Source organism: Pseudoalteromonas sp. Of7M-16, from assembly GCF_022347805.1.
In the GTDB taxonomy this organism is placed as follows: Bacteria; Pseudomonadota; Gammaproteobacteria; order Enterobacterales; family Alteromonadaceae; genus Pseudoalteromonas; species Pseudoalteromonas luteoviolacea_F.
The window spans coordinates 1-57,671 of record NZ_JAKRFY010000024.1 but is presented as its reverse complement, the minus strand read 5'-3'; the positions used below and the strand labels follow the sequence as shown (position 1 = coordinate 57,671).

Annotated in this window: 48 protein-coding genes (1 of these 48 running past the window's edge); 36 read left to right on the top strand and 12 right to left on the bottom strand. The window is 41.9% G+C overall.

Annotation, left to right across the window (positions count from 1 at the left end; translation table 11 throughout):
- On the bottom strand, nt 1-39 hold the beginning of the coding sequence (locus MHN81_RS21050) for a TetR/AcrR family transcriptional regulator (protein ID WP_023401923.1). Its footprint begins 513 nt before the window's first position; 39 of the gene's 552 nt are visible here — the first part of the coding sequence; the start codon lies at nt 37-39; the stop codon falls past the left edge of the window.
- Between the two features lie 174 nt (nt 40-213).
- Between MHN81_RS21050 and MHN81_RS21045 the strand changes: the two genes are divergently transcribed.
- Entirely contained in the window at nt 214-837 is a 624-nt protein-coding gene (locus MHN81_RS21045; RefSeq protein ID WP_239426624.1) for a hypothetical protein, read from the top strand.
- Between the two features lie 103 nt (nt 838-940).
- Here MHN81_RS21045 and MHN81_RS21040 read toward each other — a convergent pair whose 3' ends face one another.
- On the bottom strand, nt 941-2,059 hold the full coding sequence (locus tag MHN81_RS21040) for a LysR family transcriptional regulator (protein ID WP_023401925.1): 1,119 nt from the start codon (nt 2,057-2,059) through the stop codon (nt 941-943).
- Nucleotides 2,060-2,138: 79 nt separating this feature from the next.
- Here MHN81_RS21040 and MHN81_RS21035 point away from each other — a divergent pair, with 79 nt between their 5' ends.
- The 7 genes from MHN81_RS21035 (at nt 2,139) to MHN81_RS21005 (ending at nt 10,180) form a co-directional block, all read left to right on the top strand.
- Entirely contained in the window at nt 2,139-2,858 is a 720-nt protein-coding gene (locus tag MHN81_RS21035; RefSeq protein ID WP_023401926.1) for an SDR family oxidoreductase, read from the top strand.
- Nucleotides 2,859-3,372: 514 nt separating this feature from the next.
- Nucleotides 3,373-4,077, top strand: coding sequence for a cupin domain-containing protein (locus MHN81_RS21030; RefSeq protein ID WP_023401927.1), 705 nt, complete (start codon nt 3,373-3,375; stop codon nt 4,075-4,077).
- 767 nt (nt 4,078-4,844) lie between these two features.
- Nucleotides 4,845-5,747, top strand: a complete 903-nt coding sequence (locus MHN81_RS21025) for a hypothetical protein (RefSeq protein WP_023401928.1) — start codon at nt 4,845-4,847, stop codon at nt 5,745-5,747.
- Nucleotides 5,748-6,259: 512 nt separating this feature from the next.
- Nucleotides 6,260-7,474, top strand: coding sequence for a hypothetical protein (locus tag MHN81_RS21020; protein WP_239426623.1), 1,215 nt, complete (start codon nt 6,260-6,262; stop codon nt 7,472-7,474).
- A gap of 351 nt (nt 7,475-7,825) precedes the next feature.
- Entirely contained in the window at nt 7,826-8,605 is a 780-nt protein-coding gene (locus tag MHN81_RS21015) for a hypothetical protein (protein ID WP_239426622.1), read from the top strand.
- Between the two features lie 280 nt (nt 8,606-8,885).
- Entirely contained in the window at nt 8,886-9,953 is a 1,068-nt protein-coding gene (locus MHN81_RS21010; RefSeq protein ID WP_023401931.1) for a hypothetical protein, read from the top strand.
- Between the two features lie 2 nt (nt 9,954-9,955).
- Complete coding sequence (locus MHN81_RS21005; protein ID WP_023401932.1) at nt 9,956-10,180, top strand: hypothetical protein; 225 nt, start codon at nt 9,956-9,958, stop codon at nt 10,178-10,180.
- 128 nt (nt 10,181-10,308) lie between these two features.
- Here the strand turns inward: MHN81_RS21005 and MHN81_RS21000 are convergent, their stop codons facing one another.
- Nucleotides 10,309-10,917, bottom strand: a complete 609-nt coding sequence (locus MHN81_RS21000) for a redoxin domain-containing protein (RefSeq protein ID WP_239426621.1) — start codon at nt 10,915-10,917, stop codon at nt 10,309-10,311.
- Nucleotides 10,901-12,913 (bottom strand): protein-disulfide reductase DsbD domain-containing protein, encoded by a 2,013-nt coding sequence (locus tag MHN81_RS20995; protein WP_239426620.1) that lies wholly within the window; start codon nt 12,911-12,913, stop codon nt 10,901-10,903. The genes MHN81_RS21000 and MHN81_RS20995 overlap by 17 nt, the downstream gene beginning before the upstream one ends.
- Nucleotides 12,914-13,291: 378 nt before the next feature.
- On the opposite strand from MHN81_RS20995, the gene MHN81_RS20990 reads away from it, so the two are divergent.
- From MHN81_RS20990 to MHN81_RS20960, 8 genes are all read left to right on the top strand, one after another.
- On the top strand, nt 13,292-13,684 hold the full coding sequence (locus MHN81_RS20990) for a hypothetical protein (protein ID WP_023401935.1): 393 nt from the start codon (nt 13,292-13,294) through the stop codon (nt 13,682-13,684).
- Nucleotides 13,685-13,938: 254 nt separating this feature from the next.
- Nucleotides 13,939-14,394 carry an NUDIX hydrolase gene (locus MHN81_RS20985; RefSeq protein ID WP_023401936.1) on the top strand — a complete coding sequence of 152 codons (456 nt, stop codon included), beginning with the start codon at nt 13,939-13,941 and terminating at the stop codon, nt 14,392-14,394.
- A 405-nt stretch (nt 14,395-14,799) separates the two neighbouring features.
- Nucleotides 14,800-15,135 carry a hypothetical protein gene (locus MHN81_RS20980; RefSeq protein ID WP_023401937.1) on the top strand — a complete coding sequence of 112 codons (336 nt, stop codon included), beginning with the start codon at nt 14,800-14,802 and terminating at the stop codon, nt 15,133-15,135.
- Nucleotides 15,136-15,365: 230 nt separating this feature from the next.
- Complete coding sequence (locus MHN81_RS20975) at nt 15,366-15,731, top strand: VOC family protein (RefSeq protein ID WP_239426619.1); 366 nt, start codon at nt 15,366-15,368, stop codon at nt 15,729-15,731.
- Nucleotides 15,732-15,758: 27 nt separating this feature from the next.
- Nucleotides 15,759-16,019, top strand: a complete 261-nt coding sequence (locus MHN81_RS20970) for a hypothetical protein (RefSeq protein ID WP_023401939.1) — start codon at nt 15,759-15,761, stop codon at nt 16,017-16,019.
- A gap of 145 nt (nt 16,020-16,164) precedes the next feature.
- Nucleotides 16,165-16,800: a L,D-transpeptidase family protein gene (locus MHN81_RS20965; protein WP_231105425.1), complete on the top strand. Its 636-nt coding sequence runs from the start codon at nt 16,165-16,167 to the stop codon at nt 16,798-16,800.
- On the top strand, nt 16,790-16,912 hold the full coding sequence (locus MHN81_RS28160; RefSeq protein ID WP_023401941.1) for a hypothetical protein: 123 nt from the start codon (nt 16,790-16,792) through the stop codon (nt 16,910-16,912). Before MHN81_RS20965 ends, MHN81_RS28160 begins: the two co-directional genes overlap by 11 nt.
- Nucleotides 16,913-17,417: 505 nt before the next feature.
- Nucleotides 17,418-19,178, top strand: a complete 1,761-nt coding sequence (locus MHN81_RS20960) for an ATP-binding protein (protein WP_239426618.1) — start codon at nt 17,418-17,420, stop codon at nt 19,176-19,178.
- 104 nt (nt 19,179-19,282) lie between these two features.
- On the opposite strand, the gene MHN81_RS20955 is transcribed toward MHN81_RS20960, so the two are convergent.
- On the bottom strand, nt 19,283-19,996 hold the full coding sequence (locus tag MHN81_RS20955) for a LytTR family DNA-binding domain-containing protein (RefSeq protein WP_239426617.1): 714 nt from the start codon (nt 19,994-19,996) through the stop codon (nt 19,283-19,285).
- An 11-nt stretch (nt 19,997-20,007) separates the two neighbouring features.
- Nucleotides 20,008-21,735 (bottom strand): sensor histidine kinase, encoded by a 1,728-nt coding sequence (locus MHN81_RS28275; RefSeq protein WP_239426616.1) that lies wholly within the window; start codon nt 21,733-21,735, stop codon nt 20,008-20,010.
- A 155-nt stretch (nt 21,736-21,890) separates the two neighbouring features.
- Between MHN81_RS28275 and MHN81_RS20945 the strand changes: the two genes are divergently transcribed.
- From MHN81_RS20945 to MHN81_RS20880, 14 genes are all read left to right on the top strand, one after another.
- On the top strand, nt 21,891-23,165 hold the full coding sequence (locus MHN81_RS20945; RefSeq protein ID WP_239426615.1) for a serine hydrolase domain-containing protein: 1,275 nt from the start codon (nt 21,891-21,893) through the stop codon (nt 23,163-23,165).
- Nucleotides 23,166-23,427: 262 nt separating this feature from the next.
- Nucleotides 23,428-28,200: an REJ domain-containing protein gene (locus tag MHN81_RS20940; protein WP_239426614.1), complete on the top strand. Its 4,773-nt coding sequence runs from the start codon at nt 23,428-23,430 to the stop codon at nt 28,198-28,200.
- 243 nt (nt 28,201-28,443) lie between these two features.
- A complete protein-coding gene (locus tag MHN81_RS20935; protein ID WP_155250826.1) occupies nt 28,444-28,584 on the top strand; it encodes a hypothetical protein in 141 nt (46 codons plus the stop codon).
- Between the two features lie 274 nt (nt 28,585-28,858).
- Entirely contained in the window at nt 28,859-30,052 is a 1,194-nt protein-coding gene (locus MHN81_RS20930; protein ID WP_239426613.1) for an HD domain-containing phosphohydrolase, read from the top strand.
- A gap of 14 nt (nt 30,053-30,066) precedes the next feature.
- A complete protein-coding gene (locus MHN81_RS20925) occupies nt 30,067-31,329 on the top strand; it encodes an EAL domain-containing protein (protein WP_239426612.1) in 1,263 nt (420 codons plus the stop codon).
- Between the two features lie 32 nt (nt 31,330-31,361).
- Complete coding sequence (locus tag MHN81_RS20920; protein WP_023401949.1) at nt 31,362-31,727, top strand: cytochrome c; 366 nt, start codon at nt 31,362-31,364, stop codon at nt 31,725-31,727.
- A complete protein-coding gene (locus MHN81_RS20915) occupies nt 31,708-32,223 on the top strand; it encodes a hypothetical protein (RefSeq protein ID WP_239426611.1) in 516 nt (171 codons plus the stop codon). Before MHN81_RS20920 ends, MHN81_RS20915 begins: the two co-directional genes overlap by 20 nt.
- Before the next feature lie 41 nt (nt 32,224-32,264).
- Nucleotides 32,265-32,738: a GNAT family N-acetyltransferase gene (locus MHN81_RS20910; protein WP_023401951.1), complete on the top strand. Its 474-nt coding sequence runs from the start codon at nt 32,265-32,267 to the stop codon at nt 32,736-32,738.
- A 320-nt stretch (nt 32,739-33,058) separates the two neighbouring features.
- A complete protein-coding gene (locus tag MHN81_RS20905) occupies nt 33,059-33,805 on the top strand; it encodes a hypothetical protein (protein WP_023401952.1) in 747 nt (248 codons plus the stop codon).
- Between the two features lie 43 nt (nt 33,806-33,848).
- Nucleotides 33,849-34,205, top strand: a complete 357-nt coding sequence (locus MHN81_RS20900; protein ID WP_239426610.1) for a nuclear transport factor 2 family protein — start codon at nt 33,849-33,851, stop codon at nt 34,203-34,205.
- 87 nt (nt 34,206-34,292) lie between these two features.
- Nucleotides 34,293-34,658, top strand: a complete 366-nt coding sequence (locus MHN81_RS20895) for a hypothetical protein (RefSeq protein ID WP_023401954.1) — start codon at nt 34,293-34,295, stop codon at nt 34,656-34,658.
- Between the two features lie 50 nt (nt 34,659-34,708).
- Nucleotides 34,709-34,945 carry a hypothetical protein gene (locus tag MHN81_RS20890; protein WP_023401955.1) on the top strand — a complete coding sequence of 79 codons (237 nt, stop codon included), beginning with the start codon at nt 34,709-34,711 and terminating at the stop codon, nt 34,943-34,945.
- Nucleotides 34,946-35,087: 142 nt separating this feature from the next.
- Nucleotides 35,088-35,546, top strand: coding sequence for an RDD family protein (locus tag MHN81_RS20885; protein ID WP_239426609.1), 459 nt, complete (start codon nt 35,088-35,090; stop codon nt 35,544-35,546).
- 147 nt (nt 35,547-35,693) lie between these two features.
- A complete protein-coding gene (locus MHN81_RS20880) occupies nt 35,694-35,972 on the top strand; it encodes a hypothetical protein (RefSeq protein WP_023401957.1) in 279 nt (92 codons plus the stop codon).
- Between the two features lie 692 nt (nt 35,973-36,664).
- Here the strand turns inward: MHN81_RS20880 and MHN81_RS20875 are convergent.
- The gene (locus tag MHN81_RS20875) at nt 36,665-38,836 is read right to left on the bottom strand and encodes a M3 family metallopeptidase (protein ID WP_239426608.1); all 2,172 of its coding nucleotides are present in this window, start codon (nt 38,834-38,836) and stop codon (nt 36,665-36,667) included.
- Between the two features lie 371 nt (nt 38,837-39,207).
- Between MHN81_RS20875 and MHN81_RS20870 the strand changes: the two genes are divergently transcribed.
- Together MHN81_RS20870 and MHN81_RS20865 are read left to right on the top strand one after the other, a co-directional pair.
- Nucleotides 39,208-39,696: a hypothetical protein gene (locus MHN81_RS20870; RefSeq protein WP_023401960.1), complete on the top strand. Its 489-nt coding sequence runs from the start codon at nt 39,208-39,210 to the stop codon at nt 39,694-39,696.
- A gap of 333 nt (nt 39,697-40,029) precedes the next feature.
- Nucleotides 40,030-40,893 (top strand): formylglycine-generating enzyme family protein, encoded by an 864-nt coding sequence (locus MHN81_RS20865; protein WP_036977329.1) that lies wholly within the window; start codon nt 40,030-40,032, stop codon nt 40,891-40,893.
- Between the two features lie 74 nt (nt 40,894-40,967).
- On the opposite strand, the gene MHN81_RS20860 is transcribed toward MHN81_RS20865, so the two are convergent.
- Together MHN81_RS20860 and MHN81_RS20855 are read right to left on the bottom strand one after the other, a co-directional pair.
- The gene (locus MHN81_RS20860; protein ID WP_239426607.1) at nt 40,968-42,962 is read right to left on the bottom strand and encodes a TonB-dependent receptor; all 1,995 of its coding nucleotides are present in this window, start codon (nt 42,960-42,962) and stop codon (nt 40,968-40,970) included.
- Nucleotides 42,963-43,052: 90 nt separating this feature from the next.
- Nucleotides 43,053-43,427: a hypothetical protein gene (locus MHN81_RS20855; RefSeq protein WP_239426606.1), complete on the bottom strand. Its 375-nt coding sequence runs from the start codon at nt 43,425-43,427 to the stop codon at nt 43,053-43,055.
- 916 nt (nt 43,428-44,343) lie between these two features.
- On the opposite strand from MHN81_RS20855, the gene MHN81_RS20850 reads away from it, so the two are divergent.
- Entirely contained in the window at nt 44,344-44,850 is a 507-nt protein-coding gene (locus tag MHN81_RS20850; protein WP_023401965.1) for a hypothetical protein, read from the top strand.
- Nucleotides 44,851-45,243: 393 nt separating this feature from the next.
- Complete coding sequence (locus MHN81_RS20845; RefSeq protein WP_239426605.1) at nt 45,244-51,375, top strand: REJ domain-containing protein; 6,132 nt, start codon at nt 45,244-45,246, stop codon at nt 51,373-51,375.
- A gap of 287 nt (nt 51,376-51,662) precedes the next feature.
- Here the strand turns inward: MHN81_RS20845 and MHN81_RS20840 are convergent, their stop codons facing one another.
- The 3 genes from MHN81_RS20840 to MHN81_RS20830 are packed head-to-tail and all read right to left on the bottom strand — an operon-like array spanning nt 51,663 to nt 54,285.
- Nucleotides 51,663-52,925: an SUMF1/EgtB/PvdO family nonheme iron enzyme gene (locus MHN81_RS20840; protein ID WP_239426604.1), complete on the bottom strand. Its 1,263-nt coding sequence runs from the start codon at nt 52,923-52,925 to the stop codon at nt 51,663-51,665.
- Complete coding sequence (locus MHN81_RS20835) at nt 52,926-53,483, bottom strand: phage tail protein (protein ID WP_239426603.1); 558 nt, start codon at nt 53,481-53,483, stop codon at nt 52,926-52,928.
- Nucleotides 53,458-54,285, bottom strand: coding sequence for a phage tail protein I (locus tag MHN81_RS20830; RefSeq protein WP_239426602.1), 828 nt, complete (start codon nt 54,283-54,285; stop codon nt 53,458-53,460). The genes MHN81_RS20835 and MHN81_RS20830 overlap by 26 nt, the downstream gene beginning before the upstream one ends.
- A 50-nt stretch (nt 54,286-54,335) precedes the next feature.
- On the opposite strand from MHN81_RS20830, the gene MHN81_RS20825 reads away from it, so the two are divergent.
- On the top strand, nt 54,336-54,737 hold the full coding sequence (locus MHN81_RS20825) for a hypothetical protein (RefSeq protein ID WP_239426601.1): 402 nt from the start codon (nt 54,336-54,338) through the stop codon (nt 54,735-54,737).
- Nucleotides 54,738-54,803: 66 nt separating this feature from the next.
- Nucleotides 54,804-57,671, top strand: a 2,868-nt coding sequence (locus MHN81_RS20820; protein WP_239426600.1) for a phage tail tape measure protein, incomplete at its 3' end; no start/stop codon positions are given.

Here is a 57,671-nt window from a genome sequence, read left to right as displayed (position 1 = left end):
CTCAATCCGATATGCGTCTCGGTCAATAACTTTTGGCATCGTTTAGCTCATGATCTATCTAATAATTCTACTCAGCCCAGTATAACGCATAAATATATTATGGACCAAGTGGACTAAAAAGGTTGATCAAACTTTGCGCTTGTGATTATTATATAGTCCAAGTGGTCGATAAAAATATGCGGCTAATTTTGGCTTTTGTAAGTAGAGGTAAAAATGTCACAAGATAAACACATCATTAATGGGGCAAAGATTGACTGGCACTGTATGGGTAAGTTTAATTTTACGGCAGGGTTTAGTCCGACCAAGGCTGAAAGTGCAATCGCCAATTATGCTGCGTTTTTAGCGCCGGTCATTCTATATTTTGCGCTGTGGCGTACACTCGATTGGTCGGTGTTACAGTATGTCGTTGCCAGTTTTTTGGCATTGGATATGGTAGGAGGTGTGCTGACCAATTCTTTAGGATCGATGAAACGGTTTTTACATACAAATCAAACCCTAGAGCTGAACTTTTTAGGTACGCTGGTAGGCAGTAAGTTTTTATTCCCAGCGATACATTTTCAGATTTTTGCAGTACCACTGTGTTTTGATGTCAGTTGGTCATACGCATTTTTCTGGTATGGATTGATGATGTTGTCAGTTGTGTTGATCCATTGTTTACCACAGTATATTCATCGGCCCGTTGCTCTGCTTATTGTTATGTTCTCGATTATGTTGAGTCAATTGGTTTTTGTCGGCCCGCCGGGGCTTGAATGGTTGGCGTCAATTTACATTATTAAGCTGGTTTTATCTCACGGTGTGCGCGAGGAACCCTACAGACCAAATGTAGAAGCCAGTTAGTAGTATTATGAGTGTTTAGCCTGCGTAGGGGTTGTGACGCAGGCTAAGCTAGCGGGCAGTGCGCAGTTAATAGCAAAACGCCATCAAAATATAGAAGGCAGGCTTATTTAAAGTATTTAGCAAAGTGCGTTAAAACAAAGTTTTTAAAAGCGATGATCCGTGCAGATTGATGTTTATCCTGTAGGTAGAGCAAATAAAACGGTGTTGGCTCTGGCTGCCAATTTTTAAATATTGGAACAAGGCGCCCTTGCTGAACTTCATCGGTGCAATACACATTTGGTACGCGAATTATGCCGTTGCCAAGTAGTGCGCCGTGGAGCATTACTCGACCATTTTTGCAGGCTAAATCAGCGTTTACACTGATATTTTGCCTCGCCCCAGATGATGAATTTACAAAGCTCCATTGGTTCATGCTGCCAGCTATACATTTGTGCCTGTCTAAGTTTTTAGGCTCTGTAGGGCGACCGTACTTTTCAATATAGTCTGGGCTGGCAAATGTGCCGACTTCAATATCTGTCAACTTTCGAGCGATCAGGGCTGAGTCGAATAGTTCTCCCATTCTAAACACAAAATCAAATTCGCCCGAGACCAAGTCAACCCTTTGACTACTGAAATCCAGTACAACGCTTATCTCTGGGTGTGCTTTCATAAAGTCTGACACCAAAGGGCCGATGATGTTTTCGCCGATATAGCCACCAACGCTATTAATTTTAAGTTTCCCCGATAGGCTAGAAGCCTGCTCTTTGGCGCGCTCAATGGCCGATTCAATGCCTAAAAATGACTGCTTGCATTTTTCATAGAAGATCTCACCTGCATCAGTGAGGTGTTGTGTTCGTGTTGTTCTAACCATCAAGCTCACACCCAAGTCAGACTCAAGTTGAGTCAACTGTTTGGAAACGTGGGACCGAGAACAGCGCAGTGTTTGTGCAGCATTGGTAAAACTGCCTGACTCGACCAACACTAAAAAGCTTTTTATATCTGAATAGCTCACGGCTTTATTCATATTACTTGGTCCATAAAGTGACTCTATTGGTAACTTATAGTAAACATTGATGTGAATTGATAAGTATATATCACCAATAGACGATTTTATACAATAGCGTTCGAAGTTGCTTGCAGCTTCATTTACTTGAAAAGTGCTATGTGAAACGAAAAAGGTAAGCTGAACACTCACGTCTGTTTCACCAATAAAGTAGGTCGAATAAGCAACTGTTCGGCGCATAACTGATATTGCAGCGCACTTATTCACAATAACAGAGCTTTGTAGGCAAGACTAACGCATTAAATATTGGAGAAATCGTATGAAAAAACTGGTTGTTATTACCGGAGCAAGTTCGGGTATCGGAGAGGCTATAGCGAGGCGTTTTAGTGCAGCTGGTTACCCACTTTTACTCGTTGCTAGACGTATTGAGAAATTGGTCGCGCTCGACCTACCAAATTGTTTATGTGAACAAGTCGATGTAACGGATAGACAGGCATTTGAAAAAGCGATCGCAAAAGCAGAGGCCCAATATGGCCCTGTCGAGTGCCTTATTAACAATGCTGGCGTCATGTTACTTGGGCAAATTGATACTCAAGAGCGCAGTGAATGGACGAAGATGTTTGATGTTAATGTATTGGCTTTGTTAGGGGGCATGCAAGCTGTGCTTGAGCCTATGAAATCAAGACAAAGTGGGACGATAATTAACGTTAGCTCAATTGCTGGAAAGAAAACATTTCCTAATCATGCGGCGTACTGTGGTACTAAGTTTGCGGTGTCTGCTATCAGTGAAAATGTACGCGAAGAAGTTGCAGAGTTTGGTGTTAGGGTGACAAGTATCTGTCCAGGCGCGGTGGAAACAGAGTTATTAAGTCATACAACTTCAACAGAGATTAAAACCGGTTATGAAGACTGGAAACAGACCATGGGCGGAGCGTTAATCGCGGATGACATCGCCAGAGCTGCACTGTTTATTCAAGAGCAGCCACAATACGTGTGCATTCGAGAGCTTGCAATTGCTGCAACACGTCAGCAACCTTAGCACAGAGAACAAAAGCAACACCGGCATTGAGCTCTTCATGGCAGAGTAATTCACTCTGCCATGGCTGTTGCGCAAGAACTGGTGATTAAGCAGCTCAACACAGTGGGCACTTATGTGAAATAGCCTGAATAACTCCGGCCTTTGTTGTGTAATTAAGTAACCTCATATTTGGCAGCAATGTCCAACTTACTATTCTGTATTTTCTTTGCATGCACTGAATCAACGGAATGCTTTCTCGCCTCAATCATGAATTTGAATATTTGTTTTTACATTTTTGAAACCTTGGGTTAGCATTTTCGCGGGCCGAAAATTTATGAAGTTGAAGGTATATCTAATTTATACATAGAAGTTTGGGCGGTGACTTGTGTCGCTGGAAATGCTCGTTAAAAGCAAACATTGGGAAATTACTTTAGGAGACAGAGCTAAGCCGTCTGCTTTTAGCCTGATGATAGCTTCCAATACAGACGTATTAGATTCTTAAGTCTGAAACAGTTTTTCAAAAAGGAGTATGAAAATGACAGATAATTTACTGAGCCTATTAAATAACAGGCAAAAACTCACCAAAGCACAGCTGGACCAATTTGTACTCGTTCAATGGCAGCAGGGGAAGCACTTTGATCGCTTGCCTTTAAAGGCATTGCCAGACTATAAAAAATTCGACGCTTTTCCTTGGGAAAAAATTGATTGCATGTTGACTAAAATTGTTAAACAACAAGAGGATGGGCTTTCATTCGGCTTTGATATGTTTCCGCCAAAATCAGCGGCCAAAGGGGATATGCATGTTCACCCGTTAAGTAGCCGTTTGATCACTGTGTTGGAGGGCTATGGTACAGCCATTGTGCAAACTTATAAGGGAAAAATGGCAAAAAAAGAAGTGGGGCCAGGTGACGTGATATTGTTTCCACATGCGACGCCACACTGTTTTTGGGGGGCAGAAGATGCCCCCATGGTAGTTGAAGTAATGCTCGGACCCTATGTGCCCTTTGAACATCCACTGCATACTGTGTGCCCTAAAAAAGCGAAAGTCATCGCACAAGATTATCCGGATCTATTTAAACCCTGCCATGTCGATGAATTGGAGCAAGTCGCCAATAGAGTTGTGGCGCTGCAAGCGCAAGGGCTTGTGGAGTTAAGTGAACATAAAGTGATGGAATGGGGAGATGAGTTTATTGATGCATTGGGGGGCTATGAAACACCAGAGCGTGTTTGTGATATTTAACTTTAGGTTGGGTGAATCACCTCAAACGTTTAGCCGACTGGGTGCCTTTGGACGTTATGAACAGGTTTAGCGTGGGTTTACTTGCCTTTTTAAAATCATAATATTGTTCACAAAATCGCATTGGCTGCGTTATTGGTATTAATAAAGCGCAGCGTATATTGCGTTTTCCAATAAAAACAGCGGTATTATTAAATAAGATTACCTAAATGTAGGTGATGCAGCGAAGCCGTTATAACGCATTGCGCGTTAAGCGACGGCGCTGTATTGCTGCCTAAATACGACTAAAAACCTCAAAATAACGCACTTTTACTGATACGGAACGCTTAAAACTCAGTGATGATTACCAACGATTTCGGCTGTACATACCGCGCCAGTATATAAGCAATAATGTTGATAGTTGGTACTTACAGCCTCCTTTGTGCACGCTAAAAAATAAATATTTGCAGCGCTATTTATTAATGGCAATGATGTGTAGATGTATATGATCCGATGGCAGTTGGCATACAAACAGACTAATTAACTATCCGGTATTTATAGGGCGCATTCAAAGAAAGAAATTGTTTTGTTGTTTCTAGCTTCCAGCCTATTAGACCAGATAGAGAGTGATTTCCAAATCTAACCAAGATGAATTTTGGTTGAAAGCAGATTTTAAAGAACCGAGTAAATAAGGGATTAAGCATCTTCTTTATAAGGTGGCTCAATCCTTTTTACATGCAAGTAGTAGTAAAACTATGTAAGTGGCACCATCAATATTAAGGATCTTTATTATGATGAAACCAAAAATCACAGCTTCAGAAGATATTAAGGAAGCAACAAAGTTGGGAACCTATGAGCGTCTTCGTCCGGGGGGCGCGTCGGCCAAAGTGGCTGCAAAAGTTGAAGGTACGATTAAGCAAGAGGAGTTGAAACTGGCATTATATGATGCAAAAGGTAACCAATCCAAAACCAAGGGCGACGTCTCGGTGCTCGGTGATGTTAAATTAAGCAAAGAAATAGAAATCACCGTTAGTCCAAAACAGCAAACCAAACTGGGTGAAGAGCTGATGGTAAAATCTGAGAATAAAGAAATCGATGATTCACCAATCACCAATCATTTTGCGATTGCCTCGTACCCACAAAACTGGGATCTTCCCAGCGCGAAAAATAGTCTTGTCGATGATGATGAGGCCATTATGGAAGTCTCTGATGCCTATGAGAGCGATGGCGTGCCAAACGACTATAGTTGGTTGGATGAGGTAATGATCTCAGAGCAAGTGCAGGGGGGCGCGCCTGTTGGTCCGTTAACAGTTGGCCCGGGAGAAAACTCAGACTATCTGGATGGCGACTCACCAGGGAGTGATTCTCACACGCGCATCTCGTATGGTTCTATCGACAAGAATAAGCTAAAACCGGACAAAGACGGCACCCGTTATGATGGCCATATCACACAAACCTGTATCTTTAAATGTGGTCGTACCGATGTGAAAGATAAGGTAGTCCCCAACTCAGGTTACGAGCTGACAGACTCACTAGAGCGGGTGAAGGGGCGCTGGAAGTTCTGGTTTACGAAGATTGGTAAAAGTGTCACCGCCAATGGCTATCACTCTGGGGCAGGAAAGGGCAATCATACTTCTGATGCTTATGAGGTCGTAACGACAACTCCTGATTTGACCTTCAAAAAGTGGGTATAACTCGTACTAGAAAATGGCTTTTCAGTTTTGTATTAAAAAACGACTGCTCATTTTATTGACGATATCTCAAGACTGTTTATGTAGATATCCAAATTCAATGACGTAATCTCAATCATTTGAAGGGGCCGAGCGGCCTGCGTCATCAGTAACCCACGTTTTGAAGCCGTATAAGCTCTTAATTTTACAGTGTTCGAATATGAGCTGGTGTTTTACAACATGGTCAACCTTGTTGACGGCAACTTATCTAGCTGTATAACACATCAATCATATTTCCACCGAGATGACACAAGTGAGAATTCAAATCAGTGGACCCACAATTTGATTGTGTTATAGAACAAGCTCTTCGCCCCCTTTTTTAAATTTAAATCTCTAACTTAATTATTTTAAATCACAAATTAGCTTTGTGCTGCATGTGAGTCAGTCTATATGCTCAGAGGTTGACGGCTTACTGCGGTTGTTTTTGCCCAGCACAAATGCGCTTTTCAATTCATAAACAAAACTAAGGATGCGTTATGCTGAATGCAGATCAAAGTGAGCAGCCAAAGAAGGAGACAGGTGTCATTGTTGAAATGATAGCGCCTGCTGAAAAAGGCTTGCACACAGATCGGAAACTAATAAACAGTGTCGTTGCAAAACACAGTGGCTTAAAACCGAGTTTGAAAAATAGAATTTTCTACGCCATTGGCTTTAACAAAAGAGAAGGAAATGCTGATGGGGAACCTGATTTAAACCAAGGGGCAGTTAAAAAGGGCAGTACAAAAATAAATGGTACCAAATACAAGTATGACAAAGTTAAAAAGCGAGATTATGAAAAAAAGTCAGATGACACCTTTGGTTACATTGAAAACTTCTTGCGTTGGGGATCTGCGACTTGGATTTGGGCAAATTTAAATTCATCAGATCTCGCGAGAAAGCAAAATAAAATAGGGCGGCCAATAAGAACTAACTTCCCTTTTCGCGCGTGGCGAGAGCTTGCTCATACAACCGCTTTAGGGCACTGGGGTGCAAACAAGTGGCTTGCGGGAGATGAGCGACGAGACTTGATATACAAAACAGCGGATGATGATCAAGACTGGTCGGAGTCTGAAATAGAGAATGGTCTTGACGCTGCTGCTAAAGCAATTGGTGATTCAAAAGGGGCCAAAAGTATTGTGTCTGATACGCTCAATATGCCTTTAGTTCTTACAACGCCTTACCACTGGAGCTCGACAGGGGCGAGCGATTTACAAGAGTCTGAAGATTATAAATACCAAACCTTTTTAGATGAACTTAACGGCTATGAAGTTGATAAAAGAAAAGAACTATATGATAAACATCCACTAAAAATTTATTATCCAGAGCCGACAACTTACTTTACTCGGGCAGCTGCTGATATTCACCCTTCTAAAGGAGATAGTGTGCTCGAAGGCGCGGCTAAAATTACCAGTATAGTTGAAACCGTTGTGCAAACAGCGACTGACGACACCACGAAGGATGGCACGAACGCGACCGATGTGTCAGTTACCAAATGGAAAAAAATGTTTAAGTTTTTGCACGACCAAAAACTCACTTCCGCTCCGGGCGACAGGGCCAAATCGTTAGTTGATTTGTATACAGTTGTTAAAGGGTTGGAAAATCCTGCACGAAAAGGAGCGATTGAAACAGGAATGGGGACCTCTATAGATCAAAGTGCTTTTGAAGATGGGTATGAGGACAACGTGTATAAGTGGAACACTCAAAAAAAATAGTAACCTGTAAGTAGTTAAGCTTCATGCTTTTTCATATTTAAATTAGTTTATTTTTTACCTTAATTGGATAAGGTAATTGCACCATGATTTTTAGTTTATAGTTAATCTAGCCTTTTTTATTTGTCATGCAAGTGACATAAGTGCCATTCATTTCTTAGCGTGGAACCTCATTGCTCTGGGGTTGTCATATTTAAAGAAAACTTAATTATAATGTTATTTTGTATTTTAATGTTTTTGTTGTTTTTGGTGTTGTGTTTGTTTGGTTGCTTATGGTTGGTTTAAAAGTTATATATTAAATTTATATGGTTAGAGTTAATTTGAAGGTTTTTTTTAATAATAAGGAGTCAGAAAGTGATGCAAAGTCAAAAAGGACCGATTAAACCAGCAACAGGAATTACGGGTAATCAGATTAAGCCACAAAACAAAGAGTCAGAAATGATTCTAATGCAAAAAGGACCAAGTAAACCAACAACTGATATTACGGGTTCTCAAGTAATCGCACAAAACAAAGAGTCTGAAGATCAAATTACACCATTGCAAATTGAAGCGTTAACAGAGTTGGAGAAGGAAAGTGTCAATAAATACAATAATGCAATTTGGGCCGCTAGAAATTTAGATTCCATACGTAAAACAGGGAGGTTTACGGAGCTGGGAATAGAAAAAAGCCGAATTAAACAGTTTTTCGAATCGGGATGGGCAGAGAGAAAATCATTAGAAACAGCAATTGCTAAAACAAGGATGAATTTATATAAAATGCCATGGAAGTTCAAACATGACTTTGTAACAAAAACAAACGAACGCTTGCAAAAATTAGGAGAATATATAAGTGCTAAACGACAAGTAGAAAATATACGTAATTTGCCATTGTATTTGCGGGAAGTAAACAGAGAAATGGATGGCAATCAAGCTTCAAAACAACTTGGCGAAGAGAATTTTTTGAATATTAATGACAATCCACTAGAGGTGGTGGATAAATTAGAGTCTTTAAAAGATCTCAAAGAAGCCGCAATGAAACTACCAGCTGAAGAGATTCTAGTGACTTACTACGTTGTTGAAGATGGAGTGCAAGACTATATTAATATGGAGAAACGGATAAAGCAAAAACGAGCTGCAAAGAAAAATAACAAGTAATTGGCTTATATTGCATTTTTACTCCTTGTTTTCATATTGAAGGTATAAAAATTTCTGTTTTAAATTTGTGTGGTTAAATGGTTCTTGTGATTTGCTTTTGGCTGGTCTGTTTATTTAAATTAATTCGCTTTAGCAATTAGTCACGCATGTGAATGTGTTGATGCTGATAGAGTTATTACTCCTTTTTATGATGTGTTAAATAAACGCAAAAGTTGGTACCTGCTGCTATGCTAGTAGTGTCATTGAATAATTGAATAAAAAGCGGGCCAGAGGAGGGCGTATGATGTTGAAATCTTTCTTTGCCATACTGGTTGTTTTTTTCTCTGCAGGCTGCTTTAGCAAGAGTATTTTAGTCGCCGGTTCGGTCATAAATCAAACCCCACCAAGTCAACATATTGAAAACGCTAGAGTGGTCCTGTTCGCCAAAGGAGAGCGTATCGAAGCGGAGTATTTTGCGTCGGACGGTACATTCAGTAAACGGCTACCGCCAGATGAATTTGCTAAGGAGCATATTACTTTGTTTGTCGAACATACTGACTTTGTGCAGGTTGACCCAGAGCGCGATAAGATAAGAACAGGCTTTAGTGGCAAAACAGAACACCACATCAATGTTAGGACAAAGGAGCACCTAGCAGATACTCTAGTGCTTTCTGCAAAAAAGTCTGCCTTAACAGGCGATTATATTAAGGCATTGGATCAGCTGGATTCTGCAAGTGCCATCTATCAAAGCTTTGACATCTACTCTTACAAAGTAAGGCTGATTGGCGATGCGTTAAAGACCCAAAATACACTGCCAATCAGACATATGGATCTGACCACTGATGGCGACTTTTTGAATTATACAGAAGGCCTCAGTGATCGTGAGAGATATAAGCTATTTTTACAACTCGGCCACGTATATACAAATGTACCAGATCCTGAAAAAGAGATTGACGCGACAACTTCCTATTTTGATGTGGCGGTGTCGGCTTATGCCGTTGCTAAAAAGGCAAATCCAGCAAACGCGAGGCCCTATCAGGGTGAATACAAGTTGTATCAAAAGACGGGCAACCATTTTGACGCGGCTATGGTGATCCAAAGCTATTTTGACAATAACGCGGTAATAAAAAAGGGATCAACAATACGTACTTTTTTAGGGGATTGGTTAACGAGCTTTGAAAAAGTGACAGGGTTTCCTTATACCTCACGGGAGGATATAGCAAAAGACACTTTGTACTATGACATGGCTAAAAAGTTACTAGTGACGATACAGCAGTACGAATCGATTTTTAAGCATGATAATAAACCTAGCTCGAAACGGATACGTGACGCAACAACTCTACTCAAAAACATCGTAGAAAGGAGGTAAATATGTCTAATTGGCACATTAGCGTTTTGGTTGTTGTGGCTTCCATATTGGCGGTCATGGTGATCCTTCCCGTCGCAATTGTGACCGTGAAATACCCTGAAAATGAGCTGCCAGAAGTACTGGTTAATTGGGGTGGTGTCATTTTAGGGTTTTTCTTTGGTACATTGACGACTGCGCTTACGAGTAAAATAGAGAGAAAGTCTAGCGACCCCAATGCTGAAAACTAATCAACGGTGATTTGGAGGAAGTTAGATTTCACTGTTAAGACGTTGAAATAAGCTGGTGTAGCAAGATTGCTAAGCCTTGCAATATTTCCAGCTTATTTCTATCTCTATCTCTAACTCAATTGCATCGACTAACTCTTGTATTTAATTGAGCAGCCATACGGTTTAGTAATTTTCTTGTTGATGGCTTTACCTGCCAATAAGTTGGTTAGGCTACTGACGACATAGTTGGTCGCTTTTGGTATGTCTGCGGGGTTTGCCGATTTTATACTGTCAATGGCACCTGCGTAACTCAATTTACCCTCAGGAGTAATGATGTACATATGGGGCGTCGTTTTGGCTTTGTAAAGACGACCAACTGTCCCCGACTCATCGAATAACACATGAGATGGAGATGCATTTCGACTTTTGGTCAGGCTATTGGCTTTGTCGGCATCAACGTGCCCCTGTTTACCTTTTGCAGAGGAAATGACTGACAGCCAAACCACATCCTGTTGCGTGTACTTGCGTTGCAGCGACTGCATATTGTCGCTACCGTAATGCTTTTTGACATAGGGGCAAAGGTGGTTTGTCCATTCTAGTACCACATATTTACCTTTGAAATCTGATAAAGTCACCGTTTTTCCATAAGAATCTTGCAGTGTAAAATCAGGTGCCATAGCGTCTATTTTTGCTGCCGCCATGCTCATGGCCGGGGCAAAAAAGAGTGTAATTAAAAACCATTTAATTAAACGTTGCATTGTTAATTTCCCTCCTAGCTTCATAGATAGCATCGATTACTATCTCAGGTGTTAAAACTTGAGGCAAAATCTGTTTACTGTGGTTTCCTGCATACACAACATACAAGGGGACACCAGATCGTTGATATTGCGTCAAATAGTTTAAAATAGTTGAATTCTTGTTGGTCCAATCTCCGACTAGATAGTCGACGTCCTCTTCTTCAAAGAGTGCTTTTAGCGCTTTATCTTTAAAGGCGACTTGTTCATTTACCTTACAAGTAATACACCAGTCGGCGGTCATATTCACTACCACAACATGATTTTCATTACGTAGATGCGTGAGTTTTTGTTCATTAAATTGGCCAGAACTGAGTTGCTGACTATCGCTAGTAATTTGTGTGCCTTTAATGCTTGAAAGTACTGCCATACCGACTGCCATGAGCACGAGAATATAGCTAAAAGGGCGATTCATTTTACTCGATAGCCAGATAAAGAGTGCAAATAGTAATAGCCCAGACAATAACCACAATTGGCCTAGGCTGCCGGTTTGAGATAAAAATATCCAAACCAACCACACCACAGTCGCAAGCATAGGAAAGCCAAGGAAATGTTTAAAGGTTTCCATCCATATTCCGGGCTTTGGCAATACCTTTGCAAAGTGTGGCGACATAGGTAGTAGTGTCATAGGAAGCGCAAAACCAACTGCCAAGGCAGTAAAAACTAGCCAGGTTTCAAATGCAGGGCTAAGCATGGCAACACCTAGTGCCGTCGCCATAAATGGCGCTGTACATGGGGAAGCAACGATAACCGCAAGTACACCAGTAAAAAACTGACTGAAGAAAGAGCTGCCTTGTGTCAATGAATGTCCAATTCCTGACATGTTTGCGCTTTGTGGCACTAAGTCCCACAATATCATTGCGATGAAAGTGAACAAAAAGGCCAGTGCAGCAATCAGCAAGGGCTCTTGTAGGTGAAACCCCCAGCCAATGGCACTGCCGGCCGCCTTCAGTGAAACGACTACCGCAGCAAATAGCCAAAAGCTGATAATGACCCCTAGTGGATACCCCCAGTGACTTTTACGCTCTGTCGAACTCAGCGCTATGGCCTTCATCGACAATACGGGCAGTACACAAGGCATGATATTGAGGATTAAACCTCCAAGAAATGCGAAAGCTAAAATAACCCAAAGCGGTTTCGTTGAAGCGTTATCGGTGCGACTAAAGTCGGGTGAATTGGGCAAGGCATGGACATAGTACCCAGACTCGGTGTCGCTAATTAAAAACTTCAGTGAGTCGGGTTGTGACGAAAAATAATCAGATAATGGTAACATTAGTTGGGCCGCATCTTGTGATTGTGTCCAAACTTGCACAGCATTGTGCTGGATCACATCGCCTCTAAATGGAAATATCTGCCAGTTAGATTGATACGGCAATGCCATTTGCACAGCTATATGGCTTTCGCTTAGCTCAAATTGAGCCTCAATGAATGACTTGTTCGCCAAACGCAGGCGAGTTTGCTCAAATAGGGTTTGGTGCTCGGAATAGACGATAGCTTGCCCTGTTGGCACGATTGGTAAATTTAGTTCTAACTTAGCCCACCCTGGTATACAGTCCTCTTTGCAGACTAGCCAAGACAAGTCGGCCTTGATGGTTACATGGGTAAGGGTCTCGTCTTTAAGCGTTATTGGCACCATTAGTAAGGTATTGCCTTCGTAGCCATAGTTCACTAAATGCGCTACCTCTATTGCTTTAGGGATTGGCCATTGAATATCTCCAAACTCTAGCGCATCACTGTGCCAGTCAATTTTAGGGGCTTCTCCGGAATCACCCGGATTTAGCCAGTAGGTATGCCAACCTTGTTCCGGATTCAGTTTGATGCCTATCCAATGGATTTTCCCTATGCTGAGTTGACTGGTTTCGGATACCAGCGAAACTTCAATATGTGGCCCTGTGGCTGAATTCTGTGCAAATCCTCCACATGAAAATACCAACAGAAAAATAAAGAAAAGTTTAACCATGCAAGTATCTGTTCCGAAAATGTCTTTTATTATTGTAGTCTCAAAACTCAATAATTTAGTTCATAAAACACCCAACTTAATAAGCCTACTATGTACTTACGTGGCATGAAATGATTTGCGACTAACGTGCATTTGTAGGTCGTTTGGTACTCAATAGGTTTATAACACCTCGAATATTCAGATTTAGTAAGGGGCCAATTGATTATTATGACAGCTTGTGAAGAGAAATGGTGAGTTACTTGATATTCATTTTCACTGTCGCTGATGGCAATGTGGACTGTGTGTACTTGTGCAGGTTTATCGCATAATTGTCGCTAAAAGTATATTTTTCTTATTTGCTTTATTTTTAGGTGTTAACAACTTTTCATAGGAGTCGATATGATTGATTTTATCTGGGACATGTTTCAGCATAGGCAAATTGGTAAAGTGCAAGATGGGCTCCGCAATAACCTTGAGAAAGATAAGTATCAAGACGGAAAGATAACTTCCAATGAAGCCCGCCTTCGGGAGCTAGAGCGCCGCCATGAACAGCTTAAGCTTGTGACGATGGCCATGTGGACTTTGCTCAAAGATCATTCCGGTTTAACGGAGGGCGATCTCAAAAAATACGTCGACAAAGTGGATTTGATGGACGGAAAGGCTGACGGGCGTGTCAATACAAAAGAGCAGAGCGACTGCAATGACTGTGGTAGAACGATCCTTACCACATCGTTAGCCTGTCCATACTGTGGTGGAGGTTTAAAACGCAAAAGTGCTTTTTCTAGAGTGTGATCTTGTTTTTGAAAATAGATAAAGCGGATCCTCAATTTAGTTAAAAGTGTTTGATTCTTTAATTGGGGTTGGAGTAACAAACTAACCCTAAATAACTTCCTTAATATGTGCCAACATATTTCGTCATGCTAACTGGCGACAATAAAGCCAGTGCAAACTCCCACTCCGGTGATGACACTATATAAAAACTAGGTCCATTGGCTCATGTTTATTGCAAGTGTGAGCCTATAAAAATATGAGGTGAAAATAAAAACATGGAACATAGAATATGTGTTGGGGCTTTTGTGGTTCAAGATGACAAACTGTTGATGGTCAATCATAAAAGAGCGGGCCGATATAACTTTTGGGTGTCTCCTGGAGGAGGTGTCAAAGGAGTCGAGTCTTTAGAAGAGGCCGTGATCCGCGAGGTAAAAGAAGAAACAGGACTCGATGTATCTGTCAATAAGCTTATGTATATCGAACAAATGCATTTCCCAAAAGAACGTTCAGTAAAATTTTGGTATCACTGTGAACTCACTGGCGGTACTTTAGACTGCACTGCGCAAGAAGCAACCATAGAATACATTGTGGATGCTACCTTTATGGATAGGGAAACCCTGGAGGTAAACGAAGTATATCCCCCTATGCTCAAAGAAGATTTTTGGGAAAAAGTGAAACAACCAAGTGTTCAACCTAAAGTGATTGAGCTCAGGGAACTGATAAACTACTGAGTGAAGTGTAGTGACTATACACCTTTTAAAAGACTTTACTCAAAGGCCTAGAGCGTGTTCACGCTGTAGGCTTATTTGCTAGGTCATCGCTGTTATTGCAGATTTTTAACATTCCCTTTCTATCGCGAGTACATTCTGTGTTCGCACCTCTAGGTTAATTGCTCTGATCCAGCTAAGCGAAGTGGCATATTTTTGCTCGCAAAGAGTCGTAATTGAGCAGAGTAACTAGGTCAATTGACGCCTAACTTTTTATGATGAGTGATTTAAGTACCTCAATGGCGGGGAAAGTTGTAAAATGGCGACACAATGATGAGTGGGTCGTCTAAAGCTTGGCTGACGTCCATTCTTAGGTAATTTTAGCCAAGCCTAATACGCCGTTGATTTTGGCGTTAAGTGTACTGAAACATGATTAAACTGATAGAAAACACGCCGTGGTGGTTCTTAATACTTTTATATGTAACTACATTGATCATTGGTACTTTTATTGGGGCGCCTTTGCTGGCTTACGCTTACGATATATCAATGAGCATAGAAGTACAGCGACTGTTTGTTTTAATGGCGCTCATGAGAGTACATTTCTTACTGCCTCTTATGATAGCGGCAACTATTGGTCTCACGTATGTGAGAGGGAAAAAGAATAAATCTCTCACATACGCATTTATAGCAGCTTGTGTTGTTGTTATTCCAAGTATTTTTTATGGTATGCAAGCGTCTGATATTTATGACTTTGCAGCCGTTTAAAAAATCTTTGGCGCTGTCGCGCTTGCCAATAGGCAAGCGTGTGCAACAGATTGGTGGACTGCAAAACAGCATACTATGTAACAGATAACCTACTTCGCCTTGCTTTTTTGCAGGCTGTTCTCTCATTTATCCAGCATTAGAAAACTTGAGTGATGGCAAGTATTAAATTGCCACTGAGTGCGACTCTTGTTCGATCAGGTGTGAGCCATTTTTTCAAAGCGAGTGTAAATATGGAAAGTTTAAAGACAGTTGAAATCAAGTCATTTGTTCCCGCGAAGGACTTTGAGTGCTCCAAGCGTTTCTATCAGACTATTGGGTTTGAAATGGCCTCCGAGTTTGAAGGGGTTGCTTATTTTAGGCACGGTGCTTGTGCTTTTTTGCTCCAAGACTTTTACGAGCCGGATCATTGCCAAAACGCCATGATGCACCTGTTGGTGGAAGATGCAATGAGTTGGCACAAACATATATTAAATGCACAGGTGAGCGATGAGTTTAATGTTAAGGTGACTGAAGTTGTAGAGCAACCATGGGGAATGCTTGAATTTTGTTTGACTGATCCCAGTGGAGTTTTGTGGCGAATAGCACAGAATATGTAACTCATATTGCTCATATAGGAAAACATAATGATTATAAAAATAATTTTATTGCTTGCTTTACTGAGAGTATTGGCAATCACCGAAAAACCAATTTTATGTGCAGGGATATATTCCTCAGTGGTTTTAGTGTTTGGCTTGATGAGCGGTGCCAGTTTTTCGTATGTTTTAGTCGGTACTTTAATATCGTTTGGCTTATCTTTTTTGTATTTTTGGTTTTTAAATAGATTTAATCATGGCCCGTTGTACTTTGTGATCTTAGTGCTTGGATTGGCGATTGGGTTAGTTTAAATAAAATTTTTAGTCGGATTGGTGCCTATATTATTTTATAGCAAGATGAGAATTAACAATGCATATTGTGAAACTTCTAACACTCATTTCATTTGTTATTATCACGACTTGTATCTATTTTTTTATGAGGCCTGTATGGGTTCCTATGTTTCATAAAGTGGTTGGAAAACGCACAACAGCAGATGTCGTTGACCTATATGGTAAGACTTCAAAAGATAGGTTATTGCCTTTTTTCAGAGCCGCAGACGTTCAATTTCCACCTGAAAAGGTCACCTTGCTCGCGATTAAAGATTCAAATCTACTTGAACTGTGGGCTGAAAATGGTGAAGTGCAAACCTTTATACGTTCTTACCCAGTGCTGGCTGCCAGTGGTGTGTTAGGTCCCAAGCTAAGGGAGGGGGATAAGCAAGTTCCAGAAGGGATCTACCAGTTAGAGTATTTAAATCCAAATAGCGCATTCCATCTGTCCATGAAACTAAACTACCCAAATGATTTTGATTTAAAGCATGCCAAAGAAGAGGGGAGAACTGAACCGGGAACCAATATTTTCATTCACGGCAAGGCCTTTTCAATAGGGTGTTTAGCGATGGGCGATGAAGTTGCAGAAGAACTTTTTGTTTTAACGACGCTCGTGGGCAAAGCGAATGTCAACGTCGCGATTGCGCCGTCGGATCCAAGAATGAATGATATTTCAAAGTTAGCGACAGACAAACCGCAATGGGTGAAGACCTTGTATTTAGACATTTCAACCTATTTTGAGAGGTTTAGACATGATAACTAACTTGCTAGTCATTGTCGGACTATGTGTTGTGATTGCTGAGTTTGGCGGCATGAACACATCTAGCTGTGCAGCTGCTGACAGTGTAGTCGTATTATTCGACGCAGTTCATTAGGAACTTAATAGAAATAGGGTGCTTGGCAGTATGCAATCATTTAGGCTTTGGCAGGCAGTGTGCTTTTGTTTTGTTCCAATTGCCTGTCTTTATCAGTTGTGTTGGGGGATTTATTTTTCTAAAGTTCCTTCGCAATTTTGGGTCTCAGGTGCGTTCAATCAAGCTTTGTTGCTTAAACATTCCGGCGAAATAGCCTTGTATATGTTGATGTTATGGTGTGTCGTCACAAAAACGGTGGCCAACACTAAGCTTGGTAAGCTGTTGATATGTATTTTGCTTGTGAGTGTGAGTATGTATACCTTGGTGCTTTTAATAAATGTGTGTATTTTTAACATATTGTAGCAACATTGCGGTAGGTTGAGTCCCGTTATGTGGTTAGAACAGTATGGTCGGCAGCGCATGCCAACGCAAAAATGCAAACTTTTTAACCTAAAGTTAAATAAAAACCCTTGTTTTAGTGTATAAAGTTAAAAGATTAGCTGCGCTTTGGACTTAAACATTTCACATGACGTCTGCTCAATATAGCAACGAAACACCAGAACAGAAGCCTTCCTTGGCTAAACTCAACTATGCGCCACGTATAATTGGCTGCGTCCTGATGGCAATTATGCTCATTGGCGCACTGTACAATGACCTTAACTTCATCACTGTTTGTTTTATTTTCCTAAATTGCGCAATGTGGCCTCATGTAGCGCGCCTACACAGCAAACTTTTCTCTGATAAAAATAACCATGAATACATTAACTTACATTTAGATGCACTGTTTTATGGGATTTGGTGCGCTGTGGTTGGGTTTCAGGTTTGGGTGGTGTTTGCGTTGTTAATCGTTAATTCGTTAAATAGCCTTATCTTAGGTGGTGTGAAAAGGTACTACAGTTGTACTGCCGTATTGGCTTTGGGTTGTGTATCTGGTGGGGTATGGTTCGGTTTCGAGTTTGTTGAACAGTCTCCGCTTATCACGCAGGTTGTGGCTGCTGCAAGTGTCTATTTATATTGTTGTAATGTCGGTTTTTTCAATCGAAAATACTCCGGGCAGCTAAAGCGCTCTCGAGACAAAATGCGACAGCAAAATGAAGAACTTAGAGAGGCAAAAATAAAGGCAGAACAAGCTTCTAAAGCAAAGAGTGAATTCTTAGCAAATATGAGCCATGAGATACGTACACCGATGAATGGTATTTTAGGTGCACTACAGATTTTTGAGAAAGGAAATCTCGATGAGGAATCAAAAAGTTTAATGTCAAAAGCTGTATATTCTGCGCAATCTTTACTTACGGTTATTAACGATATTTTGGACTTTTCAAAAATTGAAGCGCATAAATTAACGCTTGAAGTCGCACCTTTTTCAATGTCAGACACTGTTGAGTCTGTCGTATCAGATTTAAAAGTTGAAGCAGATAAAAAGTCTATATCACTCCATGCGAGTTATGATCTGGGGTCATCTGATGGCCGCTTGGGGGATTCTGTCAGAGTACGGCAGATCCTACTTAATTTGGTATCAAATGCCGTTAAGTTTACAGACTCAGGCGGAATTAAAATTGAACTGCATGCCATTCAATACCAAGGAGAGTCGGCGCTACATATCGCAGTAATCGACACTGGAATTGGTATGGATAAAAACGCCCAGCAGTCGATATTTGATCGATTCCAGCAAGCTGACTCGTCGACTACACGCAAGTATGGTGGCACAGGGTTAGGCCTCGCCATCACGGCGAGCTTAGTTCGCTTAATGGGTGGCACAATAAACCTTAAAAGCGAACAAGGCAAAGGCACTACGATTGACGTTATCTTGCCACTGGCACAAGCTGAGCTATCGGATCCATATAAAGAGGGAGGAGAAGACCAGTTACCGAATTTTGCGGCTTTGAAAATTCTAATCGCTGAAGACAATGAAATAAACCAAATTGTGATTAGCAAGATGCTAGAGAAAACTGGTGCCACCATGGATGTCGTTGAGAATGGCAAACTCGCGGTAGAAGCTTTTAATCAGTCCAGCTACGACATAGTTTTAATGGACATACAGATGCCAGAAATGGATGGTATAGAGGCATTTATGCTAATTCAAAAAGTCAATCCAAACATTCCAGTGATTGCACTCACCGCAAATGTGATGTCGCAAGACATTGCGCACTATAAAAGTCTTGGCTTTGCAGCCCATATTGGTAAGCCGGTAGCTATGCACGCGATGTACCGCACCATTAACCAATCAGTAAAGCAAAATACGCGTAACCAGGAACAAGGGGATGATTCCTCTCATAACCCATGCTAATTATTCCTCCTCGTTTAACATGGGATATCCATAGTAATAGATAAAGCAAAGTCCAGTTTAGTTGTAAGTGCTTACTTTTACTTTTATCTAGGGATAGTGGTGAGCTAGTATTTTTTTGTCTCTATATGACTTTTAATTGCCAGATATTTAGTGCGTCCAATTGGCAATTGTGTGTTATCGCGTAACTGCGCAAAATAACGCCCACCAGATTCTACCAGTAAGCGTGCTACCTGATTGATGTTGACGACATATGAACGGTGGATCCGCTCAAATTGCTCAGGTAGAAGCTGTTGAATTTTTTCAATACTTTTGCTGTGCAAATAGACCTCTTCGCTGTTTATCAGATGAATTTCACTGTAGTGGCCATCCGCTTTGAGCCAAGCAATATTGGCGACTTCTATTAACTCAATCGCAGCGTGCTTTTTTACGCTTAAGTAGCGGCAACCATAGTGGCTTCGCAAGGTGTTGTCAGTGAGTTTGGCGAGGGCCTTAGCTAGTCTGTGTTCTTCCAAAGGCTTAGCAATAAAATCCAGAACGCCATACTCAAATGCCTCGATAGCTTTATCAGAATACGCAGAAATCACAATGGTATGAAAAGCCTTAGCCAGTTGATTTTGAAGTAAAGAAAAGCCATTTTGGCCCTGTAAGTTAAGGTCGAGCAGTAATAGATCTACTTCGTTATCTGCAAGATAGTCTTCAGCTTCAGATAAGGTTAAAAATTGCCCTAAGTGAGTGAGTTTTTTTCCTAAAATATTGCGTGTAAAACGCGCAATCCTTTGTTGTAATAGAGGTTCATCTTCTACTATAACGACTCTCATAAAACGCTCCTCTATGTAAAATTAGGTCTAATTTGGTATTCGTATCGAGTTACCCAATGGTCAGCGACTTGGCAACTTTCTAGCTGCCAATCAGACTCGCAAACTTGTGCCATTTTAGCGCGAATATATGCATCGCCAATCCCCATTCCCTGATGTTGAGTGGCGACATCGATTGGGGTTGTAAGTTCTAAAATGATGCGGCTTTTACTGGCACTAATTGAAAGCTGAATAGGTTTATCTGACATGATACGGTTATGGGTAAAGCAGTTTTCAATTTGACTGTGAATAATGGCCGTCGGTACTAGAATGTGAGCAGGGCATTGAGAGGCGCTGTCGGGTAGTGACTGTGTAACTAATTGATAGTTTTGCTGGTAACGCACTGACATTATTTTGAGATGACTGTGACATAGGCGCAGCTCTTCCTCTAGTGTGACGACTTCTTTTTCGCTTACTTTTACCAGAGCACGAAATTCTTCAGCTAGTTGCTGCACAAATTCGTTAGCTTGTGCTGGTGCAAAGTCGATGAGTTCCTGAACCTGCATTAAGCAGTTCATAAGGTAATGTGGTTGCAGGTTTCTGCGCAGTAGCTCGCCCTTTATTTTACCTGCTTCCAAAGCCAAATTTCGCTGTTTAATAAGTTGATTTAAAAGTGATACGCCAATTGAAGCCAGCACTAAGGTAATACTGAGTGCAAAGCCAAACTCTAAAAATAGCCGAGGTGCTAAAATGAACCCCAATATAGAAACGGCGCAGATCAGCAAAGCTGTGATACTGCCTGCCTTGCCGTGCCTCAGAGTAATAACGTTGATTGCACCAACAAAAAGCAGTGAGGCGCAGAAGAGCCATGCACTGCGAGCGTCAAAGCTGGTTGTAGAATACGCCACTGCAAGCAGCGTTAAAGCAAGCGCGCCGAGCCAGAGAGGTTTGTGAGAGGCATTGTGTTGAGCAAGGTAGTAACTCGGCAGCAGGGAGGTCACTACCAGGGTCAATGCAAACACAATATGCATTCGCAGGAGGTGTACGTCATAGTAATAATTTACCCAGAGCTTCCATTGCTCAGCAACAAGCAGAGCAAGCGTAAAAACACACAACAATGCAAATATGAGGTGACTAGCTTGATTACTATAGCGCAGGTACACAGTAAGAAAGATCACAAATAGCAATGATAGACCACCGATTAACAGTGCCGTGATACTACTGGCAACAATAATTGTTTGGTAAAACGATTGTTGGTCGATAATTGCAAGTGCATAGGCGATTGCTGAAAATGCATCTGCAGTGTGAAAACTAGATAACTCAATGCTTATCAAATGCTCACCGGGGACCAGTGTTTTATAGTCTAATTGGGTCAAGCTGCTAATAGCACCGACTTGTTCATAGGTTTTAGAGCTGCCAGGTACACCATTTTTACCAATAAGCTCACCATTTAAATAGATCTCATAGGCTGCGAGCGCTAAAAACAAAAGTGTTGGATTTGGCGGTAACTGTTCCTTGTCAATAGTGAGTGTGCCTCTAATGCAAAGGTGTTGTTGGGCTTGAATATTGGGAAATTGAAAAGTTTGCCAATGACGATCATCTAATTCTTTGCTGTGACAACCTTGCCCTAAACTTTCCGAGAAAGACGCCTGCCGAAGGTTGCTTACCCCTTGAAGATCTGAGCTGGCGAATGATTTGTGAGCCAAAGCTACAACGAGCAGGCACATAAAAATCAATCCATTTCTAATTTCGTTTCTAATCACAGTGAACACCGTTCCCTAACATATTGGACATTGTAAACCATCTTTCAGTGCATTAAATGCGTTTAATGCAACTCAGGTGCAGTTGGTGAGTTTGAACAATTATTTTGAATTCAATTTTGGATAATTGGCTCAAATCTTTTATGAGGAGAGCTGAAATGAAAAAAGAGGTGCTTTGGTTAGTGTCGACATTGGGTGTAATGAGTTTGTGGGCGACACTGAACTTCTATGCCACAACACAGGGCTGGTTTATCGAAAAAATCGCAGCTCAGGGCGATACACAAGAGTTTGTAACCAACATTAAAACAGAGGTCGATAAAGGCTTTAGAGGCAATGTGGCGATGCTGATGATGGAACAAGGGGAGGTTATTGCAACTCATCATGTATCGAAGGGCGAATTAGTGAATACTGATTCAGTATTTGGTGTTGCATCACTGGGAAAATGGGTTGCTGCTGTGGCCGCTATGCAGCTGGCAGAGCAGGGGAAGTTGGATCTGGATGCCCCGGTATCTAATTACTTAACGCGCTGGCAATTGCCACCTAGCGAGTTTGACAATGATGGAGTCACAGTAAGAAGGCTATTGAGTCACACTGCGGGCATTACCGATGGTTTAGGTCACGATGGTTTCCCTGTCGGTACGCCGGTTCAGCCATTGGTCGAACATTTGACCTTAGCAGCTGACCGCGAACCGGATAAATCGGGAAAAGTTGCAGTGGGCATGCAGCCGGGTACTAGATGGCAGTATTCGGGTGGTAGCTACAACTTACTTCAGTTGTTAATTGAAGAGATTTCTGGGCAGGGTTTTGCACAATATATGCGACAAGCCATTTTTTTGCCTTTGGGCATGACAAATACTGGATATAGTGTAGATAGAAGCGCACCCCAAACGGCTCAGTATTTTGGCGAAAATCAAACATTGCTGGTTTATCCAAACTATACGTCTTTAGCTGCAACGGGGTTGTATAGCACCACGTCAGACCTTGCCAAGTTTGTACGTTCGCAAATTCCTACATCCGCCTTAAATACACCAGGAAAACGAATACTGACCGATCAGAGTCTGTTGGCAATGCGCCAGCCAATTGGCCAATCGGGCGGACTTGAGATCTGGGGAGCGGGAGTCATGTTATATGCAGATAATAATCATGGCAGTTTTGTATTGGGGCATGGCGGCCGCTCCCCAATGCTCAACGCAACGGCGCGCATGAACCCCAAAACTGGTAACGCCTTTATTATGTTTCAAACCGGTAACAAGCGGGCATTTGCATCTAACATGGCAACTAAGTGGACAAACTGGGAAGCGGGAACGCCGGATATGTTTCAGCTGCGTTTTATGTTGCTTGATATGTTTAATCTTATTGCAATTGGCTGTTGTGTGATTTTGTTATTGAGTGCCCTTGGTTTTATGTACTCTAGGAAGAGAGTATCAAAGTGATAGAATAAAGGGGCAGTGCAGCCCTTTTATATTATTTTGGTTAACGCTCGTTATAAATTTTTATTATTAGGTTTATTAATTATTTAATTTTCACTGTTTCTAAAATAGATCCGTTAACACTTTTTTTTATATTTGGTATAGTTTCTTTTTTTATCGAATATGGAATAGTAGTTAAATGTATCAGTTCTTAACTATAATAAATACCAAAGGATATGGTTGGCTAATAAATAGAGGTCGACAATTTTTCCTAGCGGTTTTTTTGATGAATTTAACCGCGTGTGGTGGCAGTTCACATAATGACACCACTCCCCCTTCATTACCTGAGGAGCAAAACAATAAACCCACGGTTTCAATTGTTGGTGACTCTGAAGTTTTTGAGCAAAAACAGCTTATTTTGACGGGCAATGCCAGTGATACAGATGGCAACATTCAGTCTTATCAATGGCATTTTAACGACAATGAATCTTTGCAAGTTGAAGGCAGCGACAAGCGTGAAGTCACAATTCAAAGTAACGATTTAAGTAAAGATCAATCCGTTGAATTTACGTTAACCGTAACAGATGATGATGGGGCTAAGTCTTCGGCAACACACACAGTATTATTCAAAGATACTCCTGCCCCAAGCATTGCCATACAGGGTGATAAGCAGTATGTAGAGCAATCACAATTTGTCTTGACGATTAAAACCTCGCTAGACACAAGCGAGATTGCAGATATAGCTTGGCAACATGACTCGGATCTGGACATTACTTTAACTGAATTAGAGAGATTGAATTTACAGGTTAGCTTGCCAGATATACAAAACGCGACGCTGGTCAATTTTAATGTATCTATTACTGATATACATGGAAAAGTTGTATCGGCAACACATGCGATAGAAGTAACTGCACTAGAAAATGAACAGCCCCAAGTATTAATAGATGGTGCGCAGCAAGCGGTTGAAAAAACAGCGTTTAGTTTGACTGCCAATGCAACTGACACTGATGGAACAATCAAAAGTTACAATTGGACGCATAATTCACAGCTTCAACTAACGTTAGAAGGCAATACAGACGCAACATTATCTGTGATCAGTCCAGACATTCAATCCCAGCATGAAATAAAATTTACAGTCACAGTTGCCGACAATCAAGGTGCATCATCCAGTGCTATGCACTCTATTGTATTGGAGCCAATCAAAGACAGTTTGACTCTGGTTGGTAAGGTAACAGATGCACCGATCGCAAATGCTGCTGTAGAGCTAAACGTTGGCGATGAAACATTTACGACTACAGCTGATGCTGAAGGCGCTTATATGCTGAGCTTTGAAATTGATGAGTCTCTATCTCAAGAGTTAATTAATCTTAGGGCGCTCGGTACGGGTGAGCAAGCACATGTTGAACTTGTGTCGCAGTTAGGTTCTATGGAGCAGCTTAAACATGCGGCAGGTGATGACTTATCATTGAATTCGACAGAATATTTTGATGTTAATATCACCAATGTGACAACCGCAGAAGATGCGTTAATATCAAGAATGAACTCATCAATTACTTCTGATAATCAATTATTAGAAGCCAGACAAAGTATTGAGCCCGCTGAAGTGTTGACGCTTTCGTCCTTATTAAAGGCGGTGATTGACTACGGCGTTGAGCTACCGAGTAACACTGAAACTACCTTGCAGCTTGCGCAGAATAAAGACACGTCAAATGCATTGATAGAATTGTTACAGACCGAATCCCCTGAATTGCTTACACAAATAGAAGAAGAGATCAAAGCTGACGAAACACTGGTAAACCCCGTAGCGTTATCACCACTTGGAGACTACTACTTAGTTGAAGCGAGATACTTAGATGGCATAGGTTTTAAACTGTCTTTTAACGATGATCATACAGGCACTTTAGTTGCAGACGAGAGAATACCATTTGAGTGGCATCAAGATGGCACAGAACTAAAAGTAAGCTTGGCGCATGAGTTTTGGGCTTATAGTAGTAGTTCAAGCCGTTTTGTAGATTTCCAAGCTAAGGAGTTTACATTATCTACTTTTGATAGTGGGGAACATTATTATGCAGTAACTGCAACTTTTAAAAATACCTTAGCGGCAGAGGGGGGTCCCAATCAAATCTCCACTACAGCAAAATTGTTTAAAGCCAAGACTCACCAGTTGTCCAAACACAGTGAGCTATTGGGCACGTGGATTTTAAATTATCGTGATAAATATAAAAATCAGGAATACATAACGATAACGTTGAATGATAATAATGAAGCCATGATGGACTCTATTGGTGTAGAGAGCCATTGGGATATTACCGACAATGTATTACACATTTCAAATGAGAGATACAATTTAGATATTGAGTTAGTTCGTGATATCGATGTTGGGATGCAAGTTGTTGTCAACTCTGGCTTGGCAGAGCTCACTGAGGTGGCGCATGCGGTAATGATAAAAACGCAAGACATCACTTTTGCTGATATTGACTACCAACGCACATGGCAATTAATAAAAAATAAGCATTCCAATAACCGATTCATTATTGATGAAAATGATAACTATCATTTTCGTTGGACGAAAAATATTGAAGGGGAACTCAAAGATGGTATTTTGAATCGTTACAGATATCGTTCGGACTATAGGGAAGTATCATGGTGTGATGTGACCTTACCATATTGTGAAATAAGCTGGACGGACAGTTACAAGCTGCTAGCTATTCATGGTGATAAAATTGCTGTGGAGCAGCGTCATCAAATTGGCGATAGTCAAAGTAGTTTTACGAATCAAAGGCAAATACATATCTTTGAGTTGTCAGATAAAAGCTGGGCGCTCGGCCAATTTGGTACGTCATTTTTAGAGCGCGACGAACTGGCGATACGACATCGTGCAGAAACAAATCTTTATGCACAATCTGAATCAGGTGTTGCTGTTTTGAATTCGCGTCAGCAATGCTCTTTTGTCTCTTCCTATGTTTTAAAATGTAAAAGCATCATTACCTTAAATGATCAGCGGTTTTATGCAGAGTTAGAAGGCGATCTGATAAAACTAACTGCTGTTCTCTCGGATGAAATATCTTACCTTCAGGTGATGGAGGAAACACATGAGCAACTCACGGTATGCCATTTTACCGAAGGACAAGGGTGTACAGCATCGAATCAATATAACTTTAAATATGCTAAGCCTATTCTGGATATTGATTTTAACACCCTAGGTCAGGGGGAGGTTGAAGCTTCCACTGAGGTTGTCAGGTATGGGGAAGTCTTCTCCGTTACAATGACTGCGAATGATGGGCATATCATTGGCAAGGTCAGTGGTTGTGAGGGCACTTTTAGTGAATACGAACCGACATTTGCGCGATATACAATAAAAGATCCCAAAGCAAATTGTACAATAAATACAGAGTTTTATTCTGAAGAGCCGATCAGCGGTGACTTTTTATTGATTGAAGAGTCAGCCCACGAGATACCTTTGAGTACTTATTTTAGCATTGACTCAGCAACCAGTGGCACCTTGTATGGCCTCGATGAGATTAAGCCTTTTAGGTTATATAGGACTGCTGATAAGAGTTATTCGGCTCAGTTAAATAGTTTTGAAACTGTTGTTGTTAAATTAGATGAAAATAATTTAACTGAGGTGCGTGGATTCGATCTGAGTATTGAGGAAGATGGCACATATATAAGCTGGGTTGTTTATGAGCAAGCTAATTATAAAAATTTGGAAAAAAGGAAAGTAATTAATAGCTCTGATTTAGCCACTTTAGATGTTGATGAAAGTTCACTAGTGGGGCGCTGGTATCTTACCTATGGTTATAATAATAAGTGGAGCCTAGAGTCTTCGTTTAATATTGAAACGGGCCTTCCTCATTGGCCATTTGTGCCTATGACCCAGCAGACTGTCATTTTAGAAATTAACGCAGACACAACAGGCAGACTGATCACTGACTTAGATAGCGAATCTGAATCAATAACAGAGCTGTCATGGTCACTTAATGCACAAGGGAAGCTTCATTTAACAACACTGAATGACAGCGACTTTGCTGAAATCTCTTTGTTTGAAGCGCGCTCTGGTGGCTATGCTTTTGCGATAGACAAACTCAGTATGGTGGAATATGGGCGCTACAACAATGATTGGCTTCGCCATGGTTCAGGGCTGATATTTAAAGCGCAGCCAGCGACATCATTTGAAAATGTAGTGGGTCAGTATCGAGCGCCGAAGTTATTGGGCAACTGGGGTTTTGAAATATTCGAAGATGGTACTGTCGTGAGTAAACAGAATCTTTCAAAGCGTATCGCATCTTTGACAGGCGATATGTTATCAATCGCTTATGTTAACAATGTGGAGGTCGACAAGTCAGATCCATATTGTAATTTTGAGTCGCAAGAATGTGAGCTAAAAGAAGGCACAAAATATCAAGTACTCGGTGTACACGGGGACAGGGTTTATGTGAATTTGATATGGGACAGCCTCAATGAAACACGCTTTTTGGTATATGAGTTTAGCCCAGAACCTGCACTTACTGGCTTTGCGCCTCACCAACTCCATGGTCTGTATTTGCATGACCAATTTAACGGCACACCTCGACAATGGCGTTTTGATATAGATGAGCAAACGGGTACGGCGACGTTGTGGATTACCGAAAAAGATGGTGTTAAAACTTACCCGATTGAACTGGTAAATGGGATTATTGTTACAAAAGGACTTTATGAACAGTTTGTATTGAATATACTTTCGAGTGATTCTGAAGGGATCACCGCATGTTGGCGAGCACGTTTTAGTGTTTGCGAGACAGAAAATATCATTAATTTTAGCTACATCCCACCTAAGATAAATGTGACACTCAATATCACTCCGGGCATAGGTTATTCTCATAATTTTAGCTTGGGGTATGTGTTGTTTGGTAGCCATGCTGGTATGACTGTGGCTGCGGGCTATAATACCAGTGCTAAGCTTTCAAGCTTCGATGGTTGTGGCTTAACAATTTTTAGGGAAAGCCCAGGTAGCACCGGTCTTAAAACGTCAATGTTATTTGAAGATTGCGTGCTCAATGTGAATATCGATAAGGACTAAACAGCAAATCGTGAGTTCAGCTTAAAGTGCGGCAACAGGCCGCACTTTTATTTTTAATTGACAAAACCTAGTTCGTAAATACTTGACCAAGTGTAAAAGCAGCTCATTTTCCCGCCAATTACATAAACGTGTGCGTATCAGACGATGCAAAAAGTGATTCTTGCCAATTTTTGACGCTTATACATGACGCACAGTAATTTTCCCTTCAAAGAGTTCAAAAGCATAGTCAATTTGATCTGAATCATGATGAAAGAACAAATATTGCTCAAAGGCTTGAGAAAGAAAAATGTTATGCAGTATTATGCTTGCACTTTCATGGACTCGAAAGTGATTGCAGCCAGTGGGGATGGCACAAAGCAAGAGGAAAAAGATGTATCCGATTGAGTTATTTACACCTTCTAAAGCAATATTTTAGGGGGCGGAACATCATTTAAGGTATTCGCGCCTGCATTCAAGATACCTTAATATTTTGCGTGACTATGTTAGTTACGTTTATTGTCAAACGTACGCCGTATGTCCTGATCCATTCTATCACTCCGCCCTGTCATTTATGCCTGCTTTAAAAGGCCTTGAATCTGTACTTACACAATGATCTTTTTCCTTGATTGGATTTTACTCAGGTAGCCATTTTTTGGCGCGAAGGGACTGGAGTATTGGATTGAAAAAACAAATTCCCATCGAATCTTTAAGAATAGGCATGTATGTCTGTGCCATTGAAGCGCAATGGTTAAAGACCCCATTTTGGTGCCATGCGTTTTTGGTTCAGTCTGATGAGCAAATTACCAAACTCTCGAAATATTGCCGCAGAGTCACAATTGATACCGAGCGGGAAGTGGTGCTTGCTCAAGAAGTAAAACAGGCCCAAAACAACAATAGTATTAAAACAGCAAAGAGTGAAAAGAGGCTGCGTACAGCTTATAACAAGCAAAAAACAATGCATAGTTGCCGCACTGTGCACGGTAAAGGTGTGTCGGTTCTAAACGAGATTTTTAGCGATGTGCGTTTTGGTAAAAGTCTCGATACAGATGCCGCAAAACATGTAGTTACAGAGTTGACGACGCATGTTATCAGCAACACTGATGCCATGCTTTACCTTGCGCAAATGAGGAAAAAGTACAATTGCTTGGCGCAAAAGTCAGTGAACGTGTGCATTTTTAGTCTCGTTTTTGGCAAGCATATAGGCATTGCCAATAAAAAGATGTTGCACCTTGGGTTAGGTGCGCTGTTGCATGACATCGGTATGTTGTACATAACACCTGAAGTACTGGCGCAAAGTCGAACTTTAACTGAGGAGCAGCGACAAAAAATGCAACGGCATCCACAACTTGGCGTCGACATACTGAATAAAGCGCCAGACATACCACAAGATGTAAAAGACATTGTGTTGTGTCATCACGAGCGGATCGACGGGCAAGGGTATCCAAGCGGACTTGCAGAGCGAAAAATGAGTTTACTGACACGTATGGTGGCGATCACATCGGTATATGAAGCCCTGACTCGTCAACGTAGCTATCAACAGATGTATTCACCTATTGAAGCGCTGCAATATCTATACAGTCGGCGGGCGGTGGAATTTGACGAACGCTTGGTGGAAAAGTTCATCCATGCCCTGAGTATTTATCCGATTGGGTGTGTAGTTGAGACCAGCAGTGGTGAAATTGCGCTAGTTGTTAAAGCCTGCAATGAAAATCGTCTAAGACCGACAATAGAGCTGTTGAGTGGTAACAAGTGTGGACACAAGCTGGATTTAAGTGACAAACAACATATGCAAATGGGGATCAAAGCGGTGATATCACCAAGTGATCCTAGGGTTTCTCCAATATTGGAAAAATTAGCAGAGACAGTTTTGTAATAAAGGGAGTAAACATGGCAGCAGAAGAAAATTGTCGTGGGCCTGCATCTGAGTTCGAATGTATTTTGGCCCGACAGCCAATTTGTGACAGAGAATTAAGGTTAGTTGGATACGAGCTGTTATACCGTCCACATTGTCATTCGACGTGCTGTACTGAGCCTGATCCAGAGTATGCGACAGCGCAGGTGATGATCACAGCGATGACTGAGGTAGGTATGGACTTGCTCAATGCGGATGTACCTTGTTTTATCAATATGACTAAAGATGCCTTACATCATGCTCAGTCATTGAGCTTGTCTGCAAGTTCGGTTGTATTTGAAGTCTTGGAAGATGTGGTAATTGATGAGTATTTAGTTAATTCAGTCAAGGCACTGGTTGAGCGAGGCTACACCATAGCGCTCGATGACTTTGTGTACAGTGATGCGGCGATTCCTCTGTTGGAGTGTGCAGACATAGTGAAAGTGGATATTAGAGCATTTAATACACAGGCATTGGTCCACCAAGTCAATTTACTACGGCGCTTTTCAGTGAAATTGTTGGCCGAAAAGGTGGAAACTTGGCAAGAGTATCGAATGTGTAAAAAATTGGGGTTTGAGCTATTTCAAGGGTACTTTTTTGCGTCACCGGAAATGCTCAATGGTAAAAAAACGCCACACAACCGTATTTCTACACTTAGGCTGCTGATAAAACTTAACGATCCAAAGGTCAGCTTTGTCGAGTTAGAAGCCTTGGTGTCTCAAGACCCATTTATTTACTATAAGTTGTTGAGATATATCAATTCTGCTTACACCGGTATGGGTAAGGTCTTTCATGATATTAAATCAATTTTGATCTTTTTGGGTTTGGAGCAGTTGCGTACTTTGGTTTGTATTATGGCGCTCAGTCGCATGACAGATAAACCGCCCATGTTGTTTTTATTGATGTTGCAGCGCGCCAAGTTTTGCGAATTAATGGCTGTGCAGCAGCGGCTGACGAGAACGCAGCGCAACGCCTATTTTACCACTGGCCTGTTTTCTTTGCTGGAAACTTGTTTAGACATTCCGGCTCAACAGTTGTTTCATCATATTCCCCTATGTGGTTCAGTCAAAACAGCGATATTAAAAAAGCAGGGTCATGGGGGCAAGGTATTACAGTGCGCTATTGCCATTGAGTGCCAACAACAGTTTGATTACGCCTGTTGTAATGTCACTGAGCAAACAGTTAAAGCTTGCCATTATGAAGCAGTTAATTGGGCCTACAAACAAATGAACAGTGTATTGCTATCAAGCGAAACATGAACGCATAACAGTTAGGCACAGGTGCAAAGATAATGAAAAATTACCTGACTTCGGTGTTATTGATTTTGCTTTTTGGCTGTACAGATAACGAATCACATCAGCATCCTACATTTAAAACTGGTAAACAATTGTTCGCACATCATTGCCAAGGGTGTCATGGAGAGAGAGGGCAAGGAAACTTTCTTAAGGGGGTTCCTGCTAACGTAAAGACCCAGAAAACGCAAATAGAACTGATCGCATGGTTAAAAAATAGCGAGCGAATACCAAGAGCTATGCCTTCATTTGAAGAAATGACTGATGCAGAAGCTGTACTCATAATTGAACATTTGAACTATCTGAAATTAAACTATCAAACGGCTATGGAGAAAAGGTTAAACAATGACAGAGTCCATCACTAATCCATTACAAAATATGGGCTTATGTGCTTACTCGAAGGAACAGTATGGGAAGTTTTTCTTGGCATTTAGAAATACTGAACAAGATGTATTTGTGATCACTGAATTGGCGAAAGTTAATGGCGGGCCTGGGGTTAAATACCGTATCCAGTTGCCTCAAGAGAACAAAATTCGCTTTAAAAGCAGCATGCTATCAAAAACCAAATCGTACTATTCGGCGAAAGTCGAGTTTGAAGGTTGTTATCACAATGGAGATGGTGAGTTAGTTATTAACATGGTCGTCTTGAGGTTATTTAATTTACCGGAGGAAACCAGCCACGCTATCTTGCGACATCCTAAATTTGAACAGGCGCATATACAAATTCCAGTCCACATCAGATTGGAAGATGATAGGGTTTATCTGCTGTTAGACAGTGCGTATGATTTAGAGGTGCTTGATGCCGATAAGGCGTACAATTGCTTTTTCAGGGTTAAAAAAACGGCTTGGGCGTGTTTTTAGCCGGGCATTTTTTCAATCTCATTAAACTTGAGTGAGTAAATATGGATATAAGCTTTAAAGTTGCCACAATAGAAGACTGCGAAATAATTGCAAAAATGGTTGTACAGCTGACTACTGAAATTTGTCAGTTAACGTGTACACAGCATTTTGATATAGATTTAAAAAGCACTGCTAGGCGTTGTCTTACGCTCCTGAGTGAAGGGCATTATTTTGCAATCATAGGGTTTTATCAAAACGAGCCGATTGCAGTGGCAACGATGACTGAGACTTACGCACTGTATGCGGGAGGAAAAATAGGGGTTGTTCAAGAGTTTTATGTGTCTGATGCGTATAGGTCTGGCGGCGTAGGTTCTATGTTGATAGAGCAAGTACAGGCATATGGTTACGAACGTAGCTGGTCTTGTCTTGAGCTTTGTACTCCACCTTTACCAGAGTTTGAACGCACATTGAGCTTTTACAAACGCAATGGCTTGGTGCCAGTTGGTGGAAGAAAAATGAGACAAATGTTTGCATAGCCTTTTACACAAAGTCCAATTGGATTAAGGAAAACGCCAAAACACCAATTTTCACCCATCTATTTTAATGACAAGGACTAACAGTAACTCTAAATAGTGCTGAACGTTAGTTACTTTGTCATTCAATCTATAACCACGTTTAGCCACATGGTCAAGCAAGGTATTTTGTTTGTTTTTTATCAATAATGATGCACAAATATTCAATTGGTGATTCTGAAGTGATAGTATCGCCTTTTTGGGAACGTTATCCGTATAGCTAGTTTGTAGCAAGAAACACGCGTTCTTATTGTGTAAATCGCACGACAAAGAGTAAATAAATTATGCATAAAGCTGCTATTGCGCTGGCGTTACTATCATTAGTGGGCTGTTCGGCTACTTATCAACCTTTGACCGGTACATACGGCTATGTTGTTATTCCTAAGAATGATATTCACCATATTGAATACCACGGTACAGACAAGGGTTTTGTTGAGAATAGTTGGTTACAAGCGGCAAATGAAACCTGCCCTAGCGGTTTTGAAACTTTGTCAAAAACTGAAGACGTGATCCGCGGCACAGTTAAATCACCAGTCGCAGGCCAAATGGTAAACTTAGGCACTCAAGATGTAATTTTGTTGGGTAAAATAAAATGCCGTGTTCAAGAGGCTGGTTCGTCTGTTTTAACAGACTTCGCTTGGCAAGAATCAAGTGCTCAGCAGGTTGATTATTTTAGTCATGCCTATGTTGCCAAAAAAATAGAAATGCGCCATGACCAAGTTCGGTTTATAGGCTCAGCACCAACGACAAAGGTGATTGAATATCTAGATTGGAAGTTTGGTAAAAGCGTTGCTGAAGTTGACGATAATGGACTTAAAACCAAAGTATGGTTAAATAGAAATACAGTATTAACCAGCGCGGTGGCGGTGACCTATAAAGATGAATGCCCGAATGTTGTGAAAATATTACCGCCAATTTCGGTAATGCTCCTTGGTGGTGCAAATAACAGTAAAAATTTAGAAAAAGTCGCCGTGATGTCGAATGGTATTTACAAAGCCTACCCTAAATGCACAGATCCCTTGCTAAAGTAAATTAACAGCACTTACATAAACCTTAATTAATAGGAGTGTTTTGATGGAGTTAAAACAAATTGTTGAAAACTGGGTTGCTGCGTTTAATCGCGGTGACGCTGATGCAATTGCTGAATTTTACTGTGACAACGCAGTAAACCATCAAGTTACAAATGATCCTATTATTGGTAAAGAAGCCATTAAACAAATGTTTGCAAGCGAGTTTGCTACGGCAGATATGTTCTGTATTGTGGAAAATATATTCCAAGATGGTCAATGGGTTATTTTAGAGTGGAAAGATCCCATTGGGCTGCGAGGCTGCGGCTTTTTTCAGTTTGAAAATGAGTTAATTACTTTTCAGCGGGGGTATTGGGATAAATTGAGCTTTCTTAAAGCACACAACTTGCCTATTCCCCAATAGATGCCAAGCCTGCCAGATACTGTAAAGCGGAGCGAGCATACAGATTTATGTATATTTTAAGTTGGTCGCAAAAACACCGAGAGCAGCATGCGAAAGTCAGATAAAAAATTAGAAAAAAATATTGTTTTAGCTTTAACCGAAGCTTGTGATGATGCACTTAAGCGCTATAAAGGATTTGAATGGCTTACTCACGCCGTCAATTTTCAGTGTTTTCCAGAGAGCTTATCTATCGTGTGCGTATTTGATACCCATGAAAGTCTAGTATACACCCTTGCAGATGATAAAGGCGATCAATTGAAAGCCTCAATTGAAGCTAAACTTTTGTCATTTGGTATTAAAGCAAAAGGCGTAAAAAAACGCATCGTATTTGATACAGAGGAAGCCTGTAATACTGAACATGACGGTAACTGGAAACGGAGACTGGAAGGGTTACAAAATGCACATCATGTGTAGACATAACTGTTAAGCGTTTTAATGAATATATAGTGAATTGGAGAAAAGTAATGTCTAGTGAAAAAGAAAAATATCAGAAAAGGCTCTCAATTATAGGTGCAATTGGTTTCCCTTTTTATCTTATTTTTGCACTTGGGGCTGCCGCTCACTTTAAAGGCAATGCGGTTATCCCTTTACTTCAAGATCCTGAAATGGCATTTAAAGCGTTTATTGTGGGAGCTGTCGGCGCAGCCATTGATATCACCCTAGCAGTATACACTGCGCTCAAAATTAAAAAGCTGAGCTAAAAAGATAAAAAAGCGTGTTTAGTTGAACGATATAAACTCAACTTTTGAAAAGGACATGGACTTTTTTGTTAAGTATATTCAAATAGTTGAATAAATGTATTATTGTTCGTGAGCAATAACTCCAAAGGAAAAGATGAACATTATGACTTCAGAAATTAACAATGAAAGTGTGTCTGAAAACTATCTAGGGTTTTGGGCAAGGTTTGGCGCCAGTTTTATTGATAGCATAATGTTGCTGCTTATCACAATCCCACTCATATATTCAATTTATGGCGGTGATTACTGGACCTCAAGGGAGATCATATTAGGGCCAGCCGAATTACTGATTAACTACGTTTTGCCTATTGCGGCAATTATCTTATTCTGGTTATACAAATCGACTACGCCAGGGAAAATGGTTTACAAGGCAAAAATAGTGGATGCAAAGACAGGTCGAGCTCTATCTGCCCGGCAGTCAATAATCAGGTATATAGCCTATTATGTGTCTTTGCTCCCGTTCGGTTTGGGCTTTTTTTGGGTGGCTTGGGACCCCAAAAAACAGGGGTGGCATGACAAATTGGCTGGCACTGTGGTTGTTCGAGAGCCAAATAATGAAATCTAGTAACCATGGCGATAAATAGCAGATGTGCTATGTGATCTCGCACACCTGCTAAAAATGTGAATAATAGTTCGGGCAGAAAGGTGTGTTTGAACTGTGCTGACGCCGACAATACATTTTAACCAAAGTGCGGTAATAGGAACAGATTGGATGATTTATGCAATTATTACATTGGTAATTTGGGCGCTTTTAGTTGCCTACGAAGTTGAGTTTGTGAAGAGAACCGCAGAAGATTTACCGTCTGAAAGCGCTCACAGTATATTGCCCCCAGAGTTAACTGAAGTGAGACGAGCATTAACGGATAGCTCACCTTTGGCCATGCTGGTAAGTGAGCGTAGAAAGAAAGTATATTCTGGACTTATTTGGTGTAAAAGGCTGGCTTTTTTAGCAGCATTCGTTGCAATCGGTTATTTACAATTACTAAAATAGAACGTAAAAGCTTATTTAGCTTTATGTATATTTATAGATATATTGGTACGAGTTTAAACTGCACTTACTGTAATGAGTAAAGTGAAAGGCCAATTTTATTTTCTCATCCCTTCATCTTGACTGAAAGAGTTAGATTCGTAAATCTTTGCTGTATATTGCTATAGGGTTTATACATGTCATTATTAAAGCTATTACTTTTTGCTGTTTTTGTGCTTCAAATTGTGCTTTTGGACCTAGCACTTTATATACCGAGCATCGTTATCGCAGCCTCATGTATGCTTTATTTTTTAAAAAGATATAATGCACTATCTCACATGGGGTTAGCAGCCCTTGGTTTGTGCTTGAGCTACGGCTTTTTATCAATAAGGGATGTAATGACAACCTCTTTTCAGTATTGGAGAATTCGCAGTGTTTGGCCACAGGATATAACAAGCTGACACACTTATATGCAACCACTCGGAATGGGGTAGGACCTTATATTCTATTGGTCTCTTTTACTGTGGGATCATTTGCTAATGGCTGCCTTAGGCTGATTATGGAACTCAAGGAGACGCGTCATTGACGCTGCCCATTGTGCCCTCTAAGTGTATTAAGCAATTGAAATGATGTTGAAATTGTATTCGCTTATTCGGGGGGCATGAGCTGAATAAACAAAGCCGAAGTACAATGACTTCGGCTTTTTGGTTGGGAGATTAGTCTAAACCTCTGTTGCGAAGTAGCGCATCAGTAGTTGGTTTTCTGCCTCTAAAGCCTTGATATGCCTCAAAGTAATCTAGAGTATCACCACGGCTATAGATAAATTGATACAGGCGCTCAGCGGTTTCTTTATCGAAGATATCTTTTTTCTCTAAGAATGCGTCAAAGCCGTCTGCATCTAAGATTTCAGACCACATATACGCATAGTAAGCTGATGAATATCCACCTGCGAAGATGTGACCAAAGTGCGTGCTGCGGTGGCGCATGATAATTTCTTCAGGTTTACCATAATCGCCTAGGACTTTGTTTTCAAAAGCACGAACGTCTAGATCTTTTACATCAGTCAGTTGGTGGTAGGCCATATCCACAAGGGCAGATGCGGTAAATTCTACCGTTGCAAAACCTTGGTTAAAAGTACCTGCTTGCTTGATACGTTCAAGCAGCTCTGCTGGCATTGGCTCATTGGTCTTGTAATGTAGAGCAAATTTTTTCAGCATTTCAGGTTGTGCAATGAAGTGCTCGAATAACTGTGCTGGGAATTCAACCCAGTCACGCGGTACGCTGGTACCAGCCAGTGTCGGGTAAGTTACGTTTGATAGCAAACCGTGCAATGCGTGACCAAATTCATGGAATAGGGTAACCGCGTCAGAGTAGCTCATTAATGTTGGCTCACCCTCTGCAGGCTTGTTCAAGTTCATGTTATTTAGGATCAGTGGTTTAACGTCGCCAGCAAGTTTCTGCTGTGAACGGAAAGAACTCATCCACGCACCTGAACGTTTAGTTGAACGTGCATAGTAATCGCCGTAGAACAAGCCAATTGCTTTACCTGACTTATCTTGAACTTCCCATACACGTACCACAGGGTTGTATACAGGAATGTCTGTACGCTCAACAAATTTAAGACCGAATAAACGCTCAGCTGTATAGAATTGTGCTTCGATCATGTTGTTCAGCTCGAAGTATTCGGCGATTTGACCTTGGTCTAGATCAAATTTGGCTTTGCGTACTTTTTCAGCATAATAACGCCAATCCCACGGCTCTAGCTTGTGAGTGACACCCTCAGCAGCCATCAACTCTTGGATCCATTCGCGCTCTTGTTCCGCTTTAGCAACCGCTGGCTCCCACACTTTTAGCAATAGATCCATTGCCGTTTCAGGTTTGCTTGCCATTGAATTGGTTAATACATATTCAGAATGATGTTTGTAACCAAGTAGCTGAGCGCGTTTTGCACGCAGCTCGACAATTTCAGCAATAATGGCTTTGTTATCAAACTCGTTGTCGTTGTCACCACGGTTTGCCCAGCCTTTGAAAGCTTTTTCGCGTAGATCGCGACGGTCTGAAAACTCAAGGAAAGGTTGAACACTTGAGCGATTCAAGGTAATAACATACTTACCCGGCAAATCTCGAGCAGCAGCGGCTGCAGCGGCAGCGTCGCGCTGTGTTTGTGGTAACCCAGCAAGATCAGACTCTTCTAAAACCATGGTAAATGCACGAGAGTCATTCAGTGCGTTTTGACCGAACTCAGTCGTAAGTGCAGAGATACGCTCATTGATTTTCGCAAACTCCGCACGCTGTTCACCTGTTAACTTGGCACCTGAACGAACAAAGCTATTGTAAACGCGCTCAAGTAGACGTGTTTGCTCTGCATTCAGTAGCGCTGATTTTCGATTGTCATATACCGCTGCTACGCGCTTGAACAATGCTTCATTCATACGAATTTCACTGCGATGACGTGTCAGCATAGGTGAAATTTCGCGTTGCAATGACTGCATCTCATCGTTTGACTCAGTATTTGCTAGGTTACCAAATACTAGGGCAACTTTTGTCAGTGTTGAGCCCGCAAGCTCCATTGCCGCAATGGTGTTGTCAAAGTCAGCAGGGCGCTCATTCTCAGTAATTGCATCGATTTCTTTTTTGTGTTCAACAATTGCTTGTTTAAATGCTGGTAAGAAGTGCGCTGTTTGAATGTCGCCAAGCGGTGGTGCACCAAACGGGGTATTCCATTCTTGGAAGAATGGATTTTGCGAAATGTCTTTTGTTGAAGTCGCTTTTGCTGACGCTTTGTCGGTTGCTTCTACTTGGGTTGTTTGTTTTTCAGGTGCATCTGAACAACCGTTCAGTAACATTGCAGCCGAAATGGCCAAAGCCAAATGGGTTTTTCTTAACACTGGATTTCCCCTAATAAAGGTAGTGAAACTTAATATTTTTTGTTGTTATCAAATGATACAGTATAACAATACTACATTGTTGGCATTTATCGCATAAATTTAACAGTTGAACTGAAATATTACTTATTAGGTACAATTTGTGCTTAAACAATTCTCATTACAACCAGCTTAAAAGGCTAATAATCTTGCAATCCTGAGCAGAAAATGAGGTAAATTGCAGCGTTTATGCTGACTTTTTTCACGAATAGGCTCAATTAAACTCGTCATTTAGTCACGATTATTTTTTTATTAAATCGTGAATTACACCTGTATTAATATACAGTTGTTGTGGTAGGGTGTGTCCAAACCAAAAACAATACAAAGGAAAAGGCATGCTTAAGGAATTAGACCCAAAAGAACCAAAGGACTTTGACTTCATCATTGGCGACTGGCAGGTTAAGCACCGCCGTTTAAAAGATATTTTAAATGGTTCGGATGAATGGATTGAATTTGAGGGAAAATCATCAACCGCCAAAACGCTAGGAGGGCTTGGCAATGTAGAAGACAACCTTTTGCATATGCCCAGTGAGTCTGTTAGAGCTAAAGCGATACGCTCGTACAATGACAAATCAAAGGAATGGTCCATTTGGTGGTTAGATGGGCGCAATCCAATGGCAATGGATACTCCTGTGGTTGGGCGATTTATAGACGGTATCGGACACTTTTACGCCGACGAAACTTATAATGGCTTGGCGGTAAAAGTAAGGTTTATTTGGGATTCGACAACGCCAGAAAAGCCGACGTGGCAACAAGCATTTTCCAAAGACAATGGTGAAACATGGGAAGTGAACTGGCAGATGGAGTTTAGCCGGATAGAGTAACAGATAAACTCAGTGCGAATATTTTGCACTTAAAGGCCAAGGGAGTGAATATATTTTTACTCCCACTCCGAGTGGCGATTATTTTGTGACATAAACTCTTTTGTGTTCAAAATGGAGCGTGAGTTAATTATCATATGAATAAGTATTAGTTAACTCGTAACTGCTGTACGTTTGCTACCATAGGCCACTTTAGCTTGTTTAATTTTGAAACAGGCATGGTTGTACTGAGACGTAGTGTCTAAATTATCACTTCTTTAAAAACGCAAGAAAACGTATCATATCGCGATTGAATTGGTCATTAAGGCCTTTACCCTCTATCCGTATCAGAGAAAAATGACGTTAAAAAACATAACCTTGTGCATTTTCATTGTAAGTCTTTTGACTGCTTGTCAGTCCACAAATAATAGACTCCAGCAAACTAAATCAATCAATTTAATACAGGCAAGCCTTGTAGATATCCCCGGCGGGACGTATGTGATGGGGTGCAGTGCTGGGGATTTAGAGTGTGAAGAAAATGAAAAGCCAGCTCATCCAAGAAAAATACCTAGATTTAAGATGATGAAACACGAACTTACATGGGAAATGTATTTACCGTGTATTGAAGCAGGAGTTTGTGATGACAACCGATATTATCGATTTCGACATCAAATGAATGAACCTGTTGCAATAATACGCTGGAATGACATAACAGAGCAGTTTCTACCTTGGTTAAATCAAAACCAAAAGGCACGTTTTAGATTGCCCTCTGAAGCTGAGTGGGAATATGCGGCTCGAGCAGGAAGTGAATCTAAGTATAGTTGGGGAAATACTCGCAGCGGCGCACATGCAAATGGCAATAATAGAGCGCTTTGGCCTGAAGATGGGAATATGGAGATAGGCGCGGTGATGTCCTACATGCCCAACGCATTTGGTTTGTATGACATGCACGGTAATGTTTGGGAGTGGGTGCAAGATTGTTGGCATGAACAAGAATATCAAAACAAACCAAGTTCAAGCGGAGCAAATGAGTTAAGGGGTGAAAAATATGAAAAGTCAGGGGTTTGCAAGCGCAGAGTTACTCGAGGTGGCGCTTGGCAAGGAAAATCTTATCGCTTGCGCTCTTCATTCAGGTATTTTCTCTATGCAAACTCGGCTTTTACAGACGTTGGATTTAGATTAGTGCAGGAGCCGGTGGAAGGCACACCCAGTCAGAACTAAACGTTGAAGCGTACCAATGCAATCAGCAAAAGAGATTTGCATTGGTACTGAACTTTATTAATTAAATTAAAAAATTAACCACCAAACTGGACTCTTACTCCCGCATTGACGGTAAAGCCATCATTGCGTGACCAAATATCCGTGGTCCAACGTCCGCTCGGTGCTTGGTTAAGTAATAACATTGAGTGTTCTTCTGTTTGGCGCACATTAAGCAAGTTTTCGGCATTCACAAACCAACTCACATGACCCAAGGTAATTTGACCAAGTAGACCTAAATGCCAGTACGGATCGCTGTTATCCAAGTAAGGGTTATTATCTAGTTTTTGTGTGCCAGTGTAGTATGCTTCAAAGCCAACTAAATGGCTGCCATGTTCCTCCCACATAATCACAGCACCAGCTGAATGCCTTGGGGTTAAAGCAAGTTGCTCGCGGCCAAAACCTGAGTTGCTCTCTTTGCTGGCATCGATGTACAAGTAGCTCGCCGTGAACTTGATGTCATGCCACCGATAGCGAAGTAATAGCTCGGCACCACGAATCTCACTCTGGCCTGGCGCATTTACAATACGTACGGTTTTATCCGTATTACTTGTCAAATTGTCGACAGCTTGAAGCTCAGTGACGTTGTCTACGTCAGACGCAAATAAGGTGACACTGGTTTCAACACTGTCAAATGTGTAGCTGATGTCGAGTGAGGCAGTGGATGCTTGCTCTTCTTCTAGTTCGGTGAATGCTTCAAGGCGAGATAGTCCGGTGTCGTCGATGTCTTCAATAAATGGTGTCGGCGCAAAAAAACCTTGTCCATATGAACCGCGCACGGTCCAGTTGTTTGGGCTGTACAGCATAGATACTCGAGGGCTGAATTGTGAACCGTATTCGCTATGCCAATCAGCACGGGCACTGAGTGATAATGCCACATTGTCAGCGACGTCATAGTCGAGTTGTGAAAACAATCCCGGTACGTCAAATGTGTAGTTGAAGTCAGGATACTCGGCGGAGTCGTACTTGTCAGTTTGATGTGCGATGCCTACAAGCCAAGCGGTATCATCGTTGTAACCAGAAATACTCGACTCGATTAAGTAACTTTCGTGGGTATCTTCTTCAAATACTTCACCGTACTGGTGCTCATGCTCTTGATGCATAGCTGAACCCCGAACATTCAGGTTCAAAACATCTCCTAATGGCTGTTCAAAAATAAAGCCGCTATCAAGCCTTACGGTATCTTGCGCTTGAACATAGGGGTTGCCGTCGGGCAGGGTAGCACCAGCTAGGGTACCTGCTGTGCGCTCTTCTGTCATAGCGCCAAAGGTGGCATACAGGTTAGCACCGCTCTCGTTAGACCAATATACGCGCGGTCGTATTGTCGCTCTGTCGTATGCTGCCATATCTATCCAGCCATCATTGTCGAGATCTTTTGCGGCCTGATGGTGGCCACCGGCAGTAACTGATGTGCTGATGGTATCCGTCACGGGCGCCGCAACATAGGCGGTAATATCTTGGCCATCTTTTGATGTCGCATTGAGTAGCACTTCTCCTTCAAATTCGTCAGATGGAGTACGGGAAATAAGGTTGATAACCCCACCCAGTGCAGAGCCGCCATATAATGAAGAAGCCGAGCCTTTGATAATTTCAACGTTGGCAAGATCGGTTGGTGGGATCTGCAATAAACCAATAGATGCAGTCTGACCACCATACAAAGGCAGGCCGTCGCTGAGGAGTTGGGTATAGCGACCATACAACCCTTGCAAGCGGATGTTTGCACTGCCCAAAGCAGGAGAGGTGTTCTGAACCCTGACACCGCCGGTTTCAGCAACCAGCATGGAGATATTCCCCGGTCTCATAAGTGCTTTTTCTTGTACTTCTTCTGCATTTATCACTTCTGTGCGTGTTGCGGATTCTGTAACAATACGACCAAGTCGAGATGCCGTGACTTGGATTTTTTCAACTTGACTGTTTTTGTGTTCATGATGATGTTCGTCGTGGCCATGTTCATCATGATGGTGTTCGCCTGCATAAGAAACAGACGGTAACAACATCGCTGAAATAGCGAGTTTTGAGTATTTTTTAAGCATTTTTACCTCTAAGAATGCAAAAAACTGAGCGCAAATAGCGCACTATTGATACGTTTTGACAAAATGGTTGAATTTAGGGCGCACTGACCCTTAAGAGGTAAAAATGGGGGGACGAAATAGGGAGTCGGTCATTGGAATAGGCCGACTAATATCTATATTGATAACAAGTTCACTGTGTTTGACAACTCGGGCTGATTGCACGTTTGTGCTTAAATACATCAATGAGATACAGGCATTTCCTGGGCAGACACAATCATTTTCGCAACATTCAACTTCACAACAGTCGTCTGCTTCAGAAGCGTTCGCTTTGCTAGAGTGCTCTGTCAAGGTCTGCGGTGCATGTGTTAGGTCAAGTGATGTTGAGGCTTGCTCAAAAGACATAGTGAAATTATATGCCACAGCTTGTCCAACGAAGGCAATTAACATCGCGATGATAATGAATACCTGTGATATGGGTTTAAGCATATAATTCTCATAAAATAATTCGTGCGTACTTTATGACATTTTCACGAATAAGTGAATAGTCATCTGATCCTTAATACCTAACCATAAGGGTGAAGGGAGTAATTATTGTATGATTCTACTTTTAATTGAACTCATGCATAATGAAAGGGTAGGAAATGGATGTAACACTCCATACTGTTAAGTCAGAGAGCTTAGGTCAGTGAGTTTCTCTCTTTGAGTCTGCATGAGTTTATCAGACAAGTTAGAATTCGGTCCGACATTTAAAAACGTGTTAGAGGTCTAGTCAAAATGCGCTTTTACAAGTGTACAAATATTCACTGTTGTGAACAGGTGGCATATAGAGAAGACAAAGCCAAAAAAAGTCACTATCGCTGCTTGCGATGCATGGGGCGCCTTGAAGAATGCGCGATACAATATCATGAATTAAAACTGGGCAAATTCTTTGAAGATAACGCTTTGTTGGTCAATGTGTTGTTTTCAACTGTAATGGCGTTAGTTATATCTATTATAAGTCCAAGTGATTTTGGCGGGTATATTCACTCTATATATGTTCAATTCATTGCAACATTATGCTTAATCTTAGTTTTTCACCTTGGGGGTTATTCGAGCGCTTTAAGCGTATTGGAAAAGGAACCACTCGACGTTGAAAATAATCTGAGGTCACTTAAATCATGCATACTTGCTTCATTGGGCACCGCGCTAGTTAGTGTAGCCATTATCTTTAACTAAGCGCCCAAGTTGCACTCATCTATAAACGTTCTGTTTAGCTGCTAACGCCATTGGGCGTGGACGCTCAGGCACTAATGAAAAATTGATAGCTGCATAGTTGTTTAAATATTGAGCAGGTGTTTTGTCCCAGTTAAGTGAACGGACGTAATACTGGCACTGAATTTATAGATTAAAGGAGTTAAATCAAATGGTCAGTGCTGAAGAGCTCTCCTATGTATACGAAAACGTGTTAGTAAAACTGATTGAGCAAAGAGAAAAAGAGCTAAAATTCTATATACAGCAACCCGCATTTTCCCATATGACGTTGTCAGTGGCATTTTGGCATAGCGATATGTATTGGAACTTGTATCAAAAGGAGAGCTGCGAGTTCACATGCCATGCTAAATACGACAATCAAGAGTTTATTATTTTATCTGATTATGAAGGCAGGCATCCTGATATCTCTAATTTGAGAGATATTTTTGATGGCTGGTCAGAGTGTGAGGCTACTGAAAACTCAGATGAAAGCTTAGACCTGCAATTTAAACTTGCCCATGAAGCCCTTGCTATAGCCCTGTGTAGTGAGCGTGTAAAACCGTTATTAGAAGTGCTTTTAGAGACAAATAACAACTACCAAAAAGCACGGTATAGCGAGATGATCCGAGTGGAAGATCCGGATGGTCGTTTTGATGTGAACTTTCTGCAAGTGGTCTAGTTTCGATAACTTGTGACCAAATCTAGAAGCACATGACTTATTATTGTGTGCTTCTTTGTCATCTGATTGAAGCTAAGCTTTATTTGCTCAGCGAGTAATCGTCAAATCAACAGGTAAGACATCGCGTTATTGAGCCTGTATTATATTTAGGTACTCAATCATGGAAAAGTAATGAAAAAGAGTGGTTTTACCCAAGTTATCTGCCTCACCCTGAATTCATCTTATTGTTTTGTAATGTTAAATAATTGGTCTTTTACAAATCTTTTCATAGAAAGAAGGCAAGTGCTTTAAATTTCTACTGGTTACTATATAATCCGCCAGCTTAATTATTGCTCAGTCGTCTTTAGGACTGGGCTAAAGGTGGGATCTGTGACTTTATTGAGGAGATTATAGTTGCGAAGCTATATTTTTTATCGTTTTGTTTTAAAAGTGTTTTTAGTTTGTTTTACGGTGCTGGGGCTGAGCGCTTGCGGTGGCTCAGGTGGCTCCGATAGCGCTGCAAATACCGGGAGTACAGGTAACACAAACGTTGAACCGCCAAAAGCGATAAACGCCGCACCAAAAGTTACCATTGAAGGTCTGACAGAAACAACGCAACAAGTCGCCATTACGTTAAATGCAATAGCATCAGATAGCGATGGCAACATAGCGAGCTATGCGTGGAGTTTCGACCCAAATTTACCGATTTCTGCAGACAACTTAACCGATTCCAGCTTAACGATTGTAAGCTTAGCTCTTGACGAAGATATTACCTTTGATGCCTCTGTTGTCGTGACTGATAACTTAGGTAAACAAACTTCAGCGACCCATACTGTTAAGGTTTACGCACCAGATATCGCGCCTTTGAATATTAATATATTAGGCACCGAAAGCGAACTTGAGCAGCAAGCATTCCAATTGACACTTGAAGCGACAGAGCCGCTAGATGACTCGGCTCAAATTACATGGTCTCATGATTCTGAGCTGGCGCTAGACCTCAGTGGCAGCGATTCAACCACCTTGACTGTGGTATCACCTGATATTTTAGAAAATCAAACCGTTCACTTTAATGCAGAAGTAAAGCTGAGTGACAACAGAGAGGCCAAACACACTCATGTTGTTACTATTAAAGCGCTTGCAAATGTGCCTCCTGAAGTCAGCATTGTTGGTAACCACAAAGTGCTTGAAGGGGTCACCTTAGCTTTGCGCGCTGAAGCTTCAGATCAGGATGGTGAAGTTGTTACATATGCTTGGTCTCATAACACTAACCTCGACATAAACTTAGCGGGTGAGCAAAGCGAAAACCTGTCAGCGTCTATTGAAAACATTGTGTACGATCAGACGGTGGTATTTACAGTTGAAGTTACTGACAACCAAGGGACATCTTCACAAGAATCAATCACTGTGCAAGTAACGGCACTACCAAATGTTGCACCTACCGCGGTGATTAAAGGTGAAAATACAGTTACTGAGCAAGCTGAATTAGTTTTAACAGCTGAAGCAAGCGATAGCGATGGTCAGGTCGAATTCTACTCTTGGTCGTATACGTCTGACATAGCCTTTACTGTATCTGGTTTGCAAAGTGAGACTTTAACGCTTCAATCTGGAGATATAGTTGAAGACCATACTGCTGTTGTTTCTTTACAAGTTACTGATAATCAGGGGGCTTCCCACACAGTTGAACATACAGTAACTATCGAAGCGTTGCCGAATGTTGCCCCTGATGCATCTATCCAAGTGAGCCAAGAAACTGTTGAGCGACAGGCTTTCACCCTAACAGGTATCTCAAGCGATGTTGATGGTCGAGTGAGCAGCCATAGCTGGTCGCACAACTCACCATTGACGCTATTGATAGACGGACAAAACACTAATGCGATCAGTGTTGTTAGCCCTGATATTCAAACTCCTCACGAAGTGACATTCACTTACACCGCTACTGACAATCAAGGCGCGAGCACCAGTGTTTCTCAGTTGGTGACTATTGAACCGATCCAAATAGCGTTCTCGGTTACAGGTAAAGTAACGGATGCGCCTATTCCATTTGCGCAAGTTACCATGCAAATCGGTGAGGCAACTTTTGAAGCAAATGCCGATGAAAATGGCGACTACACGCTGGATGTTGCAGTCGATGAATCTCAAGCTGCTGAATTAGTTAAGTTATCTGCCAAAGGTATTAATGATAAAAGCACTGTGTCGCTTGTTTCACAGTTAAACTCTGTTAGCACTATTAAAGAAGCAGCAGGTGACGACAATTTGGTTAATGCTGAGGAATTATTTGACGTCAATGTAACCAATGTCACAACTGCGGAATATGCACTATTGGCAAGAGATACACAGGGGTATAGCAATAACGCCGAGTTAAATGACGCAAAAGCACGTATTTCGTCGCAAGAGCAATTAACCTTAGCAGCAGTTTTAAAAGCCGTGATTGATCATGGTGTTGCACTTCCTGATGGCGTGAACTCGACACTGGAGTTGGCTAAAAACTCTGAGTTAGTGGATGAATTACTCGACAACCTAACTGAAACTCAGCCAGAGTTAGTAGAGCAAATCAAAAGCGAAATCACCAATGACGAAACTCTTGTTGCTCCTGTAGCCTTCGCACCAAACGGCACATATTACTTACTCGAGACAAACTATGTTGATGGATTGGATTATAAGCTGGCATTTTATGAAGACCAAAGAGGTTTACTGAGTACCGCTGATAAGCGCATCCCTTTCTCTTGGGCACAAAATGGCAAAGAAGTAACAATCAACCTCGACCAAGAAGTGGTGGTAAACAACGAACAGTTTGAACATCGTACAGGTTTTCATAGCTCTTCATTTAAAATAACCACATACGATCTGCATAATAAGTCATTGGCAGTCATGGTGGAGTTCGATGTCTCACGAGATATCGAAGAGCTGCCCAATGGAAAATACACGACAGCGGCGCAGGTGTTTGGCGAGCGCGATTTAAATAGATTGACTGAAGATGCTCTTGTCGGCACTTGGAGCCTTGCTTATTCTCAATTCGGTGAAAAAAATAACTTTGAGTTGACCTTTAGAGAAAATGGTCAGGTTGCAATTGATACCGGGATCACTGTGTGGGACGGTACTTGGCGCATTCACCTTGGTCAAGTTGAAGTCAGCCATTGGGTCTTTGGTTTCAATCTTAAATTGGCCAGAGAGTTTAACTTTGGTTATCAAACCATTGTAGAAACGGGGTCTTTTGGTGAAGAAGTATATCGACAAGGTACCTTCATAAAACACCAAGACATTAGTTTCGACGACATTGATTACCAAAAAACATGGCGCAAAGCCCACAGTAAAAAATCTCATTCGGCTTTCACGGTTGATAATAACGATAACTTTAATTTTAGATGGCACCGTGACATTCATGGTCAAAATGACAACGGCATACTGACGCGTTTTGACTATTACTTAGACGGTAATAAAGTTGATTTTTGTAATACCGAACTAAGCAGCTGTCGCATAGATACGGTCTATCAATATAAGCTATTGGCGCAGATAGGCGATACCATTGCGGTGGCCTATTTTCGAAATAGACTAAATGTGTCAGATAGATCCAGAGACATCCATTTTTACAAGCTATCGGAAAAAACTTGGGCGTTGGGTAAGTTTACAAAGTCTTTCTTTAATACAGACAAGCTCGAGCGGCTTTTTGGCGCGCAAACACATTTATACTCTGTTAATGGTGAGACAATTTCTCATCTATACAGTGATTTTTATTGTCCAACTAATCCTTCTCCATTGAGGCTGTGTTTTGACTCGATAGTTTTCAATGGTGAACGCTACCGTGCGTCTTTAGAAAATGAGAAGTTGAAATTAGAACATCTACAATCTGGTGCCATCTCTTATATGGCGGTGAGCGAAGAGACTGACAAAACTATCTCACTTTGCCATTTTGCTGAAGGGGCGTCTTGCTCACAAGGGAGCAATCACAGTTTTGTGTTCTCCAAGCCGGAATTGACCGTTAACGTATCGCAAATAGGTGAAGGGGAGCTTACGATTTCACAGTCGCAGTTTTACTTTGGAGATAGGTTTAATATCACAATCTCAGAAGTTGGCGACTATTCACTCGAGAATATCAGTGGCTGTGGTGGAGTACTGAAAACGATAGACTTTACTAAGGTATATCAAGTTCCAAAACTAGAGTCTTCATGTGAAATTACGGCGACCTTTCAAGAGCGAATTGCACATAAGCACACATCACTTTTATTGGATGCGACGCCTGCAGGTTTTGTAGACAGTTGGTATTACACTTTTGACGCTGACTCTCAAATCCGCGGCACCTTTTTCGGCCAAGACAAAAATACAGCCTTTACGGTACGTAACATACAGTCAGAAATGTATATCTTTGAGTTTGAGCAGACTATTCAAACCAGAGTAAATGGTAAACTGTTTTTTGCGTCTAGATTTACGCTCCGTTATGGCGCTGACTCTCTGTATGCTTGTTGGAATGGAAGTAAAAAAGACGACAACTTCGATCCCAAATCGGCGCATTTGGAGGCGACTTGTACTTATGTAGAATCAGCAAGTTCAAAACAAGCGACTGAGTTAGAGGTCAGCGAATTACTAGGTGACTGGCACTTAAACTTTGACTTGTCTTCAAATCAATACCAGTTGACGCTTAATGAAGACAATACTGGGGTTTTCATGTCTTTGCTGGGCGATGGCTCGATAGCGAGTGCCCAATATATAAACTGGCAGTTAAACCGCGAAAACATGCTTGAATTGACGGACGAAACGGGCGCTGTCGCGTCGTTTTCGGTGATTGAAAAGAATGCGAGTCTCTACACTTTACTAGCTAATCAAACCGGTGGTGAAAACCAAGCCGACTGGTTGAGGTATGGCAGCTGGTCTATGATCCGAACTGAACGCAAGCCGTGGTCATTAGAGCAACTTAAAGGAGCTTGGGTCGCTGTTGATGAGCAAAGCATAGAGAACTTTTATTTGTTTTCTGGGGGGGAATACCGTTCCGGTAAACTTAATGGTGCAGGGACAGTCGCTCTTGAGCGTAACACCTTAACCATCTCGGCCAGCTTTAATAAGAGCCAAAACCGTTTTGAACATATCTGCAATGACACTCGCCCTGAATGTGAAGTGCGCTCAATTGCGCAATTTAAAGTGATTGCGCTAGACAATGCCCGTGCTTATATTCACGTTTATCAGTCGAATGATTATCAGAGCTCTGTAAGGATTATTGATATTGATGATACCTTCTCAGTTGAGAACGATAACCCTGTTTACCTTGAGTCGGCCAAGTATTATGAAAAGTTAACAGGTTCGATACGCACATGGGAGTTTATATATAACGGTACAGGTAGTAACGTTGTTGTAAGAGTTGGTGATGATGCATCATTCTTTGCAAGTTATGATAAAGGTGAAATAAAGTCGGTTCATAATCCTGACAACTTTACGTATCGTGTACTTGATATTGACTCAGATGGCCTGACAGTGTGCCGCATGGTTTCGGGGCAGTGCTCAGCACACAATCAAATTCAGCTGTTATTTCAATTGCCTTTTGTTGAGGTGACATTGGATATTCCTGATGCTTTAGAAGCTAGACACAATGCCGGTTCAGGTTATTTGAAGTATGGCGAAAAACTCGAAGTCACACTTAATAGGAGCAACCAACAGCGCCAATATGCATCTGCGTTTTCCGGTTGCGGTATTACCAAGCCCAGTTGGCTTAATTTTGCGGTGATCACATTTTCGTCACCTGCTCTAACACAATCGTGCTCATTACAAATGACAGCGGCACCGCTGCCAGATTCAAATGCAGATCGATTGGGCATAACAGATCCTGTATTGAAGTCATGTGTAGACCGCGAAGCCAGTGAATACGTGGAGTATGACCACCAATTCTTTTGCTCTAACTATCGAGGTCTTTCGAGCCTTGAAGGGATCGAAAAGTTGCATTCTCTTACCAGTTTAGGGCTACAAAATTTTAGTCTAACGGCTGAGGGGCTTCAGAGGCTTGAGCAGCTGACAAATCTAGAAGAATTTTCTGCTCATACTAATCTGTTTGATGAACTACAGGGACCTGTAGAAGTAGATTTTTCTGGGCTTGAAAAACTGAAAAAACTCACTTTAACAAGGCTGCCAGAAGGAAGTTTAACGCTGCCAAATACAGCGACATTGAAAGAATTATCTTTGGTTTCTTCTGCGTTGACAGAAATAGATTTGTCTGGACTTTCCGGTCTGGAGGACTTGTCTATATACAACTCTTCGATCACCGCTTTAGATTTATCTAACAATAAAAAGCTCACAATGTTGGATGCTCGTTCATCAGCACTTCAATCTATCACCGGTGTAACAGCTGATCATCAGCTTCAAATAATGAACTTAAAAAGTACTCAGTTTGAGAGTCTAGATTTGACCGGGTTTGAAAGACTTACTTACCTTTATTTGTCAAAATCGCAAATAAGAGAGATAGACATATCAAAAGCAAAAGCCTTGCTTGAATTCGATGCACAAGTGGACGGGATTTTTATAAAACCACATTCGGACTTTTGTAAATCCGAATGTGGGACTATCTGAGACTAAGGGGGACTTATAGGGAATCGAGCGTTAATCTCGTTCAACGAATCTAACCATTTTTGTTTTGACTCCTCTGTCCCTAATAGCTGGGATTCAACATACAATGGATAAGACTCTTCCTTATATGCTATATTACGCTTGTGCTTGTTCTGAGCCAGTTCAAATTTCTGTTGCCTAATTACAGAATTAATACAGTCTTTGTTCATCCCTAAATCCTCCATGAAACTCAGGGATGTATCACTATACGCTGTGCCGTTAAAAATATATCTAAACATATTTATCCTTACCTAGTTTTGTGCTGGCAATAGTGCAGGTCTAAACCCAAACCCACTGAATGTTCCTGTGCGCGAATAATTAAACGATATCGCCCCTAAGCCCGCTATATTTCCATTACTCCAGTCACCCCCTCTTAAAGGGAATCTATTGCCGTAGTTGCGGCAATAAAGTGCTCCAGACAGCACATTTTGAGTCTCAGATTCGATTAATAACCTGCGTAGTGCTTCATTGGGAACGTAGCTCGCGGCCTTACTTATAGACGAGTAATCGGGATTTCCCAAATAAGGGTTGCTGTGTGTGTCATCTCCCATTGGCCCGTTGCGGTTGGTCACTTTATCACTTAACACTGGAGAACCAGCGCCTTCTGCTCCATCTGTAATGTTACTAGGCGAGTCAAAAAATGCGGAATGTTTAAACCAACTTGATTCGGCAATGTCAGGGTTATTGTCCAATGTCGATATTATTTGTCCATCGACCAAACACAGTTGATCTAGCCACTCCCAAACATTACCAACAAGATCATGAATTCCCCATTCGGTGTGGTCATGTGTCCATCCGACAGGCCCTTTACCTGTGTCCGTGCGTGCTGAACCCGACGCGTCTCCAGGCATTGCATTGTCATCTCGCCGAGCTGTCTCTAGCTTTCGCTCATGACTTCTTCCATAGTTCGTGTTGCCTCGCGGGATAGTGTCATTTGCTAGTGACCACAGAGCGATCGCAGCCCATTCATGCGCGCTTAGCATATGCCAACCAGTTCCTTTATTTGCACACATATTTTTGGCTGAGTCATAGCTTATTGATGTCAAAGGTTGCTTTCCACCTACGACGCTACAGCCACCATTTTGCCCGGAAGATGCCAAGTATTTAGCTATCAAAACTTCACCTAACGGCTCCCCATTTCGCATAAACATTGTGGGGGTGCCTGTGCCCAGTTTCAGATCAACACCATATTTATCAAAAATAGCCTCGTTAATATCTTCGTAATTAAAGCGTGGTATTCTTACCATGATATTAACGTTCCCTTGAGCATCATAGACCACCGTGTTTTTGCCCCCAGACATATCTTCAATACTTTGCCTGTAACTATCTGACGCAACATTCTTTATTTCCGTCAATTTTGTAGCGTGATGTTGATTAACATAATTGATTGAATCTTTGGCCTTATTACTGATACTTTCAATTTTAGAACCAATTGACTCAGTAACGTCATTTAACTGAACTACTGCGTTTGCAGTCTCTTCCGCTACCCTCGTTAAAATTGTATCTGTAGACATTTAATTATCTCCATTTATCGTTTGTTGTATCTCACGTGACAGCATGCTAAGCTGTACACGGGACGTTCTAACTTGTGCTAATGTCATTTGAGCCAGTTCACGTGTCATTATCAGATTTACGTTATCATTTGACAGATCAACGGTAATTGCACCTTCTGGGATTTGGTCTATTGCTAATCCAAATTTTACGATAAATCGCCCAGCGTCAGTTTTAGCTCCTACGATCCTATTAGGCATACTAAATACAGCGAATAGTTCACCTGTAGAAGTAAATAGGCCAACTTCCCCGACGTTATACGCCTTGGCTGGGTTGTCGAATACAGCAGCCATCTGGAGCGTTTTGTCTACCCGTTCAAAATCTAAAATTGCAGCTCGATCGACCTCAGACTTTAGAGCTAGTTGATCAGATATTGCAGCTGGGTCATACATTGCAGTACCCACAGCCATTTCTGTTAGCAGTACTTGTGCACCGCCTACTTGTGTATTTAACAACAGGCTTTCACCAGCCGCCGTTATGTTAAAATGGTATATTTCATACGTTGGTGTTTGTGCTGACACGTCTTATCAACCTCCCGCTAATGTTTACTTCCTGAATAGTTTTCGCTACTAAACCTAAACACAATTCGACTTTGCTTTGCGGATGACGCCTAACTAGCTGACATTGCACCGCTGATAGGTGATCAACCATACCGCTGACTCCAATATTTGCACCGCCGTTAATTAGAGGCTGCCTAGGTATAAGTGCTCCAGGTTTAGCTGTTAAATTATCGGCTCGGCCCGCCATTGCTGTTGAGACTGTTTGATTCACCTCAACCCCAACAGACACTGTAAAGTGCTGGCTGTGCCGTTTTGCACCTCTAATTAACGCCTCTAATTGCTCAATTAACCTTCTATTAATTAGTGAATCTTCACTTGGTGTAATATTACGGTTTGTATACGCGACTATATCGAACGTGCCAGGCTCCTGTTGCGTTTCGGACTGCCACCATTCGACAATCTCCGCTTTTACTCCTACAGCCGCCAACGCCAGCTCTACAGCATGTACGGTCCCTTTAGTGCGGTGTACCGCCAGTGCTGTTTTAACAACCTTGCGTTTAACTTCTGTAGGCCATTTCGTGTCCCAGACCTCCACCCGAAATTGCCACGCCAGAAACGGTAGAAACTCCGCTGGTACATGGTCAACGTCGAGCATATTTAGCCCGCCCGACACCTTGCGTAATTTGTCGAACTCCGCAGACGCTGTACGTGATAGGCAATCCAGTACCTGGGTCTGTAATGATGCTGGTATTAAGTTGTTTGTTTTCATGTCGCTTAGATTAGCAACAGATTTAAATGGCTGTTGCTGTACAGCAACGGCCATTTATCGTGATGGGTAAAATTGCGTATGACAATTAATCATAGGACTTTGTTATGTTATCTAAAGAGCAAAATGAACAAATTGAAAACAATTTACTCGAACTTAGTGAGCCGCTAGTAATAGAAGGTAAAGAGTTCAAATTCGCTAGAAAAGCCACAGAGCCAAAAGTGCTTCATAGAATAAAAGCTGCGCGTTTTTGTAAGTCGGAGTTTGGTGAAGAAAACTCGGATGGCGTAATGGTTGGCGTAACCGCTCAAGTGATCGAGTTTGGCACGTCCAATGGAAGCGAACTTGTTGAAACTAGAAAATTCGACGCAATGACGCTATGTGAAAATCTCGCTTATCGTGACTTAGTGCCGATTCAGTATTTGCTGGGAAAGCCGCTAAAAACCTTATCTACACAACAGACAAACAACTCAAATCAGCATTCAAAGCAATCTCAAAATCCGGTTTAGCTAGTGCCACGGAACTTTTTGCGTGTGATATCGAAGAAATAACTTATTTGCTAGAGGTACTAACGGATGACGACAACTGATAACTTTGCGCTACAACTTGCCGTGGGCGTTAAAGACATGTTTGGGGACAAAGTAGATGAGATTGAATCTAAGTCTAAGGAGCTACTTGAAACCTCTAAAGCGTTGCAAAAAGGGATTGGTGATATCACAGCGTTTAAGACCGCAGAGCACGCCACAGGTCGGCTATCTAAACACAAAGCTGACCTTACTGAGCAACTAGAAAACCAACAGTCTCAGCTTGCCGAACTCTATAAAGAGCAAGCCAAGCTCAACAATGTAGAGAAGGAGGCCGGAGAGCTAAGCCAAGAGCAAAAACAACACCTTGCCAAGCTAAATAATGAAGTCAAAGCCGCAGAACGTATCCAAAGCCAACTACAAATGGAACTTGCCAATACTGGTCAGGAGCTTAAAGACCAGGCACGAAACACAAAGCGGCTTAGCAATGCACTTGAGGCTGCTGGCGTTGATACCCGGAAGTTTGATAAGTCATTGGAGCAATTAGAAGCAGAGCTCAAAGACGTCAACAAGGAGCTTGAGCAAACTGAGCAATTGGCTGAGGGGCTCAGTTTTGGTGAACAGCTAAGTGGCGGAGTATTGGGCGCAGGATTGACTGCTGCGCTGGGCGCTGGAGCCGTCGCAGCTTATGAGTGGGATAAAGGATTAAAGCAACTAAAAACGACAACTCAACTGACAGAGGAGCAAGTACAGCAACTAAAAGAACCACTAAAAGGGTTACAAGCAAAGCTGGGGATAGATACAACTGAACTGATTGGCGCAGCGGCCAAAATAAACCAACAAACCGGATTGATAGACTCAGAACTAGCCAGCGCAGTTCAATCAGCACTGACACTACAGCGAGTTAATAGCGGTTTAGGTATTGAAATTGATGCCTCTGAAATAATACGGGCACAAACCCAAATGCGTACAGCCTGGAATGTGTCCTTTGCCACCAGCGGAGATTTAATCAGCACTATCTATCAGCAAGCCGGAGACCGTGCCGACGATCTGCTAGACACCTTTCATGAGTATTCACCTCTACTCGCTGAAATGGGTTTAAGTGCTGAGCAGGTATCGGCCATCCTGATTAAAGGGGCCGAGGCCGGGGTGTATAACTATGATTACCTGGCCGATACTATGAAAGAGGCCCGAGCCCAGTTAACTGACGCAGGCAACTGGGAAAAGCTCGTAGGTAAAGGCAACAAAGCCGGGCTAATTGACGAGATGCTGGGCAATGACAGTGCCAGCGCAAACCGTATTAAGTCCCAGCTGGCCCAATTTAGACAGGGGCTCAACTCAGACAATAAAAATTTGCAGAGTGAAAGTTTTAGCAAGCTGATGCTGGAGCTAACCAGTGTATACAGGGAGGATGCGCAAAAGGCCCGGGGGCTGATTGAGGCTGTTTTTGCGGCTAAAGGCGCGGACGACCTGCCAATTAAAACGTTGGAGGCGATGGCGCTTGGGATGCAAGACTATCAATCCATACTGGGTGATTATCACAACAAAACACAAACTCAGCTCGAAGAGCAATTGACTGGCTGGGACAGGCTTGGTATTGCTGGCCGAAAACTCACACAAGCATGGACCAGTGGTGTTGAACGGCTTGGTGTAGTCGCTGAGCCCGTAATTGATATGGTGGTTCATTTAGCTGAGGGCGTCGCAGCATTTGCAGAGCAACACCCGGATGTTGCCGCATTTATTGTAGCGCTGGCAGCCGGGGCTGCTGTTGTTGCTTCGCTGGCTGCAGCGGTATCTGTACTAGGGTTTGCGGCGATTGGTATGAAAACAGGAATGGCAGGCTTATTGGCTGGCGCGAGATGGTTAACCCCTGTATTTACGGGCTTGGGTAAAGCTACATTGTTCCTTGGGCGTGGGCTCTTATTGCTGGCTGCAAATCCGGTTGGCCTAGCACTTATGACTATTGCTGGAGCTGGCTACCTACTTTATCAAAATTGGGATAGCTTAAGTGAAATGGCGAGCAACTTGTGGGATAAATTAACTGCGCCGCTATCGCTACTTTGGGACTTAACCCCCATAAAATTACTGTGGGATGCAGGACAGCAATTGTATGACTGGTGGCAAGAGTTCGATTTAACGGATATTGGCGTTAACTTATTGGGTTCACTACTTGACGGTGCATTATCAATGCTTGGTAGTGTTGGAAGTACGATCCGTGATGGTATTGCTGATATATTTAGCTGGGGCGATGAAGAATCACCAAAACAACGATATGACCTTACAAATTATAGTCCAGAGCGGTCAAACGATGCAGCAATGATATCATTAGCAGCTGGCCTTGCTGTCAGTTCTCCTGTTGCAGTGTCGACGCCAGAGCTGCAACCACTACAGACAACACAGCCCCAAGCAGAGCGTGTAAACTTGGCGCCGCCAGAAACAGCAATGAATATGCCTGATCCTGTGAGCATTGACATAGACTCACCAGAGGACATAAGCGTTACAGCGCCACAGGTCGCGGTACCAGATATCGAACCGATAGAGCTCAATGTCCCACAACTGACAGCCCCTGAGGCTCAACCTTTCCAGGTGACGCAATCCCAACCATCGCCTGTGAATTTGGCAACGCCAGAAACAGTACTTAATATGCCAAGGCCTGTAAGCATTGACATAAACTCGCCAGAGGACATAAGCGTTACAGCGCCACAGGTCACAGTACCAAGTATCGAACCTCTAGAACTTAATGTCCCACAACTGACAGCACCAGAGGTTCAACCTTTCCAGGTAACGCAATCACAACCATCGCCTGTGAATTTAACACCACCAGAAACAGTACTTAATATGCCTGGGCCTGTGAGCATTGATATAGACTCACCAGAGGACATAAGCGTTACAGCGCCACATGTCGCGGCACCAGATATC

What these genes read in the sequence shown, in the direction of transcription:
- MHN81_RS21045 (WP_239426624.1), top strand. Translation starts at nt 214, where the DNA reads ATGTCACAAGATAAACACATCATTAATGGGGCAAAGATTGACTGGCAC.
- MHN81_RS20900 (WP_239426610.1), top strand. Translation starts at nt 33,849, where the DNA reads ATGGAGTTAAAACAAATTGTTGAAAACTGGGTTGCTGCGTTTAATCGC.
- MHN81_RS21020 (WP_239426623.1), top strand. Translation starts at nt 6,260, where the DNA reads ATGCTGAATGCAGATCAAAGTGAGCAGCCAAAGAAGGAGACAGGTGTC.
- MHN81_RS20925 (WP_239426612.1), top strand. Translation starts at nt 30,067, where the DNA reads ATGGCAGCAGAAGAAAATTGTCGTGGGCCTGCATCTGAGTTCGAATGT.
- MHN81_RS28160 (WP_023401941.1), top strand. Translation starts at nt 16,790, where the DNA reads ATGATAACTAACTTGCTAGTCATTGTCGGACTATGTGTTGTGATTGCT.
- MHN81_RS21010 (WP_023401931.1), top strand. Translation starts at nt 8,886, where the DNA reads ATGATGTTGAAATCTTTCTTTGCCATACTGGTTGTTTTTTTCTCTGCA.
- MHN81_RS20895 (WP_023401954.1), top strand. Translation starts at nt 34,293, where the DNA reads ATGCGAAAGTCAGATAAAAAATTAGAAAAAAATATTGTTTTAGCTTTA.
- MHN81_RS20920 (WP_023401949.1), top strand. Translation starts at nt 31,362, where the DNA reads ATGAAAAATTACCTGACTTCGGTGTTATTGATTTTGCTTTTTGGCTGT.
- MHN81_RS20980 (WP_023401937.1), top strand. Translation starts at nt 14,800, where the DNA reads ATGATTAAACTGATAGAAAACACGCCGTGGTGGTTCTTAATACTTTTA.
- MHN81_RS20935 (WP_155250826.1), top strand. Translation starts at nt 28,444, where the DNA reads ATGATGAAAGAACAAATATTGCTCAAAGGCTTGAGAAAGAAAAATGTT.
- MHN81_RS20915 (WP_239426611.1), top strand. Translation starts at nt 31,708, where the DNA reads ATGACAGAGTCCATCACTAATCCATTACAAAATATGGGCTTATGTGCT.
- MHN81_RS20960 (WP_239426618.1), top strand. Translation starts at nt 17,418, where the DNA reads ATGACGTCTGCTCAATATAGCAACGAAACACCAGAACAGAAGCCTTCC.
- MHN81_RS20940 (WP_239426614.1), top strand. Translation starts at nt 23,428, where the DNA reads ATGAATTTAACCGCGTGTGGTGGCAGTTCACATAATGACACCACTCCC.
- MHN81_RS20905 (WP_023401952.1), top strand. Translation starts at nt 33,059, where the DNA reads ATGCATAAAGCTGCTATTGCGCTGGCGTTACTATCATTAGTGGGCTGT.
- MHN81_RS20990 (WP_023401935.1), top strand. Translation starts at nt 13,292, where the DNA reads ATGATTGATTTTATCTGGGACATGTTTCAGCATAGGCAAATTGGTAAA.
- MHN81_RS20890 (WP_023401955.1), top strand. Translation starts at nt 34,709, where the DNA reads ATGTCTAGTGAAAAAGAAAAATATCAGAAAAGGCTCTCAATTATAGGT.
- MHN81_RS20850 (WP_023401965.1), top strand. Translation starts at nt 44,344, where the DNA reads ATGGTCAGTGCTGAAGAGCTCTCCTATGTATACGAAAACGTGTTAGTA.
- MHN81_RS21030 (WP_023401927.1), top strand. Translation starts at nt 3,373, where the DNA reads ATGACAGATAATTTACTGAGCCTATTAAATAACAGGCAAAAACTCACC.
- MHN81_RS21035 (WP_023401926.1), top strand. Translation starts at nt 2,139, where the DNA reads ATGAAAAAACTGGTTGTTATTACCGGAGCAAGTTCGGGTATCGGAGAG.
- MHN81_RS20910 (WP_023401951.1), top strand. Translation starts at nt 32,265, where the DNA reads ATGGATATAAGCTTTAAAGTTGCCACAATAGAAGACTGCGAAATAATT.
- MHN81_RS20870 (WP_023401960.1), top strand. Translation starts at nt 39,208, where the DNA reads ATGCTTAAGGAATTAGACCCAAAAGAACCAAAGGACTTTGACTTCATC.
- MHN81_RS20855 (WP_239426606.1), bottom strand. Translation starts at nt 43,427, where the DNA reads ATGCTTAAACCCATATCACAGGTATTCATTATCATCGCGATGTTAATT.
- MHN81_RS21000 (WP_239426621.1), bottom strand. Translation starts at nt 10,917, where the DNA reads ATGCAACGTTTAATTAAATGGTTTTTAATTACACTCTTTTTTGCCCCG.
- MHN81_RS20825 (WP_239426601.1), top strand. Translation starts at nt 54,336, where the DNA reads ATGTTATCTAAAGAGCAAAATGAACAAATTGAAAACAATTTACTCGAA.
- MHN81_RS21040 (WP_023401925.1), bottom strand. Translation starts at nt 2,059, where the DNA reads ATGCGCCGAACAGTTGCTTATTCGACCTACTTTATTGGTGAAACAGAC.
- MHN81_RS20830 (WP_239426602.1), bottom strand. Translation starts at nt 54,285, where the DNA reads ATGGCCGTTGCTGTACAGCAACAGCCATTTAAATCTGTTGCTAATCTA.
- MHN81_RS20955 (WP_239426617.1), bottom strand. Translation starts at nt 19,996, where the DNA reads ATGAGAGTCGTTATAGTAGAAGATGAACCTCTATTACAACAAAGGATT.
- MHN81_RS20945 (WP_239426615.1), top strand. Translation starts at nt 21,891, where the DNA reads ATGAAAAAAGAGGTGCTTTGGTTAGTGTCGACATTGGGTGTAATGAGT.
- MHN81_RS20965 (WP_231105425.1), top strand. Translation starts at nt 16,165, where the DNA reads ATGTTTCATAAAGTGGTTGGAAAACGCACAACAGCAGATGTCGTTGAC.
- MHN81_RS20840 (WP_239426604.1), bottom strand. Translation starts at nt 52,925, where the DNA reads ATGTCTACAGATACAATTTTAACGAGGGTAGCGGAAGAGACTGCAAAC.
- MHN81_RS20995 (WP_239426620.1), bottom strand. Translation starts at nt 12,913, where the DNA reads ATGGTTAAACTTTTCTTTATTTTTCTGTTGGTATTTTCATGTGGAGGA.
- MHN81_RS20860 (WP_239426607.1), bottom strand. Translation starts at nt 42,962, where the DNA reads ATGCTTAAAAAATACTCAAAACTCGCTATTTCAGCGATGTTGTTACCG.
- MHN81_RS20885 (WP_239426609.1), top strand. Translation starts at nt 35,088, where the DNA reads ATGACTTCAGAAATTAACAATGAAAGTGTGTCTGAAAACTATCTAGGG.
- MHN81_RS20975 (WP_239426619.1), top strand. Translation starts at nt 15,366, where the DNA reads ATGGAAAGTTTAAAGACAGTTGAAATCAAGTCATTTGTTCCCGCGAAG.
- MHN81_RS20985 (WP_023401936.1), top strand. Translation starts at nt 13,939, where the DNA reads ATGGAACATAGAATATGTGTTGGGGCTTTTGTGGTTCAAGATGACAAA.
- MHN81_RS20970 (WP_023401939.1), top strand. Translation starts at nt 15,759, where the DNA reads ATGATTATAAAAATAATTTTATTGCTTGCTTTACTGAGAGTATTGGCA.
- MHN81_RS21005 (WP_023401932.1), top strand. Translation starts at nt 9,956, where the DNA reads ATGTCTAATTGGCACATTAGCGTTTTGGTTGTTGTGGCTTCCATATTG.
- MHN81_RS20865 (WP_036977329.1), top strand. Translation starts at nt 40,030, where the DNA reads ATGACGTTAAAAAACATAACCTTGTGCATTTTCATTGTAAGTCTTTTG.
- MHN81_RS20880 (WP_023401957.1), top strand. Translation starts at nt 35,694, where the DNA reads ATGATTTATGCAATTATTACATTGGTAATTTGGGCGCTTTTAGTTGCC.
- MHN81_RS21025 (WP_023401928.1), top strand. Translation starts at nt 4,845, where the DNA reads ATGATGAAACCAAAAATCACAGCTTCAGAAGATATTAAGGAAGCAACA.